Genomic DNA, 57,671 nt, shown 5'->3' with positions numbered 1-57,671 from the left:
GTGTCGAGCGGTGCGCCCAGCGTTTCATGGACCGTGCGCGCGACTGCCTTCACGCAGGCCTTGACGGCGGCTTCATCGCGTCCTTCGACGAGGGAAATATGTACGATAGGCATGTCGGTTCCTCAATGTCCGGTGCGTTCGAGCACGGCTTGCTCGGGTCGCGGACCGGTTGTCTTGCCAGTGATAGGCGGCTTCGGTAGCCTGGCTTCGCCGGGTTCGATAACGAAGTGATAATCGAGCGAATACCACGGCCCTTGAACGTCCGCGCCGGGTGCGGTCTCGCCGTCGTGCAGCACATATTGCCCGACGAGCGCGCGCGTCACGCCGAACTGCACATCGGTCTCGAGATTGGGATCATCGCTCGAATAGACCTGCGAAAACTGTGTCTTGAAGCCCGGCTTGTAGATCATGAAATGGATATGCGCAGGCCGCATGTTGTGCCGGCCTTGCGCGCGTAGCAGCGCGCCGACCGGGCCCGACAGCGGAATGGGATAGCCCGCCGGCTTCACGCTGCGAAACGCGATGTGGCCATTGGCATCGGTAGTGAACTTGCCGCGTAGATTCATATCCGCCTGCGCGGGGTCCTGATTCTCGTAGTAACCATCCGCCGATGTATGCCACACGTCCACCTCGGCGCCTTCCACCGCACGCCCGCTCGAATCGCGCACCCAAGCGTTGACAAAGATAGGCGCGCCCGGCGTCGGCGAGCGCACGATGCTGCCGCCGCTTTCAGTGCGCGGCGAGTCCATGCGCCAGAACGGGCCCATGAGGTTCGCGGTCGTATCGGTCTGACCGCGATCGCCGTTGTTGAGCAGGCACACGAGCGCGGACAGCCCAAGCGATCCGGCGATCAACACGACTTCGTTATGCGATTCGGTGGTCAACTGCCCGAGCTTCGCGATTACCGCGCATGCCTGATGAAACTCCGGCTCGGACAGCCGCGCCTCGCGCGCGAAGCCGTGCAGATGACACACCGCCGCCGACATGATTTCGCGAAAGCGCGCATCCGGCGCGCGGCTCAGTTCGGCAAGCACGGCTTCGGTCACTTCCTGCTGATTGCTGACTATCATTGCTGTCTCCATGGCGGCTCATGCTTCATTGGCAAGCCGGTGCGGCTGTAGTAAACGCATCTGCCCAAGTTCCATTGTCTGCCTCGCAATGGTATCGCGGACGGCGGGAATGCATCGTTCGCTACAACGGGGCAACTGCATTCGAGTCATCGACGAACACGACCTCACAACATCCCCACCCAGACCCTGAAAAGCAAAGCAGAAAAAACCGTTTGTCATTGCAATGCCGCGCGGCTTTTAATAACAGGCTCGCTTGGCGCCAAATGCGTCACCGCTCAAGCACCTCTTTCACGGCATTTCATGGAACCGACATGGCGGACCTGACATCCACTCGCAACAGCTATGTCGCATCGAAACGGCAACGCTTCGGCGTGTCGAAAGGCACGTTCTACAAGCTGCTTTCGTGGCTGGTCCCCGCATGTGTCGTGGTGATCTGGGAAGCGGCAGCACGCGCAGGACTCATCACGCCGCAAGTGCTTCCGGCGCCCAGCAGCGTTCTTGAAACCGCGCTCGGTCTGATGCGCTCTGGCGATCTCTTCGTTCACCTCGGTGTGTCGCTTCTGCGCGCCGTCACGGGCTTCGTTATTGGCGGGACGGTTGGTCTCGTGCTCGGAATCGCAGTCGGGTTTTCGCCGCTCGCGCAAGCGCTTCTCGATCGCTCCATTCAGATGGTGCGCGCCATTCCCTTCCTCGCCATGCTGCCGCTCGTGATCGTGTGGTTCGGTGTCGGCGAAGTCGCGAAGATCTTTCTGGTCGCGCTCGCCGTGTTGTTTCCCATCTATATCAACACCATGCTCGGCATCCGTCAGATCGATCCCAAGCTGATGGAACTCGCCAAGGTGATCGGCCTCGACTGGACCGCGATCGTGCGACGGATCATTCTTCCCGGCGCCATGCCGTCGATCCTCACGGGCGTGCGCTATGCGCTCGCTCACGCGTGGCTCGCGCTCGTCATTGCCGAGACGCTCGCGACGACCAAGGGAATCGGCTTCCTCGCCATGGACGCCCGCGAATTCCTGCAAACCAATGTCATCGTGCTGACCATCGTCATCTACGCGGTCATCGGCGTGGTGGCGGACGCGTTGGTGCGTCTGCTCGAAGCGCATTTCTTATCGTGGCACGCGAACTACGCCAAAGGAGCAACCTAGTGACCGAGAGCATCGCCCTGTCGCGCGACTCCGACATCCGCGCGCGCGCCGCCGAACGCGTGAGCCACGCGTCCCTTGCCGTATCGGTGAGAGGTCTGCAGCGGCGCTATGGCAAGCGCGTCGTCATCGATGCACTCGACCTCGATATACGCAAAGGCGAATTCGTCGCGTTGTTAGGCGAAAGCGGCTGCGGAAAGACGACACTCTTGCGCGCGCTCGCCGGGCTCGACCGGCCGGATGCCGGCGAGATTCGCGCGCCCGAGCGGCCGTCCGTCGTGTTTCAGGAGCATCGGCTGCTGCCTTGGGCGACGTTGTGGGAGAACGTCGCGCTCGGCCATGAAAGCACGGTAGGACGCACGGGCGCCGCGCGCGCGCTGGGCGAAGTCGGACTTTCGGGCCGTGAAGATGACTGGCCTCGCAATCTTTCCGGCGGTCAGGCGCAACGCGTGGCGCTCGCGCGCGCTTTGGTTCGCGACCCCGCGCTCCTGTTGCTCGATGAACCATTCGCGGCGCTCGACGCGCTCACGCGCATCAAGATGCACGGGCTCGTCAAGGAACTCGTCGCGCGTCATCTGCCGGGCGTGCTGATCGTGACGCATGACGTCGATGAAGCGCTCACGCTCGCCGACCGAATCCTCGTGATGCGCGCGGGTCGCATCGCTGCATCGTTTCGGCCCGGCGATCACGCGCCGCTGCAATTGCGGCCGATTCTGCTCGATGAACTGGGCGTCCAGTCTCACTGATCCACCAATCGTTTCCTGCAAAACTCGAAAGGTACCAACAAGAATGATCGATTCCTCGCTGAACCGCCGCCAGTGGTTGCGTGCGGCAGGCGGCCTCGTGGCCGGCGTCGCCGCAAGCAGCCTGATTCCCACGCGCGCCGCCGAACCGCGCAAGCTGACGCGCAACACGGACACGGTGCGCATAGGTTGGGGTTACGGCAGTCTTCCCGATATCGCGCGGCAACGGGGCGTGTTCGAAAAGACGCTCGCGGCCAAGAACATCAAGGTCGAATGGATCGGTCCGTTTCCGAATCACGCGCCCTCGCTACAGGCCGTGGTCGGCGGCAGCGCGGACTTCGGCTTCTGGGGCTCGACGACGCCCGCGCTTGCGTCGATGCTCGCAGGCTCGCCACTCGTCTTCAATGCGTTCGATGTCTATTCGCCGCGCTCGACCGCGATCATCGTCAAGAAGACGAGCGGCATCCATTCGGTGGCGGATCTGGCCGGGCGAAAGGTCGCGGTCAACCGTTCCGGGCTCGGCGAGTTTCTGTTGATCGCAGCGCTGGAAAAGAATCACATCGACCGCGGCAAGGTTGAATTCGTCTATCTGAATCCACCCGACGCAGCGCCCGCCTTCGCGCAAGGCAAGGTCGATGCGTGGTCGATGTGGTCGCCCGCCGTGGACATTGCGCGCAACGCCAACGACGCAAAGGACATCTTCAACGAAGGACGCGATCTGGATTTTCTGATCGACTACAGCTCGCTCGTGACGCGCCGCAAGTTCACCGAGGAAAACTCCGAGCTGATTCGCGCGGTCATCGACGCGTATTACGTCGAAGGCGCATGGCAGTCGAGTCATTCCAACGAATCCGAAAAACTCGTGCAGGGTGAAGCGAAATATCCCGATCAGGTGCGCGATTATCTGGCGAGTCTCAAGCGCGTGAATCAATTCCATGAACCCGATGACGCTGCCTTCATGGCGCAGCTTCAACGCGCCGCCGACTGGCTCGCGGAACGCAAGATCATCAATTCGCGCATCAAGGTGGCCGACTACAGCATCAAGGTCTGAGGAGGCGAGCCATGAACATGCGATACACACTGGCCTGCGATCACGGCCGCAATCTGTCGAACGCGTGGTCGCGCAACTTCGCACGAGAGCGATCCCATGTCTGATACGAAGAACATCGACCCTACCGCGCCGAAACTGGTCTCGCCGCTGTCGGCAAGGCTCGGTTTCGCGGAGATCATCGCGGACATTGCATCGACTGCGGCTGCACGCGAGCTTGCGCATCGTCTGCCGCACGAGGAGATCGCAAGGCTCAAGGCGGCGGGCTTCGGCCGCTCGCGTCTGCCCGTCGATGCGGGTGGCCTCGGCTTGTCCTTGAGCGAACTGCTCGTCGTCGCGCGTGATGTCGCGGCGGCGGATTCGAACATCGCGCACGCGTTTCGTAACCATCTCTGGCAAATCGAGGCAGCGCTCAGGCGGCGCGACCTTCCGTTTCATGCGCACGTTCTCGACCTCGCCAGGCAAAACAAGACCGTCGGATTGAGCTTCACGCAGACCGATGTGACTGCCGCTGGCGCGCGACCGACGCAGGTCCTGAGTCGTTTGGAATGGGACGCAAGCCGCGATGTCTACGTCGGCTCCGGCGACAAGGTTTATGCCACGGGCAACCTCTACAACGATGCGTTCATCGGCCTTGCCGTGGAAAGTCGCGCGGGCCGCAACGTGCAATACGTGCTCGATCGCGGCGAAGGCGTGGACGACGCCGACGACTGGCAAGGCTTCGGCCAGCGCTTGACAGGTTCGGGCACGGCCAGGTTTCGCGCCGTGACGGTGCCGGCCGCGCATGTCTATCCGACTGACCCGCCAAGGTCGGATGAAGCCGCGCCTTGGGGATACACCTTCCATCAGGTTTATCTGACCAACTGCATTGCCGGCATCGTGCGGCGCGTGGCGCTGGATGCCGTCGAGGTGCTTCGTTCGCGCGGCCGCAACTTCTATCATGGCGAGGCCGCGCATCCGGCAGACGAACCGGTGTTGCAGACCCTGCTCGGGCGCATCCGTGCTTATGCGGCGAGTGTCGAGGCGACGGCGGACCGCGCGGTCGCGGCGCTGCAGCGTGCATCGGAAAGCCATGGCACGCGCGATGAATACGACACCACGCTCGCAGCCACGTTCGCGGCGGCCGAAGCGAAGGTCGTCATCGACGATCTCGCGCCGCAAATCGCGTCGTGGCTGATCGATCTGGGATCAGGCTCGGTCGTCTCGCGCACGGGCGCTCTCGACCGGCACTGGCGCAACATCAAGGTGATCGCGTCGCATAATCCGCGGCTCTACAAGGAGCGCTTGCTTGGCCAGAACTTGCTGAACGGACAACTGCCGCCGACGGGCGCGTTTTTCTGATCTCGGGCTGCGGCGTTCTCGCTCACCAAGCGGGAGCGCGCTGCGCGGCCCCAGCGGCGCACGTCCGCGAAAGCGCGCCGCAGCGCTCCTTACGCATAAACAGAAGCGCTACCCCTTCGTTTTACGCAGCAAGCAATCGACGCACGCGCGGCACGACCTCTTCCGCAAAGCCGCGCATATCGATTTCGAACGGCTGGAACTGCAGCATGAAGAGTTCGATTCCCGCCCGGTGAAAGTCCGCCACGCGCCGCGCGACCGTATCGTAATCGCCGACGAGACCCGCCGCCGTGCCGCCGTTCGAACCCACGCGCGCCGTCTTCGCGAAGGTCTTGTGCATGACCGTGTTCGGATCGGTATTGGCCTTCTGCTGTTCGCGCAGCGGCTTGTCGAGTTCCGCCAACGCAAAGAGATGGTCGAGATGCGCCTCGGCCTGCGCCTGCGTCTCACGCGCGATCACGAAGGCCGACAAGCCGAAACGCAAGGCATCGGCGCCAGCGGGACGCACGCGCGCACCGACATCGGCGATCAGGCGTGCAACATCTTCAGGCGGCTGGCCGTTGATGAACCACACGTCGCCATGCGCGGCCACGAGCGAGCGCGCCGGTTCCGATTCGCCGCCGACATAGAAGCGCGGCCGCGCGCGAAAAGGATCGGCGGGACGCAAGCGGTATTCGTCGATACGAAAGTTGTCGCCATGATGATTCACGACCTCGCCGCGCAAGAGCTTGTCGAGCACGGCTATCCACTCGCGGCCGTAGGCATAGCGTTCGTCATGCTCCGGAAAACCGATACCGGCGCGCTCCAGCTCCGGACGATTCCACGCATTCACCAGATTGATGGCGAAGCGCCCGCCGCTGATGTGCTCGATCTGCTGCGCCATCTTCGCGAGCACCACCGGATGATAGAGATAAGGCTTGATCGCCGTGATGATCTCGATGCGCGAGGTCAGCGCCGCGAGCGCAGCCGATGCCGTCCACGCTTCGAGCTGATCGAGCGAGGGATCGTGCGGATTGATCGTGTGCTGGGCGACGAGCACCGAGTCGTATCCAAGACGCTCGGCTTCGAGCACGAGTGCCTTGTTGCGCGCCCATGATGCGTCATAAGGTTCCGCGGGGTCCTGCAGCGCCGCGCGGCTGCCGTGCACGAGCGCCCAGACGCCGAAGCGTGGAAAGTTGGAAGGCATCGATTCAATACGCGAGAAGACGCAATGAAGGAATCACATGCTAACGCCGCACGCGTGCGCGCCTTCGAATTTCTGAAGATAAGCAACTGCGCGAAACGCATTAAGCGAGCATGACTTTCGTTCATGTCCGGCGCAGAAAACCTCACGAGCGCAAGGCTCATATGCATATTCGATTTGCTCGCTTCGCAATAGGCCGGGCGCGCGTCATCATTGCTTACTCACCTGCACGCTCCCTACCTAGCTCCCATCCATGCGCACGTTTTCGTCGGTCCTTCGCGGACTGGTCTTCGCCGCCGCTTTGTCCGGCGCGTTCATCGAACCTTCACTGGCGGCGAGCACGGCTCCCGCCGTCGATCGCGATACGGTCGTGATTGGCGTCGAGAAGGAGTTCTACAACCTCGACGGACTCGTGGCTGTCAGCGGCGATTCGCTGCGCTACGGATGGCAGATTTACGACACGCTCTATGGCTTCGACCTGAAGGGCGATCTCGTGCCGCGTCTCGCCACGAGCGTGAAAGTATCCGACGATGCGCGCGTCTTCACCTACAAGCTGCGTCCCAACGTCAAGTTCCACAACGGCGCAACGCTCACGTCGCGCGACGTGAAGGCATCGCTGGAACATGTGCTCGATCCACGCAGCAAGAGCACACGCCGTCCGTTCTTCGCGCCGGTGATCGATTCGGTGGAAACGCCCGATGACCTCACCGTCGTCTTCAAGCTCAAGGCGCCGGACGGCGCCTTCGCGAACAAGATCGCGGGGTATCTGTATATCGTGCCCGCCGACTATCTCGCGAGTCTGCCGAATCCGGATGCCTTCGCGCAGAAGCCGGTGTCGCTCGGGCCGTACAAGTTCAAGTCGCTCGCGCCCGGCGGCAGCGAACTCGTTCTGGAGCGCTTCGACGACTACTGGGGCGAAAAACCCCGCGTGAAGACGCTGATCTTTCGCGCGATCACCGAGCCCGCGAGCCGTGTCAATGCGGTGCTGCGCGGTGAAGTGGATATTTCCGTCGCGCTGCCCTTCTCCGACTATGCTCGGCTCAAGAAGGAAAGCGGGCTGGACGTGATCGAAAGCCGCGTCGCGTCGCCGGTGTACGTGCGCGTCTACACGACCGACAAGAACTCGCCGTTCTCTAACGTCAAGGTGCGCCAGGCGCTGAGCTATGCGCTCGATACGCAAGCCATCATCAAGAGCGTGCTCTATGGCGTGGGCGAGCCGCTCGGCACGATGATCTCCAACTACTATCCGTACGGCGCGGATCGTTCGATCAAGCCGTATGCCTACGACCCGACAAAGGCGAAAGCGCTGCTTGCCGAAGCGGGCTATCCTAAGGGCTTCGAGACCACGCTCAACATCCAGGGCGACATGCCGCAAGGCGTGGCCGAAGCGATCGCCGCGTACTGGGGGCAAGTGGGCGTGAAGGTCAAGCTCAACCGCCTCACCTATGCCACCTTCCAGCGCCTGAACAATACGCACACGTCCGGGCCGCTCGCACTGAGTCAGTTCACCAATGCGCTGTATGACCCGGTGCATCCGGTGGGCGGCGCGTTTGCATCGAATGGAAGCTGGTCCGACTATTCGAACCCGAAGGTCGATGCGCTGCTCGCCGATGCCTCACGCGTCAGCGATACCAAGAAGCGCGGCGAGATCTTCCAGCAGGTCGGACGCGAACTGCACGACGACGCCGCTGCGTTCTTCATCTCCGAATTCACCTACGTGTATGCGAAGAAGAAGACGTTGCAATGGCAACCGCAGCAAGGCGGCGGCTTCCTGAACTTCCGCTCGGTGCAATGGGCCGCGCCGAAAGTGGCGGAGAACTAAGATGATCGCCTACGGTCTGCGGCGGGTGAGCTCGGCCTTGATCACGGTCTGGCTGATGTCGGTCCTGATCTTCGTGCTGGTGCGCATGGTGGGCGACCCCGCTTACTTGCTGATGCCGCCCGAAGCCACCGAAGCGGACCGGCAGCTCTTTCGCGAGCAACTCGGTCTTGCCGATCCCGTGCCCGTGCAGTACGCGCGTTTCTTGAGCGACATCCTCCACGGCGACATGGGCAACTCGTTTCACTTCGGCGCGCCGGCGCTCACCATGGCGCTCAGCCGGCTTGCATCCAGTCTGCTGCTCGTGGGTGTGTCGCTGGCGGTGGCGCTCGCGCTCGGGTTGACGCTCGGCGTCGTCTCGGCGGTGCGGCGCGGATCTCTCTTCGATCGGGCGGCGTCGTTTTTTGCGGTACTCGGTCAGGCCGCGCCGCCGTTCTTCGTCGCGCTGCTGCTCATCCGTCTTTTCTCCGTGCAATTGGGCTGGCTACCGACCGGCGGCCACGGCTCGTGGCGTCATCTGATCCTGCCCGTCGCCGCGCTCTCGTGGTATTCGGCGGCGGGCATCGCGCGGCTCACGCGCGCGAACATGCTGAGCGTGCTCGAAGCCGATTACATCCGCATGGCACGCATCAAGGGCTTGCCGGAGCGCGTCGTGATCGTGACGCACGCGCTGCGCAACGCGGCGCTGCCGATTGTCGCGTTCACGGCTTCGCAGTTCGGCGTGTTGATAGGCGGCGCAGTGGCGATCGAGACCGTGTTTTCGTGGCCGGGCTTCGGCAGCCTCATGGTAGAGGCCATCAGCACGCTCGATTTCACGGTGGTGCAAGCGGCCGTGATCGTGTCCGTGCTGCTGTTCGTCTCGATCAATCTCGCAGTCGATGTGCTCTATGCGCTCATCGACCCACGCATCCGGTATCGACAATGAGCGCGCGTTTTCCCTCCAATAGCGGCGAGCACGCATGGGGCCGCCTGACATGGCTGGATAGCGGCGTCGCGATCAACGCCGGCGTGCTGGTGCTGATCGTCGCGGGCTCCGTGCTCGCGCCGTGGCTCACGCGCGTCGATCCCAATGCCATCGACCTCGCGGCGACGCTTCAGGCGCCTGGCATGCATCACTGGTTCGGCACGGATCAGATGGGTCGCGACGTCTTCACGCGCACACTCCATGGCGGACGCATCTCGCTTTCCATCGCCTTCTGCGCGGTGCTGCTGGCGGGCTTTTTCGGCGCGCTGGCGGGGCTCTTGTCGGCATATGTCGGCGGACGTTTCGATGCCGCGCTCATGCGTGTCGTCGATGCCCAGTACGCGCTGCCACCCGTGTTCCTCGCCATGCTGATCGTCGGCATATGCGGGCCGAGCATGACCAACATCGTCATCGTGGTGACGCTCGCGAACTGGGGGCGCTTCGCGCGCATCATCCGCGCCGAGGCATTGAGTCTACGCGAACGCGATTTCATCCTGATCGCGAAACTGGCCGGCGCCACGCCGCTTCATGTGGTGCTGCGTCATTTGCTGCCGAACGTGCGCAATACGTTCATCGTCTTGCTGACGCTCGACATCGGGCTCGTCATCTTCATGGAAGCAGCGTTGAGCTTCGTCGGACTCGGCGTGCAGCCGCCCGATCCTTCGTGGGGCGGCATGATCGCCGAGGGCCGCAATTATCTCGATACCGCGTGGTGGCTCTCCGCGCTGCCGGGCCTGGTGCTGATTGCGACGGTTCTATGCAGCAACCGCATCGGCGAGAGTCTGCAACGCGGCGAACGCGCCGGGGAGGACTGGCGATGAGCAACGAGCCCGTGCTTGCGATCGACGATCTAGTGGCCGAAGCGCCCGGCGCGAACGGCCGCGTGCGACTCGTCGACGGCGTGAGCTTTTCCGTGCACGCGGGCCGCACGCTGGGTCTCGTCGGCGAATCGGGTTCGGGCAAGAGCGTGACGTGTTTGTCCGTGCTTGGTTTGCCGCCGCGCGGCGTGCGCTTGAAGTCGGGCCGCATTCTGCTCGATGGCGTCGACTTGCGCGACAAGACACCCGCCGAACTGAACGCGCTGCGTGGCCGGGATATCGGCATGATTCTGCAAGACCCGATGACCTCGCTCAATCCGCTTCTGACCATCGGCCGGCAGATCACGGAGATGTTTCGTTATCGGGAGGGCGTGACGAGCCGCGCCGAACGCGAGGCGCGCGCCATCGAGTTATTGCGGCGCGTACGCATTCCCGCGCCCGAGAGCCGGCTCAAGAGCTATCCGCATCAGTTCAGCGGCGGCATGCGCCAGCGCGTGGCAATCGCCATGAATCTCGCGTGTAATCCGCGCCTTCTAATCGCCGACGAACCGACCACCGCGCTCGACATCACCGTGCGCCTGCAGATACTCGACCTGTTGCGCGAGGTGCAAGCCGAACGCGGGACGGCGATCGTGCTCGTCACACACGATCTGCATCTCGTGCGCGGCTATTGCGACGACGTCGCGGTGATGTATGCGGGGCGCATCATCGAGCAGGGTCCGGTGGAAGAAGTGTTCGCGCGGCCGCGCCATCCTTATACGAAAGGGCTGCTCGGCGCGGTGCCGCGACTGTTCAGCTTGCAGCATCGGCTGACGGTGATTCCCGGACATCCGCCCTTGCCTGGCAGCATTGCAGAAGGTTGCCGCTTCGCGCCGCGTTGCCCGCGCGCGCAAGCCGATTGCCTGAGCAGTTATCCCGCGACGCGCTCGCTCGATGCCGGCCGCGAAGTCGCCTGCTGGCATCCGCAAGAGTACGACGTCACCGCGCATCCTCCTCTTGCGACGGCCACGACATGAGTGCTTCCGACACGCAAGTCTCGGCGATAGAAGTGGCGCGCGTCACCAAAACGTTCCCGGTGCGCGGCGGACTTTTCGCGCGTCCGAAGATGCTGCGCGCCGTGGAAGACGCATCGTTCGTGCTGCCGCTTGGCGGCACTTTTGGACTCGTCGGCGAATCGGGATCGGGCAAGTCCACGCTGGCGAAGATCATCCTCGGCGCGGACGATGCAAGCCAGGGCAACGTCTTCTTCGGCGAACGCGTCTTCGGCAAGCACACGCAGGCAAAGGACGTCCGCTGGCGGCAACGCGCCGTGCAAGCCGTCTTGCAAGACCCGTTCGGCTCGCTCGATCCGCACATGACGATCAGCGACATCGTGCTGGAACCGCTGCGTATTCAGCGCAGCGGCCTTGCTCGCGCGGTACTCGACAAGCGTCTCGACGAACTCCTCGCGCAAGTCGGCCTGCCTGCGGAATTCAAACGGCGGCGCCCCGGCGAGTTGAGCGGCGGCCAGCGTCAGCGCGTGGCCATTGCGCGCGCGCTCGTGCTGGAACCGGAGATTCTCGTGCTGGACGAGCCGGTTTCCGCGCTCGATGTGTCCATTCAAGCGCAAGTGCTCAACCTGCTTAAAGACCTGCAGGATGCGCTCGGCCTGTCCTATCTGCTGATTTCGCACGACCTCGCCGTGGTCGCGTTCATGAGCAGCCATATCGGCGTGCTCTATCTCGGACGCTTCATGGAACGAGGCACGCGCGAGGATATCGTCGAGCGCGCGGCGCATCCGTACACGCACGCGCTGATCGCCGCGTCCGAGCCGGATTCGTTCGCTGTCGAGCCTATTGGTGGCGAGATTCCTTCGCCGTTAGCGCCGCCTTCCGGCTGTGTCTTTCATACGCGCTGCCCCGCCGTGCGCGACGTCTGCCGCACGGAAGCGCCGCCCGAATTTCAGTTGTCCGCGACGCATCGCGTGATGTGTCATTTTCCCATCGCATCGAAGCAGACATAGGACGCACGCCATGTCGAAGGAAATCCGCATCAACGCGTTTCTGGCCTTCGCGCCGACGCACCTTTCGCCCGGGCTATGGGCGCATCCGCGCGACCGCGCGCTCGACTACAACTCGCTCTCGCTCTGGACCGATCTCGCGAAGACGGCGGAACGCGGTGGCTACGACGCGCTCTTCTTCGCCGATGGCATCAGCCAGTACGACGTCTATGGCGGCTCGAACGCCGCGGGCGTGCGCTGGGGCCTGCAGTTCCCGCGCCTCGATCCGCTCTTGCTGGTTTCCGCGATGGCGCAGGTCACCGAGCATCTCGGCTTCGCGGTGACGAGCAGCGTGAGCTACGAAGCACCGTTCCTCTTCGCGCGGCGCATGTCCACGCTCGATCATCTGACGCGCGGGCGCATTGGCTGGAACATCGTGACGAGTTTCGGGCAGAGCGGCGCGCGGGCGATAGGACAGGACGGCGCGCGGCCGCACGACGAGCGTTACGATCTCGCCGACGAATACATGGAGATCGTGTACCGCCTGTGGGAAGAAAGCTGGGAAGACGGCGCGGCGGTACGCGATACCGAGACCCGCGTTTTCGCCGATCCGGCGCGCGTTCACGAGATTCGCCATGAAGGAAGATTCTTCTCGATGCAGGGCACGCATTACTCGGAGCCTTCCCCGCAACGCACACCGCTTTTGTATCAGGCAGGCACGTCCGGTCGCGGCAAGGACTTCGCCGCGCGTCATGCCGAATGCGTGTTCCTGAGCTCGCCGACCGCGCATCTGGTCGCGCGCGATGTCGCCGATGTGCGCGCACGGGCCGCCGCGCTCGGCCGCGATCCCGCTTCGGTGTTGTTCTTCGCGCTTGCCACCGTGATCGTCGCGCCGACCGCCGAAGAGGCGCAGGCGAAGTGGCAGGACATTCAGCGCCACGTGAGTCTGGAAGGCGCGCTTGCATTGTTCTCGCGCTGGAGCGGTATCGACCTGTCGAAGTACAGCCCCGACGATCCGTTGCGCTACGTGAAGAGCGAAGGCATGCAGTCGGCGATAGAAGCATTCACCGTGGCCGATCCCGAGCGCGTGTGGACCATAGGCGAACTCGCGATCTTCAACGCCATTGGCGGCAAGGGACCGGTGTTCATCGGTTCGCCCACCGAAGTCGCCGATGCACTCCAAAGCTGGATGGCGCAAACGGGCATCGACGGCTTCAATCTCAGTCACGCGCTGTTGCCCGGCACACACGAAGATTTCGTCGATCTCGTCGTGCCCGAACTGCGACGTCGCGGCGTCTATAAACCGGCCTATCGCGCAGGCACCTTGCGCGAAAAACTCTATGGCGAGGGCGCGGCGCACCTTGCCGCGCCGCATCCCGCCGCATCGTTCCGAAGCGCTCACAGCGTTTCGCCCATCGAGGACGAAAGCCATGCTTGATACCGCATACGAGACCATCACCGTCGAGCCGCTCACGCGTCATATTGGCGCGCAGATTGGCGGCATCGACCTGACGCAGCCGCTTTCCACGCAGCAGGTGGCCGACGTGCGCCGCGCGCTGCTCGCGCATCAGGTGATCTTCTTTCGCGATCAGCCGATCACTCTGGACCAGCATCTCGCGCTCGGCCGGCATTTCGGCACGTTGCACGTGCATCCGAATAGTCCCGGTCCCGAAGGCTACCCGGAGATCCTGACGATCCACGCAGATGCCGGCAGCAAACGCGTCGCGGGTGACCACTGGCACTCGGACGTGTCTTGCGACGAAGCGCCGCCAATGGGCAGCATCCTGCATCTGCATACGCTGCCATCGCATGGCGGCGACACGCTCTTTTCCAGTTCCTACGCGGTGTATGAATCGCTGTCGCCCGGCTTTCGATCTTATCTCGAAGGACTGACCGCCACGCACGATGGCGAGCCGACTTATCGGCAGCGCAATCGCCTGCGCGGTATCGACGATACGGGCAAGCGCTTTCCGAAGGCATCGCATCCGGTGGTACGCACGCATCCGGAAACGGGACGTCGTGGCGTATTCGTCAATTCGAACTTCACGACGCACATCGATGGCGTGTCCGAGGCGGAGAGCGAAGGCATTCTGCGCCTGCTCTATGCACGCTTCGCCGCGCCCGAGTTCCAGGTGCGCTTTCGCTGGCAGCCGCATTCCATCGCCTTCTGGGACAACCGCACGGTTCAGCATCTCGCCGTGTGGGATTACTACCCGGAAGTGCGCTCGGGTTTTCGCGTAACGATCAACGGTGACAAGCCTTTCCTATGAGCCACGACGCACAGCGCATCAAGAAGGAAATCCGCGTCAATGCATTCGCCTTGCACAGCCCCGTGCATCATTCGCCAGGCATGTGGCGGCATCCGCGCGACCGCTCGCTCGAATACAACACGCTCGATTACTGGGTCGATCTGGCGAAGACGCTGGAGCGCGGGCTGATCGATTCGCTCTTCATGGCCGACAGCATCGGCGTGAACGACGTGCACGGCGGCAATATCGATACGGCCTTGCGTCACGGAGCGCAGGTGCCGAAGCAGGACCCGATCATGTCGCTCTCCGCGATGGCCTACGCCACGCGCGATCTCGGCCTGTGCGTCACGAGCAACGCCAATCACGAGCCGCCGTATGTGTTCGCGCGCCGCATGTCCACGCTCGATCACCTGACGCGCGGACGCATCGGCTGGAACATCGTCACGGGCTTCGCACAGAGTAGCGTGAGAGTGCTCGGCAAGGACGGCGTCGCCTCGCGCGACGAGCGCTACGATATCGCCGACGAGTATATGGATGTCGTCTACAAGCTATGGGAAAGCAGCTGGGAAGACGGCGCGAGCGTGCGCGACCGCGACACCGGCATCTTCGCCGATCCGTCGAAGGTGCATCGCGTCGATCATCACGGCAAGTACTTCAAGGTGCAGGGCATCCACATGACCGAGCCTTCGCCGCAGCGCACGCCGGTGCTGTTCCAGGCGGGGTCGTCGGCGCGCGGGCAGCGCTTCGCGGGACGTCACGCCGAAGGCATCTATCTGAGCGGGCCGAGCAAGAAGGTGCTGACGCCAGTGGTGTCGGGCACGCGCGCGGAAGCGGTAAAGGCGGGACGCGACGGCCACGACATTCAGTTCTTCACGATGGCGACCATCGTCACCGGCCGCACCTCGCGCGAGGCGCGCGACAAATACGAGGACTATCGCCGCTACGTGACGCCCGAAGCCGCGCTGGCGATGTTTTCCGGCTGGACGGGCATCGACTTCTCGACTTACGACCCCGACGAGCCGATCCGCTACATGCAGCTCGACGCGGGCACGTCCTCGGCGCTTGAAGGCTTCACACGGCTCGATCCGGAACGTGTGTGGACCGTGCGCGAACTGGCGTTGCATAACGCCATCGGCGGACGCGGTCCGGTGTTCATCGGCGCACCGGACGAAGTGGCGGATGCACTCGAAGACTGGGTCGATGAAACCGATATCGACGGCTTCAATCTGAGCTATGCCGTGACGCCGGAAGCCTACGAGGACTTCGCGGAATTGATCGTCCCCGAGTTGCAGGCGCGCGGCCGCTACAAGACGCGCTATGCGCCGGGCAGCCTGCGCGAGAAGCTCGGCGGGCAAAGCAGCTTCCTGAACGCGCGTCATCCCGGCGCCGCGTTTCGCCGCTAACACCTTCCACGACTCCACCATGAGCACTTCCAGACGACTCTCCGACGCACTCGCCGCCCTGCCCGCACTCGCCGACGAAATCGGCGCCGATGCCGCCCAGCGCGAGCTGCGCCGGGAACTGCCGTTCGAGGCCTTCGACGCGTTCCGCCGTTCGGGCCTCGGCGCGTTGCGCATACCCGCCGAACGCGGCGGACTGGGCGGCTCGCTCGAAGACGCTATTCACGTCGTCACGACGCTCGCGGCTGCCGAGTCGAACGTCGCGCATGCGTTGCGCGTGCATTTCGATGTCGCCGAATCCATGCGTCTTGCACCGGACACGCCGTTTCACGACCGGCAAGTGCGCCGTATCGTCGAAGGCGGGTTGTTCGGCGGCGCATCGGGCGAACAGGGCACGGCGCGCGCGGGCGAAATCGAAACGGCATTGCGGCGCGAGGGCGACCACTTCCGCGTCACGGGCAAGAAGTACTACACGACCGGCACGGCGTACGCCGACTTCGTGCGCACCAATCTGGTCGATGAAAACGGCAAAGGCGTGACGGCCATCATTCCGGTACGCACGGAAGGACTCGAAGTGCTCGACGACTGGGACGGCATGGGTCAGCGCATGACGGCAAGCGGCAGCGTGGTGTTCGATAACGTGAAGGTGGACGCAAGCGAAGTGATCGAAAAAGGCTATCCGTCGCTCGTCGGCCGGCACGGCGGCGCGTATCGGCAGCTGCACCTCGTCGCGGTGGCGGCGGGGATCGTGCGCAATGTCGTGTCCGATGCGCGCGGCTATGTCACGGGACATGGGCGGCCGGTCATGCACTCCACCGCGGCCACGGCCCGCGAGGACGTGTTCATTCAGCAGGTGGTGGGCGAACTATCGGCGTTGAGTCACACGATCGATGTGCTGGTGCGGGACAACGCGCGCACGCTCGATGTGTCGTCGAACGCCATCCGCAATGCCGATCCGGCCGCGGATGAACTCGTGCTGCAAAGCGCGCTCGCCACGGCGCGCACGCAGATCGTCGTCGGCAAGCTGGCCTTGCAGGCGGGCGAGCGTCTCTTCGATGCGGGCGGCGCGTCCGCGACTTCGCGCAAACATAACTTCGATCGGCACTGGCGCAATCTGCGCACGATCTTCAGCCATAACCCCCTGCATCATAAGGCGAAGGTCGTGGGCGACTACGTGCTCAATGGCGTGAAGACGCATTTGGTGGAAGGCCGGACGTTTTAGGCGCGCGTCGTTTGTTGCATGGAAACGGGTGGACTGGTAGTTGCATTTCGCCGCAATGCCACCGGAAGTAGCGGCACTTTTAGTCATGCGCGGCGCCGCTTTGGTCGCAAGAGGTTGAAGCCAGCGCAAACCACGCCCGACTCTCCCACGTGATAAGGTCACAGGAAACCTTGGGAGCGAACATCATGCAAAAATTGACTCCGGCTGGCGAGCAAATCATCGGAGAAATTGCCCGGCGACACGGCTTTAGCACCGATGCCGTGATGAGCATGCTCGAATCCGTGATTCGGGGAAACGGCGGCATGGCGCAATTCAGCCACCCTGAGTTCGGAGGTTCCGGCCAGTGGATGCTGGGTGGCATGACTATGGTCTCGGACCTGTTCAACAACCACCTGAAGGGTCAGGTGAACGGCTTGTGCTCCGAGCTTTCTGGCCTGATCGCCAGTCAGCCCGACCTGATTCGCAGCGGCAGTTTTCAGTCGCAGAGCCAGGGCGTGCAGCATCAGCATCACGATGGTGATGGTCATCGACAGCAGACTGCAGCCGGCCCCGTCGGCTCGGTGAGTCTCTTCGTTCCCGCCGATACGAGCAACTTCGACAACTGGTGGCCCGCCGATCTAGGCTCGCCGAATAGCACCGGCGCACAGAACGGCGTGCGCTACGCATTCTTCTCTCAAGCCAAACGCCTGGCGATAGAAGTGAACGGAAAGACGACGCTCTACGACACGCTCGATCACGAGATCGGCGGCTTCTCGCAGCAGCAGTCGCACGGTGCGTCTCTTACGTTTGGAAGCCAGCACGGTTTGGTCGATGTCGGGAGCCTTCCTGTTGTCTCCTCAAGCGGGGGCTTGCCTGTGCAGGAGGCGGCGGTGAGTGCTCGGTCATCGGCGGCAGAGTCGGATGTGTTTGCCACCATCGAGAAGCTCGCTCAATTGCACGCTAAAGGAATTCTTAGCGATGAAGAGTACGCTTCGAAGAAGGCGGAGTTGTTGGGACGGTTGTGAGCGTCGGGCGGTGTTTGTTGATTGGAGAATACGCTTCCCGCCTTGACGCATTCGATGGGCGCGCGATGCGTAGTTGGAGGTGCTTAATCGTCGATCGGGCGCCGAGCTCGACAGACATGCACGACCACTTGCCTTCATACGCATGACTTCGAACCCCTCACCTCGACACCGGATACCCGACTCATGAACGAACGCCAGCTTCGTATCGATCTAGCTGCCGCATTCCGATGCTTCGCCCGGCTGGGCATGCACGAGGCCGTCGCGAATCACTTCAGCGCGGCCGTATCGCCAGATGGACGCAAGTTTCTGATGAACCCGAAGTGGGTGCATTTCTCGCGCATCCGCGCAAGCGACCTGCTGTTGCTCGATGCCGACGACGCCGACGACCTGGCCGGCCGCAACGATATCGATCCCACCGCGTGGGCCATCCACGGACAGCTTCACAAGCTCGCTCCGCATATCCGCGTGGCGATGCATCTGCATCCGATTCACGCTACCGCGCTCGCATGTCTCGCCGACCCGGAGATCAAGCCGGTCGAACAAAACACGGCGCGTTACTTCAATCGCGTTGCGCTCGATACGTCCTTCGGTGGCATGGCCGACACCGCGGCAGAAGGCGCGCGTCTGGCCGGCCTACTCGGTGACAAGTCGCGCTTGATGATGGGAAATCACGGCGTCATGGTGACATCTTCGACCGTTGGTGAAGCGTATGACGACATGTACACGCTCGAACGCGCCTGCCAGATTCTGTGCATGGCGTATGCAACGGGACAACCGCTGAAACTGCTGTCGCCAGAAGTCGCCGAGAAGACGGCGCGCGACTGGGAAGGCATCGCGGATTTCTCCCTCGCGCACTTCGAAGAGATGAAGCGCATTCTGGACAAGGAAGACCCGTCCTACGCCGACTGAGATGAAGCCGTTTCGCGACACCGCGGCAGCTCGAACGGCCTCGCGCAGCGTCGAGGCAAGTACGCTTCAAACGCCGACCGCAGGCTCGTAGCCAATCTCTCGCTTGTCGGCGGTGATCACTCGAATGGGCTTGCCTTCGATCCACGCGCGAATATTCTCGACCGATTCGCCATAGTAGATGGCGTACGAGTCCTCGGTCACGTAACCGATGTGGGATGTCGCGATCACGTTGCTCATCGAGCGAAGCGGATGCCCGGCGGGCAGTGGCTCCATATCGTAGACATCGAGCGCCGCGCCCGCAATCTGTCCGCGCTGCAACGCGTCGATCAACGCTCGTTCGTTGACGATGGGTCCGCGCGCCGTGTTCACCAAAAGCGCATTCGGCTTCATGGTGGCGAGTTCCGCCGCGCCTATCAGGTCTCGCGTGCGCTCCGACAAGCGGACGTGAATGGAAAGAATATCGCTTCGTGCAAGCAGTTCTTCCTTTGTCACATAGGTCGCGCCATGCTTGGCGGCCGCCTCCGGCGTCATGTTCTGGCTCCACGCAATCGTCTTCATGCCGAACGCCTGTGCCACGCGGGCGGTCACGCTGCCGGAATAACCCAGCCCGAGAAGACCGATCGTCTTGCCGTTGAGATCGCGGCCGACCGACACTTGCCAGCCTCCTTCGCGAAACGAAGCCGCCTCGCTGGGAATGTGGCGCGCCGCCGCGAGGATGAGCGCCCAGGTGTGCTCCGCCGCAGCCGTCAACGAAGAAGCCGTCGCGCAGACCGTGATACCGAGTTCGTCGGCGGCTTCGATATCGATAGCCGCATTCCACGGCCCCGTGCTCGCAAGCAGCTTCAGGTTCTCGAGCTTCGACAGGACGTTTCGCGTGAAGCGGGTGCGCTCGCGCATGACGCAGAGAATGTCATACGGCCGAAGACGTTCGATGAGTTCCGCTTCGTCATCGATATGGTCGGTGAACACATCGATTTCGGCGTGCTCTCGCAAGCCGTTCCAGTTGCCGAACTTGAGCGAGGTATTCTGGAAGTCATCGAGAATGGCGATCTTGTGCATGAACGTCGTGTTTTCGTGAGAACGTATGGAGAACGTGTCGGTCATCTCAAACCGGCTTGCTTGTCTGCGGCTTGAACCCTACGAGCATGACGATGATCCCGAGGACGAGTATCGCCGTCATCACGTAGAGGCCGCTCACGAGCGTGCCGGTCATCGTCTTGAGCCAGCCGATCACGAATGGGCTGCAAAAGCCGCTGAGCAAGCCGATGCAATTGACGAACGCAATGCTTGCCGCCGCAGCAGGCGAGCCATGAAGATAATCCGCGGCGAGCGACCAGATCAGCACGTTGGTCGCGAAGATGCCGATCGATGCGAAGGTCAGCAAGGTGACGGTCAAGGCCGGCGAGTTCGTCGGATGCGACACGAGAAGCAACGCCACCGCACCCACGACACCGGCGCAGGCCGCGTGCCAGCGCCGTTCGAGCATGCGGTCGGAACTGCGGCTGATAGCCACCATGCCGATAGCGCCCATGGCGTAGGGAATCGTCGAAAGCCAGCCCAATTGCGAGAGGTTCGAGATGCCTGAATCTTTCATGACGGTAGGAAGCCAGAAAGTCACCGAATACGTTCCGCAGACAAACGCAAAGTCGATGAAGGCAAGCATATAGACCTTTGGGTCCGCAAGCGCATCCGCAAGGCGTCCGTGACCGCGATGTTCATTCTTGCGCTTGCGTTCGGTCTCGACGAGAAAGCCGTCGCGAAGCACTTTCTTTTCCGATTCGCTAAGCCAGCGCGCCTTGTCGATATTGTCGTCCAGCAAGAACAACGTGACGATGCCAAGCGCCACGGCAGGCAACGCCTCGACGATATAAAGCCATTGCCATCCCGCCATGTTGGCGACATGCGCGAGTTGCGTCATCGCCCATCCCGAGACGGGACCGCCAACCAGACCCGCGACCGGAAAGCCGACCATGAAGCAGGCGATGATCACGCCGCGCCGCTTCTCCGGAAACCACGAGCTCAGATAAAAGATGACGCCTGGAAAGAAGCCCGCCTCGAAGACGCCGAGCAGCAACCGCACGGCGTAGAACTCGGTGACGTTCGTCACGAACGCCGTGCACATGCCGACGATTCCCCAGCAGATCATGATGCGCGCAATCGTCTTCTTGGCGCCCACCCGCCTGAGCAACATGGCGCTCGGTACTTCCAGCAGACAGTACGAGAGAAAGAAGATGCCGGCGCCGAGGCCGTAGACGCTGTCGCTGAAACCGAGCGCGTCCTGCATCTGCAGTTTCGCAAAGCCGACATTGATGCGGTCCAGAAAAGCCACGACGTAGCAAACGAACAACAACGGCACGATGCGAAGCGTGACGCGCAGATAGAGCGCCCGCTCTTCGGCGCTTGACGTCGAGACGGTTGATGATTCGTCGGATACCGCCGGCTCGGGTTCAACAAAGGTACGATTCACAGCGTGTCTCCTTCGTTCGATAGTGTCTCTCTCTATCCCGACGTCTGCGCGGCTTTCAATCGGCTGCCGCTGCGCGGAACCTTGGACCGGTCCAGTGTAAAGAGGCCGCGCTCAGGCGAGATAATGAAACCTTCCGATCAGGTGAGATGCGCGGGTTATATCGGTGATAACCAGTATCGAACGTGATGACACGCAGCGCGGATTCACTGGCTATTCGCGCTTTACAACTCACGCGCAGCCGTCGCAGAATGCAGCCTTCAGTGCTGACGTTCACGCATGACCGTTTCCGGAGCCAGACATCGATGCATGATTCATCGGCAGAGCAGGTTCGTCCCACCGCACCGCGATACACCTTCGTCCTCATTCATGGCGCGTGGCATGGCGGCTGGTGCTGGCGCTTCGTCGCCGACAAGCTGATCGCGCGCGGTCATCGCGTCTTCGCGCCGACACTGACGGGGCTGGGTGAACGGCGGCATCTGCTGGAAGCCGCGACGTCGCTTGATGTCTGCATCGAAGATATAAAGAATCTGATCGATGCCGAAGAGCTCTTGAACATCGTCATGGTAGGTCACAGCTTCGGCGGACTGGTGGCTTCGGGCGTCGCGGACCGCATGCCTCACGCAATACGTTCGCTCGTCATGTTGGACGCGTTGCTCGTCGATAACAGGCAAGCTGCTTTCGATGTGTTACCGCCGGAGGTGGTGCGCGAGCGCATGGAATCCGTTCAGGCGAGCGATCAGCCGCTGGCGATGCCCGTCAACGGATTGAAGGGCACCGGAATTCCGGAAGATCATGCACGCGCCGCGTGGGTGCAAAGGCGCCTGACGCCTCACCCGCTCGCAACCTACACCACGCCGCTCGACTTACAGCATCCGCTCGGCAATGGGCTGCCGTGTACCTACGTGCATTGCACGAACCCTTCATACGAGACGCTCGAACCCGTGCGCGAACGCATCAAGGGTTTGCCCGCGTGGAATTGGGAGACCATCGACACGGGACACGACGCGATGGTGCTCGCGCCGGATCTGCTCGTCGATCTGCTGGAGAGGCTGGCCTCGAACGCGTGAGGGTGAGCATGAGGGTGAATGACAGCGGCGAGCCCTAAGCCGCCACTGCTTCCCCTGCTCGCACGAACGTCTTCGGCAAGCCTGCACGCGCAATGGCGCCTGTGAATGGTTCGCCCGGCAACCACGCGGCAATCGTCTCGCGTATCGCCAGCAACTTGTCTATGTCGATGCCCGTGGTCATGCCCTGCGCTTCGAGCATGAACACCGTGTCTTCGGTGTTGATGTTGCCCGTGGCGTTCGGCGCGAACGGACATCCGCCGAGTCCGCCGAGCGAAGAGTCGAACGCACGCACACCCGCATCGAGTGCGGCCATAACGTTGGCCAAACCGAGTCCGCGTGTATCGTGGAAATGACACGCAACCGGCAAGGGCCCCGCAAGCTCCATGACGCGACGCATGAGCGCATAGACCTGCGCGGGATTCGCATAGCCGACCGTATCGGCGATGGTGATTTCCTGCGCGCCCGCCTCGATCAACGTTTCGACCAGCCCGAGCACGATGCCTTCATCCACCTCACCGGCAATGGTGCAGCCGAACGCCGTCGCCACGCCTGCGCCCAGCACGACGCGCCGGCCGAGTTCATCGCGCGCCGCCGCAATGCGCACGAAGTCTTCGACGGATTCCGCCGTGCTGCGCCGAACGTTCTTCAGGTTGTGCTCGTTGCTCGCGGACAGCACGTAGTGGACCTTGTTCAAGCCGACATCGAAGGCACGCTGCGCTCCCTTCAGGTTCGGCACGAGCGCTGCCGCGTGCAATCCGTCGATGGCAAGCGCGCCCGTCGCCACCTCGACCGCATCGGCAAATTGCGGCACGATCTTCGGCGGCACGAAGGACGTCACTTCGATATCGGTCACGCCCGCATCCACCATGCGCGCGCACCATTCGAGTTTTTGCGCGGCGCCGAGAATGGTGCGGACCATCTGGAGGCCGTCGCGCAAGCCGACTTCACGTATCTGTACTGCTACATCTTTCATTTTCACTCCCTTCGTTCAGATGGTTGCATCCGGTACGCGTTCACCGCCTTCCTCGGCGCGTCCTTCGCTCACGGGCGCGCTCGATGTGGACGGCGCAAGCACGACAGCCGCGATGGCGCCGAGCACCATCAGCGTGGCAATCGCGCCAAGGCCGCCTGCCATGCTGTTGGTCATCGTCTTGATGGAGCCGATGATCATCGGGCTCACGAAGCCGCCGAGCAGACCCACGCAATTGATCACCGCCACGCCGCCCGCCGCGCCGCTGCCACGGATGTAATCCGTCGAGATTGCCCAGATGAGCGGGTTGGGCGCGAGTATGCCCGCGGTCGCCACCGAGAGCGCCGCAAGCGACAGCGCGAGATTGCCGGTCGTGAACGCCGCGACGACGAGTCCCGCAGCACCGAAGATCATGGCGATGGCGCAATGCCAGCGCCGCTCCATCGTGCGGTCCGAATGACGGTTGAGCATGATGAGCGCGACCCAACTCACGAAATACGGAATGGCGGAATAGCAGCCGATCTGCAACGCGCTCGACACGCCCGCGCTCTTGATGAGCGTCGGCAGCCAGAAGCCGATGGCGAACACGCCGGCAATCTGCGTGAACCACACGAAGCCCATCACGTAGACGCGAAAGTCCGTGAGCGTGCGTCCGAAGGTGTGCTCCTCGTGCTTCGCCGACACGCTCGAACTCTTGCGGATATCCGCGAGCACGACGGCCTTTTCGCTTTCCGTGAGCCACTTCGCCTGCTGCGGGCCGTCATCGAGATAAAAGAACGCCACCACGCCCAGCACGGTCGCGGGCAAGCCTTGCACGATAAACATCCATTGCCAGCCGTGCAGACCGAAGTAGCCGTTGAAGTACGTCATGAGCGCACCGGACAGCGGCCCGCCGAACAAGCCCGCAATGCCCGTTGCACACGTGAAGAGCGCGATGACCTTGGCGCGCCGTTCGACCGGATACCAGCGCGTGAGATAAAAGATCACGCCCGGATAAAGCCCCGCTTCGGCAAGCCCAAGAAAGAAGCGCACGGTGTAGAGATGCGAAGGCAGCGTGACGAATGCCGTGCCCGCCGCGATCAAGCCCCACAGGATCATGATGCGTGAGAACGTCCGCTTCACACCGATGCGCGCCAAGAGCAAGTTGCTCGGCACTTCCATCAGCACGTAGCCGAGGAAGAAGATGCCCGCGCCGATGCTGTATGTGAGATCGCTGAAGCCGACATCGTGCTTCATGTCGAGCTGCGCAATGCCTATGTTGATGCGGTCGAGAAACGCGAACACATAGCACAGGAACAGGAACGGGATGAGCCGGCGCGTGATCTTGCCATACGTCGCTTCGGCTTTCGGCATGTCGAAGCTGCCGATGTTGGGGGTCATGTCTGTCTCCTCCGGTTATCCGGGTATAGGTATGCCGGCTGTTGCGTTCGAACTAAACGCCCTTGAATCGCGGTGCGCGCTTCTCGTTGTACGCGCTGATGCCTTCTAGACGGTCTGCCGTCGGAATCAGCCGGTTATAGGCTTCGATTTCCAGATAAAGGCCCGTGCGCAAGTCGCCCTGCATGCCGAGGTCGACCGCCTTCTTGGCTTGCGCGACGGACAGCGGTGCGCTCGTGCAGATGTCGCGGGCGGCGTCGATGGCATCGGCGAGCACGCGGCCCGGCTCGCAAAGACGATTGACGACGCCCCACGCCAATGCTTCCTGCGCCGTGAATTTCGCTCCCCGGAAAATCAGTTCCTTCGCGCGGCGGGCGCCGATGGTGCGCGGCAATTGCTGCGTGCCGCCGCCGCCCGGCATGATGCCGCGCTTCACTTCGGTGAAGCCGAATACGGCATGTTCCGATGCATACGCGAAATCGCAGGCGAGCAGCAGTTCGAGCCCGCCCGCGACCGCCGCGCCGTTCGCCGCGCAGATGATCGGCACGGGGCAATAGGTGATCGCGCGGTTCATGCGTTCGAACAGATAGTGCTGCACGCCGAAGTGCTCGTCGGTCATGCCTTCGCGTTCCTTGAGATCCGCGCCGCCGCAAAACGCACGCTCTCCCGCGCCCGTCAGAATGACGCAGCGATAGAGCGTGGGATCGGCTTCAAGCGCGCCGAAAACGCGAATGATCTCCTGTCCCATCGTCGTGCTGATCGCGTTCGACACATTCGGGCGGTTCAGGGTGACGACGAGAATTTGCTGATCGATGTCTTCGAGCGACAGCGTGTCGAGCGCGCCGCCAAGTTGCGATGCGAGTTTCAAGATGTCTCCAGTGGCGTCTTCGCCAACAGATGGTTATGTTCGCCGAGCTTGGGCGTGACGCCCACATGCGCGGGCCGTGCCCCGCCGAACGATATCGGCACGCCGACGACCGTGGCCGCGCCATCGTCGGTCGTGCGCAAGAGGTCGAGCGCTTTCGTCTGCTCGTGCGCGACCACCTGATCGATGGTCTGGATGGGCCCGCACGGAATGCCCGCCCCGTCGAGCGCTTCGAGCCAGTGCGCGGTGCCGTGCTTGCGAAACTCGAGATGCAGCAAGTCGATGAGCGCGACGCGATGGCTCACGCGCGCGCCGTTGGTCACGAAGCGCGCATCGTCGGCGAGTGTCGGGATAGACAATACGGTGCAAAGGCGGCGGAACAATCGGTCGTTACCGGCCGCGACCATGATCGTGCCATCCGCGCATTCGAACGCCTGATGCGGCACGATGGCAGCCGTTCCCGATCCCCAGCGGCCCGGCAGCACGCCTGAGGCGAGATAATCCGCGATCTGAATGCCGGCCCAGCTGATCGCGGTTTCGTACAGCGACACGGTGACGACCTCGCCCACGCCCGTCGCCTGGCGTCGGAAGAGCGCGGCCAGCACGCCGATTGCCGCCCACAAGCCGGTGCCCATGTCGTTGACCGACACCGGTATGCGCGAGAGCGGCTCGCCCGGCTGCCCCAGAAAACTCATGAGACCCGAAAGCGCCTGCACGAGCGGATCGTAGCCGGGCTTGTCGCGCAGCGGTCCCGCCGTGCCGAACGCGCCGAGATTGCAATAGACGAGCGAGGGCTTCATGCGCAGCATCTGCTCGCCGCCTAGGCCGTACTTCTCCGTGCCGCCGGCCTTGAGATTCTGCAGAACGACATCGGCGCGGCGCTCGATCAGCGCACGCAATGCCTCCGCGTCGTCGCGATTCGATAGCGTCATCGCAATGCTCTTCTTGCCGTGGTTCACCGCATGAAACAGCGCGGCGGCGCCATCGACGAAGGGCGGGCCCCAGTCGCGCGCATAGTCGCCGCCTTCCGCGCTTTCGATCTTGATGACCTCCGCGCCCAACGAGCCGAGGATCATGCCCGCATAGGGCGCGGCAAGACTATGGCCGATCTCGACCACGCACACGCCCGCGAGCGGCAAGGTCGGGCTCATGGCTTCGCCCGCGCTCATTCCGCCGCCACCGCGAGCGATGCGACTGCCGGCTCTTCCGCTGCCGGCTGTGCGCTCGGACCGTAACGTTGCGCGGCGGCTTCGGCGCTGACGTAGCCATCGGCGATATCGGCTGCCACGAGCAACGGATCGCGCTCGTGCGGATCGCCATAACCACCGCTGCCTGCCGGCTGCACCGACACGCGATCGCCGCGATACACCACCGTCTGTCCGCCCTTCGCAGCTACCGCGTGCTCGCTGCCGTCCGCCCGCTGCACGATGCATTGAAAGCGCGTGCCCGCCATCCCGCCAAAATGGCCTTCGGGCGCCGAGCGTCCGCGTTCGCCGGAGACGGTGAAGGTCGCCTCGTCGTATTCGACGCGATAGACGCGCCGCGACGTCAGGCCGCCGCGTCTGCGTCCCGCGCCGCCGCTGTCGGTCACGAGCGACCATTCCTCGACGACGAGCGGCGATGTCGCCTCGATCATCTCGATGGACTGGCTGCCCGCGTTGCCCACGTACACACGCACACCGCTCACGCCATCCTTCTCGGCGCGCGCGCCCATGCCGCCCGCGTGGACGTCGTGCATCGTGACGAACTCCTGGCCGGTGCGGCCAATGCGCGCCGGGTCCGTGTCGCGTCCGCTGAAGATGCCCGCGCACGACGCGCAGTTGCTTTGCCCCGTGATGCGCTTGGGCACCGCGGGCGCGAGTGCCTTCAGAAGCAGATCGATCACGCGTGGCGACGTTTCCGTATTGCCCGACACGACCGAGGCCGGATAGCGGCAGTTCAGCACGCTGCCTTCGGGCGCGATGATCGTCACCGGTCGATAGCAACCCTGATTGATCGGAATGCCCGGGTCGGTCAGCGCCTTTACCGTGAACCAGGTGCTGTTGCAGGTGACCGACAGCGGACAGTTGATGCCGCCGCGCACTTGCGCGCCGGTGCCGGTGTAATCGAACGTGATGTGATCGCCCGTCTTCGTCACCTTGACCTTGAGAAGCGGACGCTCCTGTTTCCAGCCCGGCGCTTCGATCGGATCGAGATACTCCTCGGCTTCGTAGACGCCATCGGGAATACGCGCTATTTCCGCGCGAATCAGCTTCTCCGAGTGATCGAGGCTCTGGCTCATCACGTCGCGCAAGGCATCGGCGCCATACTTCGCAACCAGATCGCCGATACGCCGGTCGCCGACGAACGTGCCCGCGTATTGCGCCTGAATGTCGAGCCGTAACTCGTGCGCATTGCGGCTATTGCGCGTGAGCAGGTTGAGCATGTCCTGCACAGGCTCGTCATTGCGATACAGAAACACCGGCGGAATGCGGATACCTTCCGCGAACACGTCCCATGTGGTGACCGTATAGCTGCCCGGAGACTGCCCGCCGATATCGGTCCAGTGGCCGCGCGTCATCACGAAGGCGACGATCTTGCCATCGGCGAAAACGGGGCGCGTGAACTGCACGTCCGGTTGATGATTGCCGCCGCCGACATACGCGTCGTTGCTGACGATGACATCTCCGGGGCGCAAGTTCTCGCGTCCCATCGCCTCCACCGAGACGCGCGTCGAGATGACGGCGGAGCCGAGCATCGTCGGAATGTCGTTGCCTTGCGCGACGAGCTGCATGTCGGCGTCGAAGATCGCGGCGGACGAGTCGCCGCTCGCATGCATGAGCGGGCTGCCGGCGGTGCGCATCATCGCGATCTTCATTTCACGCGCGACGGCAAAGAGACTGCTGCGGATGATTTCGTAAGTAACAATATCCATGAGGATGTCCGTTTATTCAGGCTGCCAGTTCGATGACGAGATTCAGATCGGGATCGACACGCGCGACGTGCGACGCCTTGAGCACGGCGCAACTGCTGTGCTCTTCGATGACGGCGGGCCCTTCGATCGTCGCGCCTATGGGAATCTCCATGCGCGCGAACACGGGAAGCGTGCGCACGCCGCCGTCGAAATAGACCTCGCGCGTACGCACCGGCTTCGGCATCGCGCCGCCCTTGCTGCTTGCGACGCCGCCGCGCCAGCCCGTCGTCGTGACGAGTTGCAGACGCACGTTGGCGACCACGACCGGCTTGTCCTTACTGATGAAATTCCATTGCCGCTGATGCGCCGTTTCGAAGGTTTGCGCAAGCGCGGCGCGAATGCCTTGTGCATCGTCCTGCACTTCGACGGTGATGACATCGGGCTGACCGGCATAGCGGCAATCCGCGAGACGCACCACTTTCACGCCGTCTGCGTCGACACCATGACGTTGCAGCTCTTGCATGCCTTCGGCGGTGAGTTCGTCGAGCGCATGCTGCAAGGTGGCGTCGTCGATCATCGCGAGATCGCTTTCCAGCGGGCGCTGATAGTCGTATTGCTGGTCCGCGACCGTCATGCCGAACGCGCTGAAAAGCCCCGGCAGCGGCGGAATCACGACTCTTCGAATGCCCATCTCGTGCGCCAGATCGACCGCGTGCACCGGCCCCGCGCCGCCGTAACAGATGTACGAAAATTCGCGCGGATCGTAGCCGCGTTCCACCGTCATGATGCGGATGGCTTGGGCCATCAGTGCATTGGCCACCGAGCGCACGACTTGCGCAGCTTCCGGCACCGAGACGCCGAGCGGCTTGGCGATGACCTCTTCGACCACGCGCCACGCCGCCTGTGCGTCCAGTTTGAATTCGCCACCGAGGAAGCTGTCGGGATCGATATAGCCGAGCACGAGGTTGCAGTCGGTCACGGTCGGACGCGTGCCGCCGCGCCCATAGCACGCAGGGCCCGGATCCGCGCCCGCGCTTTCGGGACCGATCCGCACGCCGCCGCCCGCATCGATCCAGACGATAGAGCCGCCGCCCGCGCCCACCGAGTCGATATCGATGCTCGGCGAGCGCACGGTATAGGTATGCAGCAGGCTTTTGTTGCGCAGCTCCGGCCGAAACTCGCGGATCAGCGATACGTCGAACGTGGTGCCGCCCATGTCGCCGAGAATCGCGTTCTTGAGATCGCTTTTCTCGCAGTTGCGAATGGCCGCGGAAACGCCGCCCGCGGGACCGGATTCGAGCAGCACGATCGGCTTGTCGGCGACCATCGCGGGGCTTGCCAGACCGCCGTTCGACTGCATGAAGAGGAACTTGCCTGCGAAGCCGTGTTGCGCGAGCGTGTTGATGAGCCTGCCGATATACCGGCCGCAGACCGGACCGAGCATTGCGTTGATGACGGTCGAGCTCGTGCGCTCGTATTCCATCGATTCGGGATTGACCTCGTGCGATGCGCAAATGAAGCGGTCGGGCAGCAAGCGGCGCAACGTATCGACGGCTTCGCGCTCGTGCTGCGGATTCACATGCGCATGCAGGAAGCACACGGCGACGGCTTCGATATCCGACTCGCGAATCTGTGCGGCAAGGGCTTCGAGTCCGGCGTGATCGAGCGGCATTTCCATGCTGCCGTCGTAACGCAGACGCTCGCCGACTTCGAGCCGCCAGCGCCGCTCGACGAGCGGACGCGGATTGTCGAACAGCAGATCGTATAGATCCGCGCGGTCGTGACGCGACACGCGCCGCAGTTCGAGGATGTCGCGAAAGCCGCGCGTCGTGACGAGTGCGGTTTTAGCGCCCGTGCCTTCCACGACCATGTTGGTCGCCATCGTCGTGCCGTGGCCGAGAAAGGCGACGTCTTCGCTTTGCGTGCCTGAAAGCTCCAGAATCTTGAGAAAGCCTTCGATCGTTCCGACGACGCGATCCTTCGGCGTCGTCGGCACCTTGGTCGACCAGATTTGCCCCGTTTGGTCATCCACCATCACGACATCGGTGAAGGTGCCGCCGACGTCGATACCGATTCTTTTCAATTTGCTTCTCTCCATAGGGATGCATGATTCATCACGCCGCCCGCTTGTTCGCTTGCTCGTTCGTCGATCAATGCGGCTATGATCGAGCCGCGTGGCCGAGCATGGGCGGCGACGTCTGAGCCAGTGTAGGGAGAGAACGCCCTGGCCAGATAATGAAACCTTCGGATCAGGTGACAGGCTGGAGTTATATCGGTGATAACCAGTATCGATGCGATTTTGCGTAGATTGCGCGGCAATCACATTGCGTTGTTGATCGCGCTGGACGACCACGGCTCGCTGCGCAAGGCGGCGCATCAGGTCTCGCTTTCACAGCCCGCCACGACCAAGTCGCTGCGCGAGATCGAGTCTTTGTTCGGCGCGGAGCTTTTCGCGCGCTCGCCGCGCGGCATCGTGCCGAACGAACTCGGCCGCTGTGTGATTCGCCATGCGCGCGCGGTCCGTTCGGAGATCGGCGCATTACGCGATGAACTCGCGGCCCTCTTGCGCGGCGGCGGCGGCACGCTCGCGGTCGGCGCGGTCATGGGCTCGGTCCCCGTATGGCTCACGCCCGTGCTGCGAGAGTTGCGGGGCATTCAGCCGGATATTTCCGTCGAGGTCTGGGAGGACAACAGTGCGCGGCTCTTGTCGATGCTCGATCAGCGGCTGCTCGATCTCGTGATCGGTCGGCCGAGCATCAGCGTTCATCCCGAGGCTTACGACTTCATTCCGCTCGAAGTGGAGGAAGTGTGTTTCGTCGTCGATGGCGCGGACCCGCTGGCCACGGACGCGAACGTGACGTTCGCGGGCATCGGCGAGAATCCGTGGATCGTCCCTCAGGCCACCCTGCCAATGCGCTCGCTTCTCGAACAGCTATTCGACGATGCGCAAGTGCCCTTCCCGCGCTATGCGATCGAGACGTCATCGACGTTCGCGACCTTGTCGCTCTTGCGCTCCGGCGCGGGGACGGTGGGATTGATGCCGCTCAAGGTGGCGAGATACTTCGAGGAACATGGACTGGTGGCGGTGCTGCCCATACGAATCGACAGGACAGGCGCGCCTTATGGAATTGCCACGCGGCGTGGGGCGACGCTTACGCAGCCGGTGCAGCGGTTCATCGAGTTGTGTGTCGCGAAGCGGGACGCAATGGCGTAAGTGGTAAGTCGAAGCCGTGCGGTGAGTGCGTGTGCCTGGCGATGATGGCGAACATTTCCACCGATGCCAAAGACCTCCACCGACACGCAGCCCGACAACTCAAGTCCCCGCCAGCTCGCGCCGAAACAAGTCATAGGTCCGTTCATTCGCAAGCTCTGCCGCGGCCGCATCGTAATGCAAACCTGTGTGCCGCGCGAACGCATGACTGCATCCGGGATACGCGTACACCGTCACATTCGTCCTGTCCTTCATCGCCGCCTTGATTGCGGCCTGTGCATCCGTCGATATGAATTCGTCTTCGGTACCGAGATGCATGATCATCGGCGCTCGTATGCTGTCTGCTTCGCCCAAGTACTGATCAGTCTGACCGCCGTAATAAGCCGCGGCGGCATCGACACCCTCGCGTGCGGTCGTCAGGAAAGTCATCAGACCGCCGAGGCAAAAGCCCATCAACCCGCACTTACCGTTCGACTCGGGCAAGGCACGTCCCATGGCAACCGTGGCGCCGACATCTCGAACACCCAGATCGATGTCGAATGCCTGATAGAGCGCAAAGCCCTTTTTCCATTCCTCCTCGGACCAGCTATTCAATTCGACGCCCGGTTCTAGCCGCCAGAAGAGATCGGGACACAGCGCGATGAATCCTTGCCTCGCCAACTCCTGACATGTTTCCCGCATGTCCGCGTTGATGCCGAAAATTTCAGGCAGTACCACGACGGCGGGCGCCGGCGTGTTGGCGGGAAGTTCGACATAAACGGCGAAGGTGCCATCGTCGGTATGCAGTTGCCTATATTCGCCCATGAGATACCTCTCCAAGAGATTTCAAAAGATGCCAACGGATGGCCTCGTTCAACGCGACTACGTGTCTTCGCTCAAACGCCTCTTCTAAGCGGACTTGTCGGTCTGCTTGACCTGAGAAGCTTCTTGCAACGCGTGCCGAAACCAGACCTTGTCCAACAACCACTGAAACAGCGATGTGCCTTTTTCTTCTTCCACCGGCATGGGATTCGTCAACTGGCCGAGCTTGTCCTGACGATAAGCGAGGAGCTGACACAACTGCTTCGCGACGTCCCGATGATCTTTCAGGAACGACGTCATATCGTCCTTACCGAGTTGATATAGCACTACGGGTGTGAGCGTCGAGATGGATACGTGCATCGGCAAACCGGCAAGCAGCCCGGCCTCCCCGAAGGCCTCCCCGGGACCGACGCGGGCAACTTCGCGATCTCCTGTCGCTTCGTGATAAGTGACCGACAGCACACCCGAATGAACGATAGAGAGACTGTCGGGCACCGTGTCAGGCGCGAGTATCTGCTGCCTTGCCTGATACTCGTGCCGCAAGAGCCGCTTGGCAAGCCGCTCTATTTCATCGCTCGTCAGACTGTCGAACAGGCTCACGCGTCTGAGCAAGGCTTCTCGTGCATCGTGCGCGGTCACGGCGGGCGCGGGAATGCCGAGCGCGCGCAGCGCCACGGACGAAGCCGCGAGATGCCGGTAACAAAGATCGAACAACTCGTTGGATACGGATGACTTCTTGTTCATGTCATCGACGAACGCCACGACTTCGTATTGCACCGAATTGAGCGTGGCACGCTTCATCCGCGCATAAGGTGCGGGGCTGTCGAGAATGACATTGCAGCCGGTCAGGGCACGGCCCAAGGCATCGAGCACGGTCTTTGGCCGGGCTTCGGGATCGATCTCGAGAATGAGAGAAATTCCGTGGATGTTCGCCGGCCTGCTGTTATTCGAAATCTTGGCTTTCGATGCAACCGCGTTAGGCACGATAAGCGTATTGCCCTGGCCCGTGAGCAAATGCGTGGCGCGCCAATTCATTTCGATCACTTTGCCTTCGACGTCATCGATCAAGACCCAGTCGCCAACCGAATAAGGCTCCGTGGTGTTGAGCACGATGCCCGCGAACACGTCGCTCAACGTGCTTTGAATGGCGAGACCGAGCACGATGGCGAGCGCGCCCGACGTCGCAACGAGCCCGCGTACCGGCAATTCGAGCACGAAGCCGAGCGCTGCCACGGCCGCTGCGAGAAAGACCACCGCACCGAACACATCTGAAAATAGCCGCTGCTTGCGCCAGGCGCGCGGCAAAAGCAAGGTGTCGAGCGAAAGCGTGAGCAACCGCGCGCCCGTCAGCCACCAGATGATTTCGAGCACTTGTCCAAGCCAGTGCAATTCGACGACGGCAGCGTAAGGCGCCTGAGTGAACGGATTCAGGTCAGAGGAAAAGAGGTCCCAGCTCAACGCGACGAAAAGCGCGAGCCGTATGAACAGCCGCGCGAGGTCTTGCGCGGGCAGACGCGCGCGCCACACGACGACATCCAGCGCGACGATAGCGAAGCCCAGTATGAGTGGGTATTTCACAGGGGCATCCTCGAATGACGACATCGAGAGGATACACATCCGCAAACGCGCGTGCGTTGGTCCGTGCCATGGCATATTAACGCTGCCTGCGCACGCATTTGCGCACCCGACGGTAAAAACACGGAAGCGATATGAACGGTCCATCACTCGACGAGCACGTTCGCGCCCTTTCCAGCGAAGCGGACTTCCACTCGGTGCGCTTCGTCGATGAACGCACGGACGATCACAAGGTCCGCAACGACGTGATCCAGCCACTTCGCACCGCGCGCGATCGCGGCGCAATGCTCACTGCATGGCACGGCGCCGGCGCGGGCTATGCGGCGACCGCCGACTTGTCCCCGGCTGGCTTGCAGGCGGCGCTCGACCTCGCCACGCGCCGCGCCAAGGCAAGCGCACGCGTCTCGCTCGTCGATCACAGGCTCGCCGCGCGTCCATCGCAAAGCGGCGAATACGCGTCGCCCGGCATCGAGGCCACGCTGCCGGCGCGGCGCGAATGGCTTGAACGGCTCGCGGAAGAATGCGCCGCAGCGAGCATCGACACGCGTATCGTCGAGCGCACCGCGTCCATGCAGGTCATCGAAAGCGAACAAACCTTGATCACGAGCGACGGCGTTCGCATCGAGCAGCGTTTCCGGTTCGCCATGCCGCAATTGGCGGTCGCGGCGCACGCCCACGGCGATACCCAAGTCCGCACGCTGGGCGGCGATTACGGAACCATCGCGCAAGGCGGCGTCGAAATCCTCGATCGCTTCGCTTTCGATGGCGCCGGCGAGCGGCTGGCCAACGAAGCGCTCGCGCTTCTCGCCGCGCCGAACTGCCCGAGCGGCGTGCGCGACCTGCTCCTCATGCCCGATCAGATGATGCTGCAAATCCATGAGTCGATCGGTCATCCGCTCGAACTCGACCGCATTCTCGGCGACGAACGCAACTTCGCCGGATCGAGCTTCGTGAAGCCCGAGTTCTTCGGCACCTACCAATACGGCTCGCCGCTCTTGAACGTGACGTTCGATCCCGATGTGGCCGCTGAGGTCGCAACCTACGCATTCGACGACGACGGCGCCGCTGCGAGCAAACACCATCTGATCCGCAACGGCGTGCTCGAACGCGCGCTCGGCGGCACGCTCTCGCAACAACGCGCGGGCATCGGCGGGGTCGCGAATTCGCGGGCATCGAGCTGGAACCGCCCGCCTATCGACCGGATGGCGAACCTCAATATCGAAGCTGGCGAGAGTACGCTCGACGAGATGATCGCGAACATCGAACAGGGCATTCTGATGCGCACGAACACCTCGTGGTCCATCGACGACTATCGCAACAAGTTTCAATTCGGCTGCGAGTTCGGGCAACTGATCGAGAATGGCCGGCTTACGCAAGTGGTTCGCCAACCGGGCTATCGCGGCATTTCGGCGAATTTCTGGCGCAGCCTGGTCGCGGTCGGCAACGAAGGAACGCGCGGCATCTACGGCACGGCAATGTGCGGCAAGGGTGAGCCAATGCAGATCGTGCGCGTGGGCCATGCATCGCCTGCATGCGTGTTCAGCAACGTGGATGTGTTCGGAGGCACGCGATGACAGCCGCCGCGGCAAACTGGGAACATCGCTTCATGCGGCTCGCGGATGTCGTCGAGCGTCGGCTCGTCACAGGCGAAGTGGCATTGACCACACTTGCCGCCGAGGAATCGGACTTCGTGCGCTTCAATGCAAGCAAGGTCCGTCAGATCGGGCACGTCTCGCAGGGCGCGTTGACGCTGCGGCTCATCAGGAACGAGCGCCAGGCCTATTCCACGCTCACGATAAGCGGCGACGCGCATACCGACGACGAAGCCATCGCCGGGACGCTCGCCGCGCTGCGGGCCGCGCTCGAAGACGCCAGCGCCGATCCCCATTTGCTCGTCGATACGACGACATGGACCCAGGCCACCCGACGACGCGGCACGCTGCCGAAGATCGAATCGCTCTTGAGCGTGGTCGAACGATGCGCGGCACGGCTCGACTTCGTCGGCTTCTATGCCGGTGGATCGATGGCGCGCGGCTTTGCATCGTCGAATGGGAGCCGTGGCTGGCATGAACTCGACAACTTCAACTTCAGCTGGTCGCTTTACGATGCAAGCGGACGCGCAATCAAGACGACCTACGCGGGCGAGCAATGGAGCGACGAAGTCTTCGCAAGAAAAGTCGAAGAGGCCGCGGCGCGCATGCCGGTGTTGGCCCGGCCCGCGCGCACGCTTGCGCCGGGGAATTATCGTGCATGGCTCGCGCCGGCCGCGCTTGCCGAACTCATCGGCACGGCGTCCTTTACGGCGTTTTCGGCACGCAAGCAGGCAACATCGCGTAGCGAGTTTCATCGCCTGAATAGCGGCGAGGCTTCGCTGGACGAACGCGTCACGCTCACCGAGGACATCGGTCTCGGCATTACACCGGGCTTTAGTGAAGACGGCTACGAGCGCGAGACCGTCCCGCTGATTCGAGCCGGCCGCGGCGCGCAGCAACTCACCAGCGCGCGCACAGCCCGCGAATACGGCTTGCGTCCCAACGGCGCGCCCGCGAATGAGATGCCCATATCGCTTTCGATGCAAGGCGGCGATCTCGCCGACAGCGACGTGCTCGCCGCGCTCGACACCGGTCTTTATGTCGGCAACCTGTGGTACGTGAACTTCTCCGACCGGATGGATTGCCGCATGACCGGCATGACGCGCTTTGCCACGTTCTGGGTCGAGCATGGCGAGATCGTCGCGCCCATAGAAGCCATGCGCTTCGACGACAGCCTTTATCGGCTGCTAGGAAGCGAACTCGACCGGATAGGCGCCACGCCCGAACTGCTGTTGAACGACTCGACGTGGGGCGAACGTTCGACAGGCGGCCTGCAATTGCCAGGAGTGCTGGTGCGCGGTTTCAGGCTAACGCTTTAGTCATTGCCTTGAGTTCATTCGAGCGTCTGCGCGCCACGCCATATCTGACATTGCTGCCGCACGACTTCATGCAAGGAGTCATGCGCGCCATAGACGCGGCGCAACCACGTGGCATCGCTCGTGCCGCTCGTCACCGCACGCCTGATCGATTCGAGGCCTGCTTGGCCGCCGAGAGCCTGAGCGTGGCCGCTGATCGCATCGAGCGTGGCAAGGATGTCGTCTCTGATCGGTTTGCTTTGCCCCGTCTCCGGATTCACGCATGTTGCATCGAGACCAAAGCGGCAAGCCATGAACCGGTTCGTCCGATAAACCTCGTAGTCGCGTTCACTCAGCGTCAAGGGTTTATCGACCAGCAGATAGCGCGAAAGCGCCTGAATGTAAGCTGCGATGGCGGCGGCTCGTTCCACGCGTAACGGCGTATCCATGACGCGTACTTCGATCGTTCCGAATCCAGGACTCGGACGAATGTCCCAGTAAAAGTCCTTCAGACTCTTGACGAGACCCGTGTTGGTCATGCGCTCGAAGTACTGTTCGAACTCGCTCCACTTCGTCACGAAGGGCGCCTGGCCCGACAAGGGGAACGGCGCGACCGAATTGAGTCTTGCGCACTGGAACTGCGTGTCGCTGCCCTGCACGAACGGCGAAGAAGCGGCGAGCGCGATGAAGTGCGGGACGTAGCGCGAGAGCGAGTGCAGTAGGACGAGCGCCGAGTCGGCGTCCGGGCAACCGACATGCACGTGCTGACCGAAGATGGTGAACTGCTGATAAAGCGCCCCGTATAAGCCCATGAGATATTCGGAGCGTTCGCGTCCATCGGAACGTTGGTCGTACCAATTCTGGAAGAAGTTGGTGCCGCCACCGCATACGCCGACGTTGAGAAAGTCGGCGGCGCGAACGAGCGTATCGCGAAGCACCTGCAACTCGTTACTGACCTGGTCGAAGTTCCGGCACACGCCAGTGGAGAGTTCGATCATCCCTTCGGTCGTCTCGGGGTCGATGGCCCCCGCGAAGGTTTCCTCTCGAACGCGGTTCAACAACTCCGTGGTCGCCTTCGTCAGGTTGTAGTCATGCGTATTGACGACCTGGACTTCCAGTTCGACGCCAATCGTGAACGGTTCTGAGGATGCAAACGGCTGCAACATAGGGTGTCCTGTCATTCGAACGAAAGAACGGCGGCAAGGCGATTTTACGCGAGCGCGTCCGATGCAACGGCGTCATCGGCTATTGAGGGTTAACGCGTATTTAACAATAATTACTTGTTCAGTCCGCACTTAATTCCCAAGCACGTGCCGCCTAGACTTCAAGCACTGAAACGCAAACGGGTGTTTGCGCAAAAACGAAGCCTGGAGGTAAGCATCATGAAACTCGTTCAATCGCTCATCGTTGCCGCTGCTCTTGCAATCCCTGCCGTGTCGTCGTTCGCTAAAACGAACCAGCCGGTGACTCGCGCTGAAGTGAAGGCGCAACTGGTTCAACTCGAAAAAGCCGGCTACAACCCCACCGGCGATCAAACGCAATATCCGGCCAATATTCAAGCCGCGGAAGCTCGTGTGAACGCCCAAGGCAATAACGCAACGGATGTCGGCGGCGCCGCGGATGGCACATCGGCTTCGGGCGCACACCATACGCTGCGCAATTTCGACCATGCAGTGGCTCGCGTGGGACACAAGATCAGCGCTTCCGTCCGTCCGGATGCCAACGACGGCATGAAGCCTGTATTCTTTGGCTCCTAATCTGTTCAGTTGTTTTCGTTCAAGGTCTGGCGCGCAATCGTCTTGTGCGCCTCGTCTCCAAGATCCTCCTCCGGTGGCCTTCAATCACTGGATTGCCCAGCGCTTAGTGGCTGGGCCTTTTTGTGCGCTAAGCGAAATAGCTTGATTCCGTTTGCCTGGCGCGTGGGCTTTAATGCCAAGCGCGTGCTTTCTTAGCGTGTCACGGCAAGACGCGCTCGTACAGGTCGCAAGATATTCCCTAAAGAAATTCGATCAAGCGCCAAGCCGTGTCTTAGCCTTGAAGATTGCCCTCGCAGTCTGCCCAGTACCGTAAAGGATCGCGATGGAATGGATAATTCGAGTTGAGCCACGTCGACAGCCGTGTCCAATCGGGATGGTTAGTGCCACTTTGCGCGGACCAGGTCGACGATCTTTCGAGAATTTGACCGTTCGATCGATCGCGGACGAGCAAACTGCCCAGCCCATTTGAACCGTTGGTCTGCGATTCAAGGGAATATCGCGGCAAGATTCGCAACTCGGCATCCTTGGCCCAACCAAACACGGCGCGCACCACGCCCGCCGGATCTCGCACTTCGATAGGACCGCTCTCCGGGCGAAGCGCCGACCATCCTTCAGGAAATTCCGTCACGATTTCGTGACCGCTTTCCCTCACCCATCTCAGGCGCCATGCTCGTGCCATCGCATCGCGCATGCGTGCGACCGATTCATAGCCAGCGGGCAGCTCGACCGCCATCGGCAGCGTGATCAGGTTGTCTTTCCAGAGCTTGGCTTCTTCGTCGATGCGCTCGACAGGCTCGAACGCGCCAGCTTCGAATGGATTCTCGGGCCGGCCGGATTTACGCTCGCTCGTGCTGGATTTCGGCAGACCTTCGAAGAGACGCTCGGCGTCGTCGCGGGTGAGCTTGGGTTTTCCTTTCTTCATTTGTCTCTCTGCGGCAAGGGGTCTTGTCTAGCGACGGTGCTTCATTCGCGCGCGGTTAAAGTCGCTCTTGGCGTCATTGTGCACTGTTCGCTTGCACTAGCCCGCGAAGGTGGCTTAGGCGACGACTTTACACGACGCTCAAAGTCCGCTAAACGCCACCGCGATGCCAACAGTCACTCCACGCCAGCACAAAGCAGCGCAGCGATAGCGGCCGCCGCATCGCTCATTGCCTCGCTTCCCGCTGCGCAAGACTCACCGTAAAAATACCCATTTCATCGATACGCTGTTCCAGCTTGCGGAAACCTGCGCGCCTGACGAGTTCATCCATCTCGGCCTGCGAGCGACGCCGCATGACCCGGCTTGCCTCACCGCGATGAGTATTCGACGAACGCGCGATAAATTCGCGTCGCGGATGCCACGGCTGTGCCGTATAGACGAGATAACTGCCCGGCAGCACTGCTTGCGCAAGCGCATGCAGCGAGCGTTCGATCATCGCGTTGTCGCCGTAAAGCTCGTATAAACCCGCCGCGATGGCAAGCGTCGGACGGGGTTCGAGCGTGGTGAACGACGCTTCATCGAAGGCATCGGCTTGCTCGAAGTGGGCGATCGACTCGAGTCCCCGCCGTGCGATCGAAGCACGTCCCGCTTCGACATTGATCGCACTCACATCGCGCAGCACGATGCGATCGACGGTCACGTTGGCGTCGTCGGTTGAATTTGCTATCGCGTCGAGCACGTGGCGTCCATGCCCGGCCGCGACATCGACGAGACGCACGGGTGAGCCCTCACGAACCAGCCGCGCGATAGCCAGACCCAGGAGCGCTTCGATATGCGTCTTGCGCTGTCGCATACCCTTGCACCCTGGCGCATTCAAGTAAAAGCGATCGATGAGACGTCCGATGCCACCGCATCCACGTGCCTCGTTGCGGTAGACATAGTCGAGCGTCGCGTCCGAATCGAACCCAAGCGAAAGACCAAGCGCGATGCCTTCCGAAAGCGCCCCGCCCGCCCTCAGCGCCAGCCGGTTCATCCACCAATAAAAACGTTCGAACGGCTTTGTTGGAGGCTTCAGCAGCGCCTCGTACTCGTCGCGGAATGGTCCGCGCTTGTTCGCGTGAACGAGTGATACACGCGGGCTGCGCGCATTGAATTCACGCAAGATAAATGCGCGCAATGGTTCCAGCGCCTTGGCGCGATCCCGCTTGCCTAGCGTATCGTGACGAAAACGCGGCAGCACGACGCGCTCTTTGCGAGCCGAACGCAGCCGATCATAAAAAAGGTCCTGCGGCGCACGCTGCACGACCCGGTCCGCACCTGAAATCAACACTTGCGTAGGCACGGTGATGGCAGCGGCATCGTCGACGATACGCTTCGACGTATCGTGCAGGCCCAGCAACATGTTGACGGCGATCGGCCGCGTAATGAGCGGATCGGCCGCATAGCTCGCGATGCGTTCTATATCGTGCGTGAGCAACTCGGGCCTCACTAGACTTTTCACATGGAACGAGCCGCGCAGCTTGTGCGCGAGCCGTAACCCAGCCCGCGCAAACGGTATATACCGTTTCATGCGAAATGCGGGCGATGCCAGCGCGAGACAGCGGACAGGCGGCGCGTAATCATGCACCCACGTCGCTGCAAGCACCGCACCGACGCTTTGTCCGACAACAGCGATGTCTTCCACGGCAATGCCGTGCGCATCACGGATATGATCGATGAAGCACTGCAGGTCACGCACCGACGCAGCCACGCTCGGGCTATATCCACGTGGCCCCGGCGACTTGCCATGTCCGCGCGCGTCCCATGCGAAGAAGGAGAAGTCACGCAACTTCAGCTCATCGACGAGATGCGCGACGCGTGCCGAATGTTCGTGTCCGCAATGCAGCAAGACGATTGCGCCACGACGACGCGATTTCGCCGCCGGCCAATGACGGTAGAAAAGCTTCTCACTGTCGTGCGTGATGAATTCGGACTCGTTGATTGTACGTTTGGTCATAGTGCTCTTTAACTTCGTGTTTGATTTGCTCGCAGATGCAAGTTCAATGCACCTGCTTCACTCCGGCGCTACCGCGCATGAATACGTTTGATACGCGCCTGAAGTATTCTTTCGCCGATGCTTGCCCGTAAGAAGTCTGTCGATAGCGACGAGTGCCATGCGAATGAATAGTCACGGCGGTATCGACGTAAAGAATGCCGCTCTCGCGCGAATAAGTGCGCCGCATTGTTGCTCGGGCATGTGAAGCGTTCACATGTCCCGGTGATCAGCGACGCATGACTTCGACGACCGATGCCGTCGCATCGTAGGCTTCATGGAACTCGAAGCGCACCGGCAGAAAGCGCTCGATCACTTCCGCATTCGTCCTTGCGTGCATCGATATTTTCTCGACCGTGAAGCGGCCGCCGCCCGCGAGCGCGAGTGGCAACAGGAGCTGATCGCCGAGATGCTCGCCAATGGCCGCAGCGGATGCCAAATAGCGATCCGCCATTCGAACCACGGTCTGCGCAACCTTATCCGCCGATACCGCGCGTTCGCCAAACGCCGTAAATACCTCGGTGACGTGCGCATGTTCGAGCGTGACGAGCAACGCGTTTCCCGGCCCCGGTTCGGCTTCCAGACCACGCACGAGCAGCTGCGAGTCGTCCCATCCCATGCCGGGACGAACCACGTCGAGTTCATGTTGCGCAACGCCGGCGGGCGCCGCCGCGATAAAGCTCTCCGCATACGCGGTATCGAGCGCGCCACGCGACATCCACTCGCACGGACGCAAGCCCTTGCACGGCTGCACCGTGGCGACAATCTCTCCACCACCGTCCGGATAGAAGCCGAAGCGCTTGAGCTCGATGTCGATGACCGCGCCCATGTCGCCCATCGCGCGACGCCATGCGCGTTGCAGAAAATGCGCGGGCGGCGCCATCGGATTGTGTGTGCCGCCGCGTATACGCACGGTAGATGCTTTATCGGCGAATAAAAGCGCCGGCAGAATCGTTTGCAAGACGAGCGTGCAGCTTTCCGCCGTACCGATATCGAAGCTGTACTCGCCGCTCTTGATCGGCCCCGGCGCGAACATCAGCATCCGCGATCCGACTTCTGCTCCGGAACATTGCGCACCGGATATTGCTTGCGCTGCCGCCACCGCTAAGAGATGTCGATGCAACAGCCCTGGCTCACTTCGCCTTGCGCGGATATTCCCGATCCCGAAAGGCTGCCCCGTTAAAAGCGAAAGCGTGAGCGCCGTGCGTAAAACCTGGCCGCCACCTTCGCCGGCCGATCCATCCAGTTCAATCATTTGCTTGTTACTTGGTATTTAGAATTCATTCCGAAACCCCGGCGGCACGCATTCTCCGCTGTCGGAGCGTGATTCTGCAACCCTCCGTGCGCACGACAACCTTTGGTCTTGCGTGCAACTTACAGCACGCCGGTACACAAAATGCAAAACACTAAGCCATGCGCACAAAAATAGACTAATCTCCATCTGGCGCAACAGCCCGTACCGCATCGTCCAGCCAGCAAGCGCCCGCGCCCCGACGCCAGGAGACGCCCATGAACGACGCCTCACGCCCCGCCGCCTCCGACTCGGGCAACCTCGAGCAAGCCACCAACCTCCCCATGGAGCCGCGCGTTCAGAAGATCGTCGTGGCGATACACGGCATCGGCAATCAACTGCACAGCGATACCGTGCGTTCGGTCGCGAGCCAGTTCGGCGCACGCTACGATCCGCCATTGCCCGTCATGCCGTTGGGATACTTCGATATCGCGGGTGTCGGCGAAGTGGATGTCCGCCAGCTCGATCTGCCGCAAGGCGGTCCTTATACCGCCGAGCAGCGCGAGTTCTATTCCGCGCTTGGCTTCGCGGAAGTGTATTGGGCCGACATCCCGCGCGAAGTGGTCAAACAGGACGACACGCTCGAAGAAAGCAAGGCCTGGGGGTTGTCCATCGTGAGCCGCGCGCAGGCGGCATACATGCTGACCGTCGCGGATCGCAAGCTGGAGCCAGCCGATTTCTCGCTCGCCGCGGGTGTGGTGGAAGAAGTGGTCGAAACCGTCGCCATCATGCAAAGCCTGCTTGCCGTGACCGAGAAGGCCGGCATCTTCAAGTTCGATCTGGCGCCCGTGCTGCGCGACTATGTGGGCGACGTGCAGCTTGTCGCGGATTTCAAGCAGCATCGCGACACCATCGTGTTCCGGTTTCATCGCGTGATGGAGCGTCTCGTCGCGCTCGTCACCGAGCGCTGTCAGTGTCCGCCCGAGGTGTATATCGTCGCGCACAGCGAAGGTACGGTGATCAGTTTTCTGGGCATTCTGCAGGCGCTTTCCGCTCCGACGGCAGCGGACCCCAAAGACCACAAGCAAGTCATCGATACGAGCTGGGTGCAGAGTCTGCGCGGCTTCATGACGATCGGTTCACCCATCGACAAACACATCCTCTTGTGGCCAAGACTCTGGGACGGCATGCAGCTTCGAAGCGAAGTGCAAGGAGAGTGCATCACGCAAGTCGATCGTCCGGGCGGGCCGTTGACACTGCCCTCGCGTATCCGCTGGCGCAACTACTATGACTTCGGCGATCCGGTCGGCTTCGCGCTCGATACCGCCCGCGACTTTCTGCAACAGCGCGGCTGCGAGGCTTTCGAGTTCGATGCAGACAAGCACGACATCGGCTTCTCTCGCTATTGGCTGCCGGGCAAGGCGCATACGGATTACTGGACGGACTCGAATGTCTTCGGCCATTTCATCGAAGACGTGGTGCTGCGCAAGAACACCGCGAAGGCGCCGGGCAATCTGCCGTTACGCGGCATGGTCGGCACGGCGATTCCTTATCTGCTCAGCTTCGCGCTTCATCTCATGGCCGTGTTCTTCATCTACAAGGCAGTCACGGCCACCTCAGGTGCGGGCGGCGCGAGCACGGCGCCAGCGTTTATATACCTGACGCGCTCGGTGTTCGCGCTCGCGTGTCTTCTGATGGGCACGACAGTGGCCGCACGCATACCGCGGCTCGTCAAGGCGAGCGGCGCCACGCATCCGGTTGCACGGCTACGTTGGCGTCTCGTCGCGCTTGCTGCGTTCGTCGCGGGCGTCGCCATCTTCTGGCTCATGATCCTGAATGGCGTTGCCGAGTTCCTCGCGAGTCCAGTCACGCATGATGGCCATGCGCCCAGCGCGCTCACCGGGAAAGTCATGTTCACCCTGGCCGCGCTGATCGTCGCGCTGACGGGATGGCTCGCGCCGCGCAAACCGCGATGGGGACGCCGCGTGCTCGTCGCAGCGGGCACGTTGATGACAATCCTCATCGTCGGCGTGCGACTCTGGGGCGACCTCGCAAACAAGCCGTTATGGCCCGTGGTGATCGGTGCACTGCTGTTTCTCTATGCGTGGTGGCTGGCCATTCTGATATTCGATCTCGCCTTCGTTTGGCATCGCTATGTACGCAACTCAGTCGCGCTCGATACGCTGCGCGCATGGCGTGAAACCGGCAAGGACCCGCTGCCCAAACCGATCATGTCGATGCGGGGCAAGCAAAACTGAGGGTAGCGTCTATGCATGATGCACGAGCTTCTGCACGCGCCAGTTGAGCAGTTCCGCGACGAAGAGCGTGTTCTCCGATGGACACGCCATCTCGTGAATCCAGCCGAACTGCTTCAACTGCTTGCCGGCACGGCCAAGCACGCCGAGCAGCTTGCCGTCGAGCGAGAGCTTGTAGATGCGGCCTGGAAAGGCATCGGCGCTATAGAGCACCTGGTTCGGTCCCGGTGAGATGCAAATGGCCCAGGGCGATCCGGGCGCGAAAGTGCCCGCCGCAATCGCGGCTTCATCCGGCATGTTGCCAATAGCAGGACGCGCATCCGGCGGTACGGGTACGTCGATTGTGAATTGGCGCTGGAAGTTGCCTTCCGTGTCGAAGACCTGAATGCGACGGTTGCTGCGATCGGCGACGTACACCATGTTGTTTGCATCGACGGTAATGCTGTGCGGCGTATGAAACTGCCCCGGCGCCTTGCCACGCTCGCCCCACGACTTGATCCAGTTGCCGTCGTTATCGACCTTCGCCACGCGCGAGTTGATATAACCATCGCTTATATAAGTGTTGCCTGCCGTGTCCCACGCAACGTCGGTCACTTGCCTGAAGCGTCCCGGCTCCGAAGCCAGCGGCGGGTTCGGATGCTTGAGCGGCGCGGTTTCTTCGTCCGCTGCTTCCTGCTTGCGGCCGAACACCATCGCCACGCGTCCTTCAGGCGTGAACTTGATGATCATGTCCGAGCCTTTATCCGTCACCCAGATGTTGTCGTGCCGGTCGATCTTGACCGTATGCGCGAACGACCACGCATAGAGGTTGTGGCCGATCTCGCGCACGAAGCGGCCATTGCGATCAAACTCCAGGAGTTGCGCGGCCGCCGCGCCATACGCGGGACCTGTGCTGTTACCGCGCGAAAGAACGAAGATGTGCCCCGCCGAATTGACCGCAACGCCCGAGCATTCGCCGAGGTACACGTCGGTTGGCAAGCGCACGGGATCGGGTATGGAGTCGAAGGGCAGAGATGGCACACTGTCGTCTGCATAAGCAAGATGCGGGAACAGTGCGAGCGCCGCTGCGCTCTGCGTGGCCATCGCGAGAAAGCGACGGCGGCTTGCGACGCCCGGCTGCATGACTTCGCAGCATGGGCAGAACATCGAGTGCTGAAGGCTCATCGTTACCCTCCTCTTGTTCGTCGCCTGCATGGACGGGCATCGTCGCTTCAGGCTTCTGACGATGCGAGAGGAAGTGTAGTGTATTTGAAGCGAGACGCGCACGCGGTTCGCTTAACGGCTTTCGAATCTGAAAGGACTAAAGGGAGAAGCGCATCATGAGCGATGCATGGCAATATCAGGTAAGAATCAGGCTCGCGCCAGACTATGCGACGAAGGCTCGCCAAAACATGGATGACGTTGCGCTCGCGCCGCTCGCTTCGCTATTGCGAACGCATGACGCCGAGTTGCAATGTCAGTTCGATGCCTTCGCGGGCTACGTGGCCGAAGCGGAACGCGAGGGAACGGAACACTATCCGCTCTATCAATGGACGCGCGACACCATTGAAGACCCGGTGAAGAAGGCCAGGTACATCGAGTGGTTCACCTTCCATGTGCAAGGGCAAGAGGTCTATGACAAGCCACTCGCCGATGCACTCGAAGCCGACCTGACCGCGCTGAACAGCGAAGCGATCAGCGAGATCAGAAAGATCGATACGAACCCTGCACGCAATCCGCAGCCGCCGAAGCAACCATGACTACGCCTTGGTTGCATCCATCCATTCGACGATATTGCGCACCGTGTCTTTATAGAACGTGCGATACAACTCTTCCGTGACATAGCCGATATGCGGCGTTGCAAGCACGTTTTGCAGCGAGCGCAGTGGATCGTCCGCGGCGAGCGGTTCTTCGTCATACACGTCGAGCCCCGCGCCTGCGATTCGCTTCGACGTGAGTGCATCAAGCAAGGCGGCATGATCGACGATAGGCCCGCGCGACGTATTCACGAGCCGCGCCGTCGGCTTCATCAGCGCGAATTCAGGCGCGCTCACGAGATGCCGCGTGCGCTCCGATAGCCGCAAGTGAATCGACACCAGGTCCGACGTGCGGAAGAGCGTTTCATTATCGACGCGCTGCACGCCTTTCTCCTGCGCGCGTTCCTCGGTAAGGTTCTGGCTCCACGCGATCACGTTCATGCCAAACGCGCGGCCGATCACGCCGACTGCCGAACCAATACGCCCGAGACCCAGAAGCCCGAGCGTCTTGCCCGCGAGTTCGGTGCCGAGGCCAACCTGCCATCCGCCGCCTTGCAACGAACGATTCTCGGCGGGAATGTTGCGCATCGTCGCGAGGATGAGCGCCCAGGTGAACTCGATAGTGGCCGTCGACGAGTAACCCGTGTGCCTGACCTCGACGCCACGGTCGCCAGCTGCGTCGAGATCGATGGATGCATTCGCCGCACCCGTCGATGCGATCAGCTTGAGCCTTGGCAAATGCTCGATGATGTCGCGCGTGAGCGGCGTGCGCTCGCGCATGGCGCAGATGACATCGAAGGGTTCGAGGCGCTTGAGCAAGGCATCGCGCTCGGCGATGTGATCGTTGAAGACGGTGATCTCGGCGCGGCCTTCGAGCGGCGACCAGTCTGCGAGCTTGAGTGCGACGTTTTGGTAGTCGTCGAGTATGGCGACGCGGATCGAAGAAGAAGTAGACGCGATAGACATGATGAATGGCTCTGCTGCTAAAGAAGAGGCCCTAGTGTGACGCAAAGCGCGATTTCGCGTCGGCGCGACATCTCGTGAAATAAGTTTGGAAGAGACTGCGCGAGACGCTTTCCCTATAGTGATCTGCATCGCCACCCACGAATCGAAGGGACTTCCCGTGAAAAGCAGATCAGACATCACCGTATCGAACCCATCCGGCACGCATGCGACTGCTCGCGCGCTGCGTCATGTACTCGTGATTGTCACCACTGCGGCGCTCGCATTTGCAAGCAGCTCGGCCTTCGCGGGCTGGACACGCTCAGGCTCCGCCTACACCGGCCGTGGCGAATATAACGGCGCGCACGCGGGTTCATGCGGTGGCGGCAGTTGCTCGCATGCCGGCGGCTACATGAATCCGTGGGGCGGCGTGGCGACCAACACCGGCACGGTCACGCGAACCGGCACCGGGCAGTTCGCGAACTCGGGCACCGCCGTGGGTCCGGAAGGACGATCCGTGCAGCACTCCGGCGATACGAACTGCGCTGGCGGCAGCTGCAATCACACCGGCAACATGACCACGCCGAACGGCAAGACCACCACCACCGACAGCACCGTCACGCGCAACGGCGTCGGCCAGTACTCATCGACGGGGTCGGTGACCGGACCCAACGGCAATACCTCGACGCATAACGCATCCACGAATTGCGCGGGCTACACCTGCAATCGCTCGGGCACGGTGAACACCGCGAGCGGCGGCAGCGTAACGCACTCAGCAAGCGCTACGAGCGTCGCGCCGGGCGTCGTGGTGACATCGGGTACGTCGGGTGCTTATGTGGCCAGCAGCGGCTCGCATGGCGCCACCGTGGTCACGGGTAGCACCGTGACGGCCAGCACGACGACGGTGATCGCAGCGCCCGTCGTCGCGACTCCGCCGCCGCCCGCAGCGACGGTTTATGTCGCACCGGCGCCGCGCCCTGCCGTGTGGGTTCCCGCGCACTGGGTCGGCAGATTCTGGGTGCCCGCGCATTGGGCGTGATGCGGCAAGCATGACGAGCATGACGGGCATGTCTTACCGCCTGTAAGCGGTACACTGCGGGTCAACGCCGCTCATCAACGAGACTCGTCATGGTCAATCATGCCTGTGCTTGCCGGACCTTCAGGATCGCTCACTCATGAAGCGGCAAGACGCGAAGCGCCCGTATCTGCCACACGAACATACGCATAGCGTGCTGCACGATCTCACCTGGACTGCCGGGCCTGTCGTGCTTGCGCTTGCCATCGCCGGGGCACTGGTCTTCTGGCTCCTCGATCCCGCGCCGCCTCGCACCATCACCATAAGCGCGGGACAAACCGACAGCTCGTTCTACTATTACGCCGAAGAGTACGCGAAGATCCTCGCAAGAAACGGCGTCACGCTCAAGGTAATGCCATCGGATGGCTCGGTGCAGAACCTGCATCGTCTGCTCGATCCGAAGGAGAGAATCGATCTCGCGCTCGTGCAGGGTGGCGTGGCGAGCAAGGAGCATGCTTCATCGTTGATATCGCTCGGCAGCGTGTCGTATGTCCCGCTCGTCGTGTTCTATCGCGGCAAGGGGCTGACGCAGCTTTCTCAACTCGAAGGCAAGCGCATTGCAATCGGCCGTGAAGGCAGCGGCACGCGCATGCTGTCGCTCAAGCTGCTCGAAGCGAATGGCATTAGACCAGGTGGAAGCACGGAGCTATTTGCAACAGACGGCCTGGACGCGGCCACGCAACTCGTCAGCAATCAGGTCGATGCCGTCTTTCTAAGCGGCGATTCCGCCACACGCGCACTCATGCTGCGCATTTTGAAAGTACCGGGCGTCTCGGTAATGGACTTTCAGGAAGCGCGCGCTTATACGCGTGTTTTTCCTTATCTCGATGAGATCGATCTGCCGCCAGGCGTGCTGGATCTGGGCCGTCGCGTGCCGTCCGAGACCGTGCATCTGGTTGCGCCAACCGTCGAACTCGTCGCGCGCCCAACGCTGCATCCCGCGCTATCCGATCTATTGATCGAAGCCGCGCAGGAAGTGCATGGCAAGCCCGGACTCTTGCAACGCGGCGGACAGTTTCCGAATTTCGTCGCGCATGAGTTTCCGATCAGCGAGGACGCCAACCGTTATTACCATTCCGGCAAGGGCTTCTTTTACCGCGTGCTGCCGTTCTGGCTTGCGAATATCGCGGATCGCGCGCTCGTGTTGTTGCTGCCCGTGGCGGTGCTGATTTTTCCGGCGCTGCGGATCGTGCCAGGCTTGTATCGATGGCGCGTGAGGTCGCGAATCTATCGTTACTACGGCGCGTTGCTGGCGGTCGAACGCGGCGCCATGCGAATGTCGAACGATGAAGAGCGCAAGGGCCTGCTGGTCGAACTCGATTACATCGAGGAGTCGTTGAACACGCTCAAAGTGCCGCTTGCGTATGCGGATGCGCTTTACGTTTTGCGCGAACATATCGGCTTCGTCAGGTCGCGGCTTTCGGCCGTCACGCGAAAAGCCGCGAGCGAGGTTTAGCAGCCTCGACGATGGCTGCGTCATCTCATGGACAACGCAGCCATTAACGCCGAAACGCTTACTTGAACCCGGCCACCGCGTGCGGCACGTAAGGCTTTTCGAGTTGCGCGATTTCCTCGTCGGTCAGGTTCAATTCGAGCGCAGCAACCGCATCGTCGATATGTCCCACCTTGGACGCACCGATGATCGGCGCACTCACAGGCGTCTTCTGTGCAACCCAAGCCAATGCAACCTGCGCACGCGGTACTCCACGCGCTTGAGCGACGGCGGCAACGGCTTCGACCACTGCACGGTCCGCATCGTCCGTTCGATACAGCGTGCTGCCGAATGCATCCGACTCTTGTCTTGCGCTGGTCGCATCCCAGTCGCGCGTCAGGCGTCCTCGTGCAAGCGGACTCCACGGCAATACGCCGATGCCCTGATCCACGCAAAGCGGCAGCATCTCCCGCTCTTCTTCGCGATACAGCAGGTTCAAGTGGTTCTGCATCGTCTTGAACTCGGTCCATCCTTTGGCACGCGAAAGATAGAGCGACTTGCTGAACTGCCACGCATACATTGAAGACGCACCGATATAACGCGCCTTGCCCGCCTTCACGACATCATGCAGCGCTTCGAGGGTTTCCTCGATCGGGGTCGTGTAATCCCATCGATGAATCTGGTAGAGATCGACGTAATCCGTTCCGAGTCTGCGCAAGCTGTTATCGATCTCGTTGAAGATAGCCTTGCGCGACAAGCCACCACCGTTCGCACCGGGACGCATGCGATTGAAGACCTTCGTTGCAATGACGATATCGTCGCGTCGCGTGAAGTCGCGCAATGCGCGGCCGACAATCTCCTCCGATGTGCCATCCGAATAGGTATTGGCGGTATCGAAGAAGTTGATGCCCGCGTCCAGCGCGTGCTGAATGATCGGGCGGCTCTTTTCTTCGTCGAGCGTCCATGGATGCGTGCCGCGCTCCGGCACACCGAACGTCATGCAGCCGAGACACAGGCGCGAGACCTCGAGTCCGGTCGAGCCCAGTTTCACGTATTCCATCGTGTGATTCTCCATTCAAGGCGAACAAGCGTGTAGGCAACCAAGCTCTCTACCTTAGCGCATGCAGCCCCGGCGCGCTTTCAGCCAGCCTTAAAAGCCTGCATGGCAATTCGCGCTTGACGCATCCCTTCACTCCTGCCGGTAGCGTCCGCTGCTGCTAACATGCCCTGCTTCGAAGCGCCTTTATCAGATGTTCAAGCTCGCGTGGCTTGCAAGGAAGCGCCGATATTCGTTCGAGGAATGCGTGCATGCATCAGGATCAGCTGGACGGCATCATGACGTTCGTCGCGGTAGCCGAGGAAAAGGGCTTTTCCGCCGCTGCCGTGCGGCTTGGCGTGTCGCCCTCCGCCGTAAGTCAGGCTATTCGCACACTTGAGAAGCGCGTGGGCCTCGCGTTGTTCTCGCGCAATACGCGCGGCGTGAGCCTTACCGAAGCCGGAGAAAAATTCTTCGAACGCGTCTTGCCCGCAGTGCGCGAACTCGCGCTCGCTTCGGAAGAACTCGGCGCGGCGGCCGAACGACCGTCCGGAACCTTGCGCATTACGGTGGCGCGCTCGGGTCATATGATCGTGCTGCAGCCCGTGTTACGCCGCTTTCTCGAACGTTATCCGGAGATTCGCGTCGACCTGTGCATCGACAATTCGCTCGTCGATATCGTGGCGCGCGGCTTCGACGCGGGTATCCGTTTTGGCGATCGTGTCGAGCGCGATATGGTGGCCGTCCGGATCGGGCCGCCCATCGAAGCGCATATCGTCGCATCGCCTGACTATCTTGAACGGCGCGGCGTTCCGAAGCATCCGCATGATCTGGCGGCGCACGACTGTATAAGCTTTCGTCTGATCAGCACCGGACAGATCGAGCGCTGGAGCTTCAGGAAGAATGGCGAATCGCTCGATCTCGTCGTGACAGGTCGACTCATTCTCAATGACTCGGCTGCGCTCGTGCAATCGGCGCTGGATGGCATCGGCATCGCTTATATGATCAATGGTTATATCGAGCGATTCATCGAGGAAGGCCGGCTCGTGCGCCTCCTCGCCGACTGGAGCCCGCCACTGCCCGGCTATACGCTGTACTACCCGGACCGCCGTCATGTCGCGCCGAAGCTGCGCGCCTTCATCGACTTTCTTCGCGATGAGCGTGACGGGCTCGCGACTTCGCAGCAAGACATCGAACATAGGCCAAGCGTCGATATGCTGATTCGTCAGGCGCTTTGAAGTCTTTGTCTGTCAGCGGCGCTTATAAGGGCTTGAATCTCCAGACGCTGTCGCACAAGCAGGGAATGGATCATGCTCGCGAATTGCTCACGAAATAACGTTTTCTAACGGAGAATCGCACATGGCAACGACCGCTGACAAACCCGTCTGGTTCATTACCGGATGTTCGACCGGCTTCGGCCGTGAGCTCGCCGCCAAGACCCTGGGCCTCGGCTACCCGACCGTGATCACCGCGCGCAACGTCGCGGCCGTCGAAGATCTTGCAAAGGAGTACGGCGATCTGGCGCTTGCGCTCACGCTCGATGTCACCGACCCTGCTCAGGTCAAAGCCGCAGTGCGCGATGCGACGGCCAAGTTCGGCCGCATCGACGTGCTCGTGAATAACGCGGGTATCGGCTACTTCGGCTCGCTGGAAGAAAGCGAAAGCGAAGAAGTGCGCAAGATGTTTGAAATCAACGTCTGGGGCTTGGTCGATATGACCCAAGCCGTGCTACCGGGCATGCGCGCGAAAAAGAGCGGGACCATCGTGAATATTTCGTCGGTCGGCGGGATCATCGCGTTCCCGGGTATCAGCTTCTATCATGCGACGAAGTTCGCGGTCGAAGGCTTGTCGGAATCACTGTCGCAAGAAGTAAAGCCGCTCGGCATCAAGGTGCTCATCGTCGAGCCGGGACCGTTTCGCACCGACTGGGCGGGCCGCTCGGCGAATCAGGCGCCGCATACCATCGCCGATTACGCCGAGACCGCGAAGGCGCGCGTCGATATGGTGCGCAACTACAGCGGCAAGCAGCCGGGCGATCCGGTGCGTGCCGCCGAAGCGATCATCAAGGCGGTCGAAAGCGACAATCCGCCGTTGCGGCTCTTGCTCGGCAAGGCCGCGCTCACCAACGCGCGCCTGAAAGTCGAGGCCCTGCGCAAGGACTTCGATGGCTGGGAAGCGGTGACGCTGGGCGCGGACTTTCCAGAAGGCGAATGAGTGCGCTGATGAATAGGGCATTCTGCATGCGGTCTGTTGAATGCAGAATGCCGGACTTACAACGCCAGCACGTTCACCGCCACGTCTATGTGGTGCGACCCGCCGCCGAGGATCATCCCGCGCAATAACGACACGTCCGTGTAGTCACGCCCCGTGGAAAGCGTGATGTGATCGAGATCCGCCAGCACGTCGTTGGTCGGATCGAGATCGACCCAGCCGCTCTGCGGGCAATGCACTGAAACCCATGCATGCGAGGCATCCGCGCCGATCAGCCGGGTCTGGCCCGGCGGCGGGTCGTTGCGCAAGTAACCGCTCACGTAGCGCGCCGGCAAGCCGAGCGAGCGCAGGCAACCGATCATCACCTGCGCGAAGTCCTGGCACACGCCGTGACCCAAGTCGAAGGCGCGCGTGGCGGGTGTATCGAACGCAGTCGACGACGGGCGGTACTCAAAATCCGCATGAATGCGATGCATCAGATCGATTGCACCCACGACGAGCGGTGTGTCGGCCTCGAAGCTCTGTGCGCCGTACTCGCGCAACGCCTGATCGAGCGCGATGTTCGGCGACGCATAGCAAAACTCGCTCTCCGCGAAGAACCGCGCGCCCGCGTGGTATTGCAGGCGTTGCACGACCTTTTCCCACGGCGGCGTTTCGGCGGGATCGAACGCATTCCAGCGCGGCACGAGCCGCACCGTGGTCTCGCTCGTCATCGAAAGACGCTCGTGCGGCGCATCGAGCGAAAAGTACAGCACGTCGTTGCCGAACGCATCGACTCGGCTGTGCACATAGGACGGCACCGGCTCGATCCGCTCCGTGTGCGCGATCACCTGTTGCCACGGGCAATGCAATGGGCGAATCACCGCGAGATGCTGCGCGATCTCGACAGGCGTCGAATAACGATACGTGGTGCGATGCGTGACCGCGAGTGTCGTGGCTTCGGGGTTGTTGGATACGGTCATGAAGATACCTGCGAGGCCAGCGTGTTCGCATGGCTGAAGTAACGCGCGCTTACCTCGTTCGAAGCCACGCCCACGGCACTCACGAGCCGGTCGCACAGTTCGATCAGATTGGCGAAGTGGCCGTCTTCGTCCGTCTCGCAAAGCGACTCGAGACTCGGAAATGATTCTGCATGCGGCATGATGAATGCAAAATGCGTTCGACGCGCGCCGCCCGCCGCCGCTGCGATTTCATCGAGCTTTTTGCGCAAGCGGACATACACGCCGACGAGGCCGCGCGGATTGGTTTCATCCAGCACGATCATGTCGATGAGCGCCGGCACTTCCAGCCGTCCCGGATAGCGTGATCGATACGTTAACGTGCTGTCGAAAAGCTGCAGCAACAAGTCGAAGCCTGCCGGTGTGGTCAACGTGCCGTGCTCGGCAGCCACGCGCACGAAGCTCGCCATGTTCGCGACGCGTTCGATATGCCGGCCAATGAAGAGCAGCCGCCACGCTTCGTCGCGCGTCATGCGGTCGCCTTGCGCACCGCTGATGGCGGATAGCTGCGTCGCCAGATGTTCGAGCGCATTCGCGAGCATTACGCGGTCGTAGTGCCTGCTGACCGGCGGCGCGGACTCGCCGCTTCCGCTCGCATTCGGACTTCCGCTCGCCGAAGGCAGCGCAAGCCGCGCGAGGGCATCGCGGAAATCGTTGCGCGACGCGAGAATGTTGCGCCAATGATCGTTGGAAAGACGGTCGCGAATTTCGCCCGAGGCGCGTGCCTGATCCGCGAGATTGCCGCCAATGCTCGTCGACCGGTTTGCAAGACCCATCACCAATGCGCGCTCGAAGGCTTGCGGAGAACTGCGCGCGGGCGTATCGATCGATGGAATTAGGCCGCATTGCGCCGCGAAGTCGGCAAGCGTCGGGAACAGATCGCCGTTGTCGTTGACTTCGAGCGTGCCCAAAAGCAGGCGGCACAGGCGCACGTTGTTCTCCGAGCGCTCGCTGTAGCGGCCCGCCCAAAAAAGATTTTCTGCCGCGCGGCTCGACACCGTGCGGCGCGCGCGCACGTCGCCCGGTTTCATCGGCGAAGGCAACAGCGATGCGGCCGGCACCGGTTGACTCGACAGCACCCACGTATCCACGCTGCTGCCGCCGAACTGCATGGACACCGTGGCTCGCCGGTCTGCGGCAAGCCGCGTGAAGCCGCCCGGCACGACGCTGAAGCCGCCGTCGATGTTCGCAATGGCATACACGCGCAGCACACAGGGACGCGAACCCAACGCGCCATCATTGAAACGCGGTGCGCTCGAAAACTGCAGGTTCTCCTGCACCGTGAAAACATCCGGCGAGCGTTCAATCCGTTCGCGCCATTCCGCCAGGTCCTGCACGCCCGCGTCGATGCCCGGCGGATGGTCGGTTTGCGCGCCCGGCCACGTCGGCGCGAGCAACGCTCGGTCCAGTTGCTCGAATGCTTCCTCGCGCGCGGCGGGCTCGCCGCACCACCACGTCGGCACGGTCGGCAAGTCGAGCGACTCATCGAGCAAGGCATCGGCGATACCCGGCAGGAATGCATTGAGCGCGGGAGATTCGGTGAAGCCCGCGCCCGGCACGTTGGACACCATCACGTTGCCCGCGCGCATGACCTGCAGCAGTCCTGGCACGCCGATGGTCGAGTCGCCGCGCAACTCGACTGGATCACAAAATGCATCGTCGAGCCGCCGTAATATTGCATGCACTCTCGACAAACCCGCAAGCGTCTTGAGATAGAGCTTGTCATGCCGCACCGTCAGATCCTTGCCTTCCACGAGCGTCACGCCCAGATAGCGCGCGAGGAACACGTGCTCGAAGTAAGTCTCGCTGAATGGTCCTGGACTCAAGAGCGCGATATGCGGTGCATCGGGAGAAGTCTCTTCGTGTTCGCCATCGTCGTCGCGCATGGTGGCGCGCGCGGCGCGTGCGAGCGTCGCGATGAGTTGCGCATAAGCGGGCGCGAGACGGCTCACGCGCATGGCACGAAACGGATCGGCAAATAGACTCGCGACGATGAGCCGGTTTTCGAGCGCATAACCGAGGCCGGAAGGCGCCTCGGTCCGATGCGCCATGACCGTCCATGTGCCCTTCGGCGTGCGCGCGAGATCGACCGCGACGATCTGCAGGAAGCGCCCGCCAGGCGGTACGTAGCCCTTCACGGGACGCAGATAGCCAGGATGTCCGAACACGAGCGCGGTGGGCAAGAGACCACGATGCAGCAGCGTCTGCGGGCCGTAGATATCGGCCATGATCGCTTCCATGAGACGCGCGCGCTGAGCGACGCCGCGTTCGATCACGGCCCACTCTTCTTCGTCGATCAGAAGCGGCAGCAGGTCGAGCGACCACGCGCGCGGCTCGCCGTTATCGGCATAGACGTTGTACGTGATGTCGTTGTCGCGAATCTGCTGCGCAACGGCGGCCACGCCTTCATCCAGATGCTCGATACCGTCTTCACCGAGCAATTCGAAAAACTGGCGCCAGGGCTCGCGCAACTGGCCGGAAGAATCGCGCAATTCGTCCCAGTGCCCTTCGCGCGCCGGCAAGGTGCGCATCAGCGCGAGTGCGTCGACACGCGCACCGGACGTGTCGAAGGGCAAGGTCGATTGAAACGGCAAGATCGTCTGGTTCCGTGAATGAGCGCTTCTTAACGATAGCGCAGGTCGAGCGTGAAGGGGAATTCGAGGCTGCGTTGCTGCGGCTCGATCTGTGTTGCGCCCGGCGTATGTCCCGTCGCGAAGAAACGCGCGCGCCGGCGGCTCTCCGCTTCGTATGCATTCACCGGGAACGTCTGATAATTACGCCCGCCCGGATGCGCGACATGATACTGACATCCGCCGATGGCGCGGCCCGTCCAGGTATCGACGATATCGAAAGTCAGCGGCGCATGCACGTCGATGGTCGGATGCAGCGACGCCGATTGCGACCATGCTCTGAAGCGCACGCCGGCCACATATTCACTGACGCGTCCCGTGGGCTGCATCGGCAAGGGGCGGCCGTTCACGGTAATAACATGCCGGGCGCCGTTGAGCCCGAGCGCCCGCACTTCGAGCCGCTCGACGGAAGAA

Annotated in this window: 49 protein-coding genes (2 of these 49 running past the window's edge); 26 read left to right on the top strand and 23 right to left on the bottom strand. The window is 62.1% G+C overall.

Translation table 11 applies throughout. The features are described 5' to 3' along the window. Together NCT04_RS29690 and NCT04_RS29685 are read right to left on the bottom strand one after the other, a co-directional pair. A protein-coding gene (locus NCT04_RS29690) for a tautomerase family protein (protein ID WP_244830680.1) crosses the window boundary here: on the bottom strand, nucleotides 1-113 show its 5' portion. 106 nt of this gene lie to the left of the window's left edge; the window shows 113 of its 219 coding nt (coding positions 1-113); its start codon is at nucleotides 111-113; its stop codon lies beyond the left edge, outside the window. A gap of 9 nt (nucleotides 114-122) precedes the next feature. After that, on the bottom strand, nucleotides 123-1,070 hold the full coding sequence (locus NCT04_RS29685) for a dioxygenase family protein (protein ID WP_250469426.1): 948 nt from the start codon (nucleotides 1,068-1,070) through the stop codon (nucleotides 123-125). 311 nt (nucleotides 1,071-1,381) lie between these two features. Here NCT04_RS29685 and NCT04_RS29680 point away from each other — a divergent pair, with 311 nt between their 5' ends. The 4 genes from NCT04_RS29680 to NCT04_RS29665 all read left to right on the top strand — a co-directional run bounded on the left by NCT04_RS29680 (nucleotide 1,382) and on the right by NCT04_RS29665 (nucleotide 5,347). Continuing rightward, entirely contained in the window at nucleotides 1,382-2,218 is an 837-nt protein-coding gene (locus tag NCT04_RS29680) for an ABC transporter permease subunit (protein WP_250469424.1), read from the top strand. Then, entirely contained in the window at nucleotides 2,218-2,961 is a 744-nt protein-coding gene (locus NCT04_RS29675) for an ABC transporter ATP-binding protein (protein WP_244830683.1), read from the top strand. Before NCT04_RS29680 ends, NCT04_RS29675 begins: the two co-directional genes overlap by 1 nt. A 43-nt stretch (nucleotides 2,962-3,004) precedes the next feature. Beyond that, nucleotides 3,005-4,009, top strand: coding sequence for an NrtA/SsuA/CpmA family ABC transporter substrate-binding protein (locus NCT04_RS29670; protein WP_250469423.1), 1,005 nt, complete (start codon nucleotides 3,005-3,007; stop codon nucleotides 4,007-4,009). Between the two features lie 96 nt (nucleotides 4,010-4,105). Then, a complete protein-coding gene (locus NCT04_RS29665; RefSeq protein WP_250469422.1) occupies nucleotides 4,106-5,347 on the top strand; it encodes an acyl-CoA dehydrogenase family protein in 1,242 nt (413 codons plus the stop codon). Between the two features lie 121 nt (nucleotides 5,348-5,468). Here NCT04_RS29665 and NCT04_RS29660 read toward each other — a convergent pair whose 3' ends face one another. Then, the gene (locus NCT04_RS29660; RefSeq protein WP_250469421.1) at nucleotides 5,469-6,530 is read right to left on the bottom strand and encodes an LLM class flavin-dependent oxidoreductase; all 1,062 of its coding nucleotides are present in this window, start codon (nucleotides 6,528-6,530) and stop codon (nucleotides 5,469-5,471) included. A 250-nt stretch (nucleotides 6,531-6,780) separates the two neighbouring features. Here NCT04_RS29660 and NCT04_RS29655 point away from each other — a divergent pair, with 250 nt between their 5' ends. The 11 genes from NCT04_RS29655 (at nucleotide 6,781) to NCT04_RS29605 (ending at nucleotide 18,890) form a co-directional block, all read left to right on the top strand. Continuing rightward, a complete protein-coding gene (locus tag NCT04_RS29655) occupies nucleotides 6,781-8,349 on the top strand; it encodes an ABC transporter substrate-binding protein (protein ID WP_250469420.1) in 1,569 nt (522 codons plus the stop codon). Nucleotide 8,350: 1 nt separating this feature from the next. Further along, nucleotides 8,351-9,271: an ABC transporter permease gene (locus tag NCT04_RS29650; protein WP_250469419.1), complete on the top strand. Its 921-nt coding sequence runs from the start codon at nucleotides 8,351-8,353 to the stop codon at nucleotides 9,269-9,271. Continuing rightward, nucleotides 9,268-10,131, top strand: coding sequence for an ABC transporter permease (locus tag NCT04_RS29645; protein WP_250469418.1), 864 nt, complete (start codon nucleotides 9,268-9,270; stop codon nucleotides 10,129-10,131). The genes NCT04_RS29650 and NCT04_RS29645 overlap by 4 nt, the downstream gene beginning before the upstream one ends. Then, on the top strand, nucleotides 10,128-11,144 hold the full coding sequence (locus NCT04_RS29640; RefSeq protein ID WP_250469417.1) for an ABC transporter ATP-binding protein: 1,017 nt from the start codon (nucleotides 10,128-10,130) through the stop codon (nucleotides 11,142-11,144). The genes NCT04_RS29645 and NCT04_RS29640 overlap by 4 nt, the downstream gene beginning before the upstream one ends. Continuing rightward, nucleotides 11,141-12,130, top strand: a complete 990-nt coding sequence (locus NCT04_RS29635) for an oligopeptide/dipeptide ABC transporter ATP-binding protein (protein WP_250469416.1) — start codon at nucleotides 11,141-11,143, stop codon at nucleotides 12,128-12,130. The genes NCT04_RS29640 and NCT04_RS29635 overlap by 4 nt, the downstream gene beginning before the upstream one ends. A gap of 10 nt (nucleotides 12,131-12,140) precedes the next feature. Then, a complete protein-coding gene (locus NCT04_RS29630; protein ID WP_250469414.1) occupies nucleotides 12,141-13,544 on the top strand; it encodes an LLM class flavin-dependent oxidoreductase in 1,404 nt (467 codons plus the stop codon). Then, the gene (locus tag NCT04_RS29625) at nucleotides 13,537-14,376 is read left to right on the top strand and encodes a TauD/TfdA dioxygenase family protein (protein ID WP_250469413.1); all 840 of its coding nucleotides are present in this window, start codon (nucleotides 13,537-13,539) and stop codon (nucleotides 14,374-14,376) included. The genes NCT04_RS29630 and NCT04_RS29625 overlap by 8 nt, the downstream gene beginning before the upstream one ends. Nucleotides 14,377-14,393: 17 nt before the next feature. Continuing rightward, the gene (locus tag NCT04_RS29620) at nucleotides 14,394-15,758 is read left to right on the top strand and encodes an LLM class flavin-dependent oxidoreductase (protein WP_409014864.1); all 1,365 of its coding nucleotides are present in this window, start codon (nucleotides 14,394-14,396) and stop codon (nucleotides 15,756-15,758) included. Nucleotides 15,759-15,777: 19 nt separating this feature from the next. Beyond that, complete coding sequence (locus tag NCT04_RS29615) at nucleotides 15,778-16,977, top strand: acyl-CoA dehydrogenase family protein (RefSeq protein WP_250469409.1); 1,200 nt, start codon at nucleotides 15,778-15,780, stop codon at nucleotides 16,975-16,977. Between the two features lie 185 nt (nucleotides 16,978-17,162). Further along, a complete protein-coding gene (locus tag NCT04_RS29610; RefSeq protein ID WP_250469407.1) occupies nucleotides 17,163-17,981 on the top strand; it encodes an SHOCT domain-containing protein in 819 nt (272 codons plus the stop codon). Nucleotides 17,982-18,164: 183 nt separating this feature from the next. Then, on the top strand, nucleotides 18,165-18,890 hold the full coding sequence (locus NCT04_RS29605) for a class II aldolase and adducin N-terminal domain-containing protein (protein WP_250469406.1): 726 nt from the start codon (nucleotides 18,165-18,167) through the stop codon (nucleotides 18,888-18,890). A 66-nt stretch (nucleotides 18,891-18,956) separates the two neighbouring features. Here the strand turns inward: NCT04_RS29605 and NCT04_RS29600 are convergent, their stop codons facing one another. Together NCT04_RS29600 and NCT04_RS29595 are read right to left on the bottom strand one after the other, a co-directional pair. Continuing rightward, nucleotides 18,957-19,949 (bottom strand): D-2-hydroxyacid dehydrogenase family protein, encoded by a 993-nt coding sequence (locus tag NCT04_RS29600; protein ID WP_250469518.1) that lies wholly within the window; start codon nucleotides 19,947-19,949, stop codon nucleotides 18,957-18,959. A 46-nt stretch (nucleotides 19,950-19,995) separates the two neighbouring features. Next, on the bottom strand, nucleotides 19,996-21,357 hold the full coding sequence (locus tag NCT04_RS29595) for an MFS transporter (protein WP_250469404.1): 1,362 nt from the start codon (nucleotides 21,355-21,357) through the stop codon (nucleotides 19,996-19,998). 302 nt (nucleotides 21,358-21,659) lie between these two features. On the opposite strand from NCT04_RS29595, the gene NCT04_RS29590 reads away from it, so the two are divergent. Further along, nucleotides 21,660-22,424, top strand: a complete 765-nt coding sequence (locus NCT04_RS29590; RefSeq protein ID WP_250469402.1) for an alpha/beta fold hydrolase — start codon at nucleotides 21,660-21,662, stop codon at nucleotides 22,422-22,424. 34 nt (nucleotides 22,425-22,458) lie between these two features. On the opposite strand, the gene NCT04_RS29585 is transcribed toward NCT04_RS29590, so the two are convergent. Genes NCT04_RS29585 through NCT04_RS29560 form a run of 6 tightly spaced genes read right to left on the bottom strand, consistent with a single transcriptional unit; the run spans nucleotide 22,459 to nucleotide 30,612 of the window. Further along, nucleotides 22,459-23,397, bottom strand: a complete 939-nt coding sequence (locus NCT04_RS29585) for a hydroxymethylglutaryl-CoA lyase (protein ID WP_244830740.1) — start codon at nucleotides 23,395-23,397, stop codon at nucleotides 22,459-22,461. A 15-nt stretch (nucleotides 23,398-23,412) separates the two neighbouring features. Further along, entirely contained in the window at nucleotides 23,413-24,774 is a 1,362-nt protein-coding gene (locus NCT04_RS29580; RefSeq protein WP_244830742.1) for an MFS transporter, read from the bottom strand. A gap of 52 nt (nucleotides 24,775-24,826) precedes the next feature. Further along, nucleotides 24,827-25,639, bottom strand: a complete 813-nt coding sequence (locus NCT04_RS29575; protein WP_244830744.1) for an enoyl-CoA hydratase-related protein — start codon at nucleotides 25,637-25,639, stop codon at nucleotides 24,827-24,829. Next, a complete protein-coding gene (locus tag NCT04_RS29570; RefSeq protein WP_250469400.1) occupies nucleotides 25,636-26,805 on the bottom strand; it encodes a CaiB/BaiF CoA transferase family protein in 1,170 nt (389 codons plus the stop codon). The genes NCT04_RS29575 and NCT04_RS29570 overlap by 4 nt, the downstream gene beginning before the upstream one ends. Beyond that, on the bottom strand, nucleotides 26,802-28,550 hold the full coding sequence (locus NCT04_RS29565) for a hydantoinase B/oxoprolinase family protein (RefSeq protein WP_244830748.1): 1,749 nt from the start codon (nucleotides 28,548-28,550) through the stop codon (nucleotides 26,802-26,804). The genes NCT04_RS29570 and NCT04_RS29565 overlap by 4 nt, the downstream gene beginning before the upstream one ends. A gap of 16 nt (nucleotides 28,551-28,566) precedes the next feature. After that, nucleotides 28,567-30,612, bottom strand: coding sequence for a hydantoinase/oxoprolinase family protein (locus NCT04_RS29560; RefSeq protein ID WP_250469399.1), 2,046 nt, complete (start codon nucleotides 30,610-30,612; stop codon nucleotides 28,567-28,569). Nucleotides 30,613-30,804: 192 nt separating this feature from the next. On the opposite strand from NCT04_RS29560, the gene NCT04_RS29555 reads away from it, so the two are divergent. Then, a complete protein-coding gene (locus NCT04_RS29555) occupies nucleotides 30,805-31,743 on the top strand; it encodes a LysR family transcriptional regulator (protein WP_250469397.1) in 939 nt (312 codons plus the stop codon). A gap of 99 nt (nucleotides 31,744-31,842) precedes the next feature. On the opposite strand, the gene NCT04_RS29550 is transcribed toward NCT04_RS29555, so the two are convergent. Both NCT04_RS29550 and NCT04_RS29545 read right to left on the bottom strand, forming a co-directional pair. Beyond that, the gene (locus NCT04_RS29550) at nucleotides 31,843-32,544 is read right to left on the bottom strand and encodes a dienelactone hydrolase family protein (RefSeq protein ID WP_250469395.1); all 702 of its coding nucleotides are present in this window, start codon (nucleotides 32,542-32,544) and stop codon (nucleotides 31,843-31,845) included. A gap of 84 nt (nucleotides 32,545-32,628) precedes the next feature. Beyond that, nucleotides 32,629-34,119: a mechanosensitive ion channel domain-containing protein gene (locus NCT04_RS29545; protein ID WP_250469393.1), complete on the bottom strand. Its 1,491-nt coding sequence runs from the start codon at nucleotides 34,117-34,119 to the stop codon at nucleotides 32,629-32,631. Nucleotides 34,120-34,250: 131 nt separating this feature from the next. On the opposite strand from NCT04_RS29545, the gene NCT04_RS29540 reads away from it, so the two are divergent. Beyond that, nucleotides 34,251-35,690, top strand: coding sequence for a TldD/PmbA family protein (locus tag NCT04_RS29540; RefSeq protein ID WP_250469391.1), 1,440 nt, complete (start codon nucleotides 34,251-34,253; stop codon nucleotides 35,688-35,690). Beyond that, nucleotides 35,687-37,027, top strand: coding sequence for a TldD/PmbA family protein (locus NCT04_RS29535; protein ID WP_250469389.1), 1,341 nt, complete (start codon nucleotides 35,687-35,689; stop codon nucleotides 37,025-37,027). The genes NCT04_RS29540 and NCT04_RS29535 overlap by 4 nt, the downstream gene beginning before the upstream one ends. Nucleotides 37,028-37,041: 14 nt before the next feature. On the opposite strand, the gene NCT04_RS29530 is transcribed toward NCT04_RS29535, so the two are convergent. Continuing rightward, nucleotides 37,042-38,169: a YbdK family carboxylate-amine ligase gene (locus NCT04_RS29530; RefSeq protein WP_250469388.1), complete on the bottom strand. Its 1,128-nt coding sequence runs from the start codon at nucleotides 38,167-38,169 to the stop codon at nucleotides 37,042-37,044. Between the two features lie 216 nt (nucleotides 38,170-38,385). Here NCT04_RS29530 and NCT04_RS29525 point away from each other — a divergent pair, with 216 nt between their 5' ends. Further along, entirely contained in the window at nucleotides 38,386-38,760 is a 375-nt protein-coding gene (locus NCT04_RS29525) for a DUF4148 domain-containing protein (RefSeq protein WP_250469517.1), read from the top strand. A 271-nt stretch (nucleotides 38,761-39,031) separates the two neighbouring features. On the opposite strand, the gene NCT04_RS29520 is transcribed toward NCT04_RS29525, so the two are convergent. The 3 genes from NCT04_RS29520 to rtcA all read right to left on the bottom strand — a co-directional run bounded on the left by NCT04_RS29520 (nucleotide 39,032) and on the right by rtcA (nucleotide 42,966). Next, nucleotides 39,032-39,682, bottom strand: coding sequence for a hypothetical protein (locus NCT04_RS29520; protein ID WP_250469386.1), 651 nt, complete (start codon nucleotides 39,680-39,682; stop codon nucleotides 39,032-39,034). Nucleotides 39,683-39,905: 223 nt separating this feature from the next. After that, a complete protein-coding gene (locus NCT04_RS29515; RefSeq protein ID WP_250469385.1) occupies nucleotides 39,906-41,675 on the bottom strand; it encodes a bifunctional alpha/beta hydrolase/class I SAM-dependent methyltransferase in 1,770 nt (589 codons plus the stop codon). 265 nt (nucleotides 41,676-41,940) lie between these two features. After that, entirely contained in the window at nucleotides 41,941-42,966 is a 1,026-nt protein-coding gene (rtcA, locus tag NCT04_RS29510) for an RNA 3'-terminal phosphate cyclase (protein WP_250469383.1), read from the bottom strand. 254 nt (nucleotides 42,967-43,220) lie between these two features. Here rtcA and NCT04_RS29505 point away from each other — a divergent pair, with 254 nt between their 5' ends. Then, nucleotides 43,221-45,200, top strand: coding sequence for an MFS transporter (locus tag NCT04_RS29505; protein ID WP_250469377.1), 1,980 nt, complete (start codon nucleotides 43,221-43,223; stop codon nucleotides 45,198-45,200). A gap of 9 nt (nucleotides 45,201-45,209) precedes the next feature. Here the strand turns inward: NCT04_RS29505 and NCT04_RS29500 are convergent, their stop codons facing one another. Further along, the gene (locus NCT04_RS29500; protein WP_250469376.1) at nucleotides 45,210-46,361 is read right to left on the bottom strand and encodes a peptidyl-alpha-hydroxyglycine alpha-amidating lyase family protein; all 1,152 of its coding nucleotides are present in this window, start codon (nucleotides 46,359-46,361) and stop codon (nucleotides 45,210-45,212) included. A gap of 155 nt (nucleotides 46,362-46,516) precedes the next feature. Between NCT04_RS29500 and NCT04_RS29495 the strand changes: the two genes are divergently transcribed. Continuing rightward, nucleotides 46,517-46,936 carry a hypothetical protein gene (locus NCT04_RS29495; RefSeq protein ID WP_250469375.1) on the top strand — a complete coding sequence of 140 codons (420 nt, stop codon included), beginning with the start codon at nucleotides 46,517-46,519 and terminating at the stop codon, nucleotides 46,934-46,936. Here NCT04_RS29495 and NCT04_RS29490 read toward each other — a convergent pair whose 3' ends face one another. Beyond that, entirely contained in the window at nucleotides 46,937-47,899 is a 963-nt protein-coding gene (locus tag NCT04_RS29490) for a D-2-hydroxyacid dehydrogenase family protein (protein ID WP_250469374.1), read from the bottom strand. A 157-nt stretch (nucleotides 47,900-48,056) separates the two neighbouring features. Between NCT04_RS29490 and NCT04_RS29485 the strand changes: the two genes are divergently transcribed. Beyond that, nucleotides 48,057-48,914, top strand: a complete 858-nt coding sequence (locus tag NCT04_RS29485; protein WP_250469373.1) for a hypothetical protein — start codon at nucleotides 48,057-48,059, stop codon at nucleotides 48,912-48,914. A gap of 136 nt (nucleotides 48,915-49,050) precedes the next feature. After that, complete coding sequence (locus NCT04_RS29480) at nucleotides 49,051-50,406, top strand: TAXI family TRAP transporter solute-binding subunit (RefSeq protein WP_244830774.1); 1,356 nt, start codon at nucleotides 49,051-49,053, stop codon at nucleotides 50,404-50,406. 58 nt (nucleotides 50,407-50,464) lie between these two features. Here the strand turns inward: NCT04_RS29480 and NCT04_RS29475 are convergent, their stop codons facing one another. Beyond that, on the bottom strand, nucleotides 50,465-51,442 hold the full coding sequence (locus tag NCT04_RS29475) for an aldo/keto reductase (RefSeq protein WP_244830776.1): 978 nt from the start codon (nucleotides 51,440-51,442) through the stop codon (nucleotides 50,465-50,467). A gap of 248 nt (nucleotides 51,443-51,690) precedes the next feature. On the opposite strand from NCT04_RS29475, the gene NCT04_RS29470 reads away from it, so the two are divergent. Further along, nucleotides 51,691-52,656: a LysR family transcriptional regulator gene (locus NCT04_RS29470; RefSeq protein ID WP_250469372.1), complete on the top strand. Its 966-nt coding sequence runs from the start codon at nucleotides 51,691-51,693 to the stop codon at nucleotides 52,654-52,656. A 121-nt stretch (nucleotides 52,657-52,777) separates the two neighbouring features. Beyond that, nucleotides 52,778-53,632 carry an oxidoreductase gene (locus tag NCT04_RS29465; RefSeq protein ID WP_250469371.1) on the top strand — a complete coding sequence of 285 codons (855 nt, stop codon included), beginning with the start codon at nucleotides 52,778-52,780 and terminating at the stop codon, nucleotides 53,630-53,632. Nucleotides 53,633-53,688: 56 nt separating this feature from the next. Here the strand turns inward: NCT04_RS29465 and NCT04_RS29460 are convergent, their stop codons facing one another. The 3 genes in view from NCT04_RS29460 to NCT04_RS29450 are tightly spaced (at most 29 nt apart) and all read right to left on the bottom strand, a layout consistent with a single transcriptional unit that may run on beyond the window. Then, complete coding sequence (locus tag NCT04_RS29460; RefSeq protein WP_250469370.1) at nucleotides 53,689-54,591, bottom strand: transglutaminase family protein; 903 nt, start codon at nucleotides 54,589-54,591, stop codon at nucleotides 53,689-53,691. Then, on the bottom strand, nucleotides 54,588-57,221 hold the full coding sequence (locus tag NCT04_RS29455; RefSeq protein WP_250469369.1) for a circularly permuted type 2 ATP-grasp protein: 2,634 nt from the start codon (nucleotides 57,219-57,221) through the stop codon (nucleotides 54,588-54,590). Before NCT04_RS29455 ends, NCT04_RS29460 begins: the two co-directional genes overlap by 4 nt. Before the next feature lie 29 nt (nucleotides 57,222-57,250). Next, on the bottom strand, nucleotides 57,251-57,671 hold the 3' end of the coding sequence (locus NCT04_RS29450; RefSeq protein ID WP_250469368.1) for a transglutaminase family protein. The gene runs 3,071 nt beyond the window's last position; 421 of the gene's 3,492 nt are visible here — the last part of the coding sequence; its start codon lies off the right edge, out of view — the gene reads right to left on this strand; it ends in the stop codon at nucleotides 57,251-57,253.

The sequence above is a fragment of the Caballeronia sp. GAFFF2 genome, assembly GCF_023631485.1.
Lineage (GTDB): Bacteria > Pseudomonadota > Gammaproteobacteria > Burkholderiales > Burkholderiaceae > Caballeronia.
This window is presented reverse-complemented; position numbering and strand designations above follow the sequence as displayed.

Excerpts from the sequence above, each read along its gene's own strand:
- NCT04_RS29515 (WP_250469385.1), bottom strand. The coding sequence starts at position 41,675 with ATGACCAAACGTACAATCAACGAGTCCGAATTCATCACGCACGACAGT.
- NCT04_RS29465 (WP_250469371.1), top strand. The coding sequence starts at position 52,778 with ATGGCAACGACCGCTGACAAACCCGTCTGGTTCATTACCGGATGTTCG.
- NCT04_RS29490 (WP_250469374.1), bottom strand. The coding sequence starts at position 47,899 with ATGTCTATCGCGTCTACTTCTTCTTCGATCCGCGTCGCCATACTCGAC.
- NCT04_RS29460 (WP_250469370.1), bottom strand. The coding sequence starts at position 54,591 with ATGACCGTATCCAACAACCCCGAAGCCACGACACTCGCGGTCACGCAT.
- NCT04_RS29600 (WP_250469518.1), bottom strand. The coding sequence starts at position 19,949 with ATGCACAAGATCGCCATTCTCGATGACTTCCAGAATACCTCGCTCAAG.
- NCT04_RS29550 (WP_250469395.1), bottom strand. The coding sequence starts at position 32,544 with ATGGGCGAATATAGGCAACTGCATACCGACGATGGCACCTTCGCCGTT.
- NCT04_RS29520 (WP_250469386.1), bottom strand. The coding sequence starts at position 39,682 with ATGAAGAAAGGAAAACCCAAGCTCACCCGCGACGACGCCGAGCGTCTC.
- NCT04_RS29685 (WP_250469426.1), bottom strand. The coding sequence starts at position 1,070 with ATGATAGTCAGCAATCAGCAGGAAGTGACCGAAGCCGTGCTTGCCGAA.
- NCT04_RS29645 (WP_250469418.1), top strand. The coding sequence starts at position 9,268 with ATGAGCGCGCGTTTTCCCTCCAATAGCGGCGAGCACGCATGGGGCCGC.
- NCT04_RS29640 (WP_250469417.1), top strand. The coding sequence starts at position 10,128 with ATGAGCAACGAGCCCGTGCTTGCGATCGACGATCTAGTGGCCGAAGCG.
- NCT04_RS29665 (WP_250469422.1), top strand. The coding sequence starts at position 4,106 with ATGTCTGATACGAAGAACATCGACCCTACCGCGCCGAAACTGGTCTCG.
- NCT04_RS29610 (WP_250469407.1), top strand. The coding sequence starts at position 17,163 with ATGCAAAAATTGACTCCGGCTGGCGAGCAAATCATCGGAGAAATTGCC.
- NCT04_RS29650 (WP_250469419.1), top strand. The coding sequence starts at position 8,351 with ATGATCGCCTACGGTCTGCGGCGGGTGAGCTCGGCCTTGATCACGGTC.
- NCT04_RS29670 (WP_250469423.1), top strand. The coding sequence starts at position 3,005 with ATGATCGATTCCTCGCTGAACCGCCGCCAGTGGTTGCGTGCGGCAGGC.
- NCT04_RS29480 (WP_244830774.1), top strand. The coding sequence starts at position 49,051 with ATGAAGCGGCAAGACGCGAAGCGCCCGTATCTGCCACACGAACATACG.
- NCT04_RS29500 (WP_250469376.1), bottom strand. The coding sequence starts at position 46,361 with ATGAGCCTTCAGCACTCGATGTTCTGCCCATGCTGCGAAGTCATGCAG.
- NCT04_RS29635 (WP_250469416.1), top strand. The coding sequence starts at position 11,141 with ATGAGTGCTTCCGACACGCAAGTCTCGGCGATAGAAGTGGCGCGCGTC.
- NCT04_RS29470 (WP_250469372.1), top strand. The coding sequence starts at position 51,691 with ATGCATCAGGATCAGCTGGACGGCATCATGACGTTCGTCGCGGTAGCC.
- NCT04_RS29605 (WP_250469406.1), top strand. The coding sequence starts at position 18,165 with ATGAACGAACGCCAGCTTCGTATCGATCTAGCTGCCGCATTCCGATGC.
- NCT04_RS29580 (WP_244830742.1), bottom strand. The coding sequence starts at position 24,774 with ATGACCCCCAACATCGGCAGCTTCGACATGCCGAAAGCCGAAGCGACG.
- NCT04_RS29505 (WP_250469377.1), top strand. The coding sequence starts at position 43,221 with ATGAACGACGCCTCACGCCCCGCCGCCTCCGACTCGGGCAACCTCGAG.
- NCT04_RS29660 (WP_250469421.1), bottom strand. The coding sequence starts at position 6,530 with ATGCCTTCCAACTTTCCACGCTTCGGCGTCTGGGCGCTCGTGCACGGC.
- NCT04_RS29615 (WP_250469409.1), top strand. The coding sequence starts at position 15,778 with ATGAGCACTTCCAGACGACTCTCCGACGCACTCGCCGCCCTGCCCGCA.
- rtcA (WP_250469383.1), bottom strand. The coding sequence starts at position 42,966 with ATGATTGAACTGGATGGATCGGCCGGCGAAGGTGGCGGCCAGGTTTTA.
- NCT04_RS29540 (WP_250469391.1), top strand. The coding sequence starts at position 34,251 with ATGAACGGTCCATCACTCGACGAGCACGTTCGCGCCCTTTCCAGCGAA.
- NCT04_RS29565 (WP_244830748.1), bottom strand. The coding sequence starts at position 28,550 with ATGGATATTGTTACTTACGAAATCATCCGCAGCAGTCTCTTTGCCGTC.
- NCT04_RS29535 (WP_250469389.1), top strand. The coding sequence starts at position 35,687 with ATGACAGCCGCCGCGGCAAACTGGGAACATCGCTTCATGCGGCTCGCG.
- NCT04_RS29630 (WP_250469414.1), top strand. The coding sequence starts at position 12,141 with ATGTCGAAGGAAATCCGCATCAACGCGTTTCTGGCCTTCGCGCCGACG.
- NCT04_RS29625 (WP_250469413.1), top strand. The coding sequence starts at position 13,537 with ATGCTTGATACCGCATACGAGACCATCACCGTCGAGCCGCTCACGCGT.
- NCT04_RS29495 (WP_250469375.1), top strand. The coding sequence starts at position 46,517 with ATGAGCGATGCATGGCAATATCAGGTAAGAATCAGGCTCGCGCCAGAC.
- NCT04_RS29475 (WP_244830776.1), bottom strand. The coding sequence starts at position 51,442 with ATGGAATACGTGAAACTGGGCTCGACCGGACTCGAGGTCTCGCGCCTG.
- NCT04_RS29530 (WP_250469388.1), bottom strand. The coding sequence starts at position 38,169 with ATGTTGCAGCCGTTTGCATCCTCAGAACCGTTCACGATTGGCGTCGAA.
- NCT04_RS29525 (WP_250469517.1), top strand. The coding sequence starts at position 38,386 with ATGAAACTCGTTCAATCGCTCATCGTTGCCGCTGCTCTTGCAATCCCT.
- NCT04_RS29570 (WP_250469400.1), bottom strand. The coding sequence starts at position 26,805 with ATGAGCGCGGGCGAAGCCATGAGCCCGACCTTGCCGCTCGCGGGCGTG.
- NCT04_RS29655 (WP_250469420.1), top strand. The coding sequence starts at position 6,781 with ATGCGCACGTTTTCGTCGGTCCTTCGCGGACTGGTCTTCGCCGCCGCT.
- NCT04_RS29590 (WP_250469402.1), top strand. The coding sequence starts at position 21,660 with ATGCATGATTCATCGGCAGAGCAGGTTCGTCCCACCGCACCGCGATAC.
- NCT04_RS29585 (WP_244830740.1), bottom strand. The coding sequence starts at position 23,397 with ATGAAAGATGTAGCAGTACAGATACGTGAAGTCGGCTTGCGCGACGGC.
- NCT04_RS29680 (WP_250469424.1), top strand. The coding sequence starts at position 1,382 with ATGGCGGACCTGACATCCACTCGCAACAGCTATGTCGCATCGAAACGG.